Source organism: Pseudomonas sp. SA233 (assembly GCF_054792385.1).
Genome location: NZ_CP096449.1, coordinates 2859666 through 2913444, shown reverse-complemented (window position 1 = coordinate 2913444; position 53779 = coordinate 2859666). Strand labels below are relative to the sequence as shown.

Here is a 53779-nt window from a genome sequence, read left to right as displayed (position 1 = left end):
CCACGGCTTTGCTCGCTGCACTGATGTTCCGCAGCGACGGCAGGCGGCGCAGGATTTCGGCATTGAGCTGTATCAGGTTGAGCGGGTGCTTGAGTTCATGGGACATGACGGCGAAGAACTCGTCCTTCATGTGGCTGGTGCTCTGCGTCTCGGCCAGCTGCTTGCTCAGGCGCTCTTCGCCCAGGCGCACGCGCTCTTCGGCGGCATGGCTGCTACTGATGTCGATGAAGGTCAGCACCGTGCCGTCGATTTTCTGCTCACTGGAGCGGTAGGGCAGCAGGCGCGCCAGGTACCAGTGATCGCCCTGGCCGCCGATTTCACGCTCGATGATGGCCTCGCCTTGAGCCACGGCGCGGGCATCGTCGGCAAGTGCCGGGTAATCCAGGCGGTGGGTGATATCGAGCAGGGAACGGCCGGTATCGACCGGCAGCATGTTGAACAGGTCGGTGGCGCGCGGCGTGAACCAACGGATATGCAAGTTGCGGTCGACGAACACCGTGGCGATCTCGGTGCAGGCGATCAGGTTGCTGAGGTAGTCGTTGACCTTGTCGGTTTCCTCGACCTTGTTCTTCAGCTCGTAGTTGACCGTGAGCAACTCCTCATTGATCGACTGCAGCTCTTCCTTGCTGGTTTCCAGCTCTTCGCTGGCCGACCGCAACTCCTCGTTGATGGCCTGCATCTCTTCGTTGGAAGCCGTCAGTTCCTCGCTGGAGACCTCTGACTGCTCGATGGTTTCCTGCAGTTGCAGGCGGGTACGCTGCAGTTCGCGCTCGAGGTTGTGCAAGACCATGCTGTCGGTCTGGCGGATGACACCAGGCGTCGGCAGGGACGGATCAGGCGCGCGCTCCTCGAATACCACCAGCAGGCAATCGCTACCGCTGAGGTCGTCTCTGTACGGCTGCACGGTGATTTCCACCTGCAGCTTGCCCATGGTTTCCGCCAGGTCGACAGGGCGCGAGGTGACCGCCTCGGTCCCCTGGCGCGCCTGGAACAAGGTGCTGCGCAGGGCCAGGCGCAGGGGCGGCAGCACCAGGTTGAGCAAGCTGCGGCTCGGTTCGCCACCGGCCACTTGCAGGAAACGCCCCACGCCTTCGCTCATGTGCAGGATATTGCCATCGATATCGACGATCAGGCTGGGCGGCATGCGACGCGCCAGGGCGCGGTAGTGCAGGTCGGCGAACGATGGCTTGCGCCCCGGCTTGGCCTTGGCCAGCGCTTCCGGGGGCCTGCCGGCGGCAGAAGTGCCGGGCAGCTGACGGCCGGAACGGCGGCCGGTATTGCTGGCATCGAGTGCGCGGAAAATGCGATTGCGCTTGTCCACCGGGGCGAACAGTTCATTGGCCACGTCGGCCGACTCCGACGAACCGAGGAACAGGTAGCCACCCGGGCGCAGGGCAAAGTGGAACATCTGCAGGATGTCACGCTGCACCTCGCGGTCCAGGTAGATCAGCAGGTTACGGCAGACAATCAGGTCGATCTGCGAGAACGGTGGGTCCGACAGCAGGTTGTGCCGGGCGAACAGCACCTTTTCGCGAACCTCTTTGCGCACCCGGTAATGCTGGTCTTCCTTGACGAAGAACTGGCGCAGCCGGCTGGGCGGCACGTCGGTGACGATCGCCTCGGGGTATGAGCCACTGCGGGCGATGCCGATGGCGCGTTCGTCCAGGTCGGTGGCGAACACCTGTACCTTGTGCGAGCGCTGCTCCAGTGCCAGCTGCTCGCAAACCAGCATGGCGAGGCTGTACGCCTCTTCGCCGGTGGAGCAGCCGGCCGACCACACGCGTATCTCGTCTGCGCCCTCGGCCGGGTCGCGTTCGCAGACCAGCTGCGGCAGCACATGGCGCTCCAGGGCTTCGAAGGCTTCGCGGTCGCGGAAGAAATTGGTCACGCCAATCAGCATGTCGGCCAGCAATGCCCGGGATTCCGCTGGGTGCTGTTCCAGGTAATGCAGGTAGGCCGCAAGGTCTGCCTGGCCGGTCACATGCAGGCGGCGCTCGATGCGTCGCAGTACCGTGGCGCGCTTGTAGTGCTGGAAGTCGTGGCCGGTATTGCTGCGCAACTGCAGCAGGATCTCTTCGAGCATCGGCTCGCTGGCCTGGGCATCGCCGACACGGGTGCCCAAGGCCGGAGGCAGGGTATCGTCTTCGATTTCCGGGAGCCGGACCTGGCGGGCATTGCGCCACAGCTCCAGCAGCTTCTGCGGCATTTCTGCCGCCGGCAGCACCAGGTCGACCATGCCGGTCTCGATGGCGGCGCGGGGCATGCTGTCGTACTGGGCGTCGTCCGGTGTCTGCGCCAGGGTCACACCGCCTTGCTCCTTGATCCGCGACAGGCCCACGGCGCCATCGGCACCGGTACCGGACAACACCACGCAGAAGGCGTGGTCCTTGTGCACATCAGCCAGGTCACGGAAGAACAGGTCGATGGCCACGTGGTCGCCACGGCGCCGGTTGGCCGGGGTCACCCGCAGGTAGCCGTCGTTGGTGGACAGGCGATTGGCCGGTGAAATCACGTAGATATGGTTGCGCTCGATGGGCACCGGCTCGGTCACCTGGCGCACCGGCATTTGCGTGGTCTCCTGGATGATGCGGTCGGCGACGCTCTGGTGGTCGGGGGACAGGTGCAGGACCACGACGAAGGCCATGCCGCAATCGCTGGGCATTTGCCGGAACAGCGTACAGATCGCTTCCAGGCCGCCTGCCGATGCACCGATGCCCACCACCGGGAAATCCAGGTGGCTGGGGCTGAGTGCCGGGTTCTGGGGCGAGGCAGGTTGCTTAGGGGACGACTTCATGGACGGAGCCTTGTGCAGACCGGAACGTTCAGCCCTCAGCAGCATCATCGGGCGTGTGTGTGGCGGGATTATAGGCCGTCGCCATGTTATTGAGACCTCTGCTTGCGAAGGAAAGTGCGACCCGCCTGTTTCAGTCACGCAAACCTTTTGCCGACCCATGTTTGGTGCCACTGGTCAGTTGCCGGCAAAACCATTGAGCAGACTGTGTGATCGGCGGCTCGGAACCAAGGCATGGCAAACATCCATGCGAGCAGTCAATCCATCGCAAGGAGATACCACATGGCGCAGGATCAAGAGCGAACCAGCCAGCGCGGCGGCACCAAGGAAACCAACCCTGGCAATTTTGCCAATGACCGGGAACGGGCCTCCCGCGCGGGGCACAAGGGTGGGCAGGCTTCTGGCGGCAACTTCGCCAACGACCGCCAACGGGCATCGGAGGCCGGTCGCAAGGGCGGCCAGAACAGCCACGGCGGGGGCCGCCAACAGTGAGTTGAGTGCTCCTGGGCACCCGGTACCCGCAGTGCCGGGTGCCGGCTACCTCCTGTGTACCGGGACTGCAATGGCCTTTGGTACCTGTTGCTCGACATTTTTTTGAATCTTCTGGCCGTACCCCGATCAATCAGGGTGTCATCCATGGAGAAGAGGAGGCCCCTGAGATGCCTGGCCCACAGCTATACATCATCGATTACCAACTGCATGGCAAGCCGCGCAGTTTCATCATCCGTCTGGAGACGCTGGACAACGCCGAGGCCTGGCATTGGGCAAGTTGTGATGCGGGCATCGGCATCATTCCGAAGTTCGGGCGCGAAAAAATCAGAAAAGTCAGCAGGCCGATGGCCGAGCGCTACGGGATTACCGCCGTGCAATGGCGCATATCCGGCAGCAAGCCGAACCAGTCGGTGGGGGGGCCAGCGGCGACAATGTGACCGCTGGCCCAAAGCACTGTGTCGCCTGCTTCGCGGGCATGCCCGCTCTGATAGAACAACACATGACTCATTGGTTCGGCGAGGTCCTGTAGGAGCAGCCTTGTGCTGCGAAGAGGCCGGGGCTGACGAAGCCTGTCTATTGGCTGTACCGGCCTCTTCGCAGCACAAGGCTGCTCCTACAAAGGACGCGTCAGACGAGCAATATTGGTTCTCTGCGCGACAGCGCAGCCCAAAGGGCTGGGCAATCTCCCACAGGGACATCACCAGTTCAAGGAGTGCGCCATACCTGTGGGAGCGGGCGCGCCCGCGAACACCGGCGCAGCCGGTGCCATTCACCGCGTTGGATTCTTTGCGGCTAAAGCCGCTCCTACAGGTACGCGCAGGCCGTCTAGGCACCGGACTCTGGGTCGCTGGCCGGTACGCCCGGGCGGTTTTCTTCGTCATCAGTCACATTGGGGTCGGCATCCGGGTCATCTGCCCGGTCATTGCGCCGGTCCGGCTCGAGCTCCGGCCAGTCATCCTGTGCGCTGCCGCCACCCATCGCAGTAAACTCTTTCATCTCGCAACCCTCGCTCTCGATGAAAAAAAGGCCCGCGTTCAGGCGGGCCCAATACAGGAGTGAGAGGCGAAGCCATTGACCACCCCTCATTGAATGAGAGCGGCAATAGCCAGGGGCGGTCGGTTGGATGTCCACCACCCCTGACCAACGGTACTGTCAGGGCTTCTTCAGCACGAGGGTGAGAATGTCGTAGCTGGCGACCAGCTCGCCCAGCTGGTTGGTCACCTCCACATCCCACGCCACCACGCCCTGGGGCTGGCCCAACGGGCTGGTCTTGCCCTGGTCGATCTTGCGCTTGCAGGTCAGGCGCGCCTGGATGGTGTCGCCGATGCCGACCGGGTTGATGAAACGCAGGGTATCCAGGCCGTAGTTGGCCAGTACCGGGCCTGCACCCGGGGAGACGAACAGCCCGGCCGCTGCCGACAACACGAAATAGCCGTGGGCGATGCGCTTGCCGAACTGCGATTCCTTGGCGGCGATCTCGTCGAAGTGCATGTAGAAATGGTCACCCGACAGGCAACCGAAGTTGACCAGGTCGGCTTCGGTCACGGTGCGCCGATGGGTGAGCAGCGACTCGCCGATGCGCAACTGCTCGAAATAGCGGCGGAACGGGTGTACTTCGGTTTCGATCACTTCGCCACCGCGCACGTATTCGCCGGTTACCGCCGTGAGCATGCTCGGCGAACCCTGTACAGCGGCACGCTGCAGGTAGTGCTTGACGGCACGCAGGCCACCCAGCTCTTCACCACCACCAGCGCGGCCCGGGCCACCGTGCTTGAGTTGCGGCAATGGCGAGCCATGCCCGGTGGATTCCTTGGCCGCCTCGCTGTCGAGTACCAGCAGGCGGCCGTGCCAGGCGGCAGCCACTGGAATGGCCTTGGCTGCCACGCTGCGGTCGGCGGTGACCAGGGTCGCCACCAGGCTGCCTTTGCCCCGTGCGGCCAGCGCCAGGGCTTCATCGAGGTCGTCATAGGCCATCAGCGTGCTGACCGGGCCGAACGCTTCGATATCGTGGGCACCGCCTTCGGCATGCGGGTCGCGGGCCTGCAGCAAGGTCGGAGCAAAGAACGCGCCCTCGGCCACGCCCTCGCCACGCGGCGCAAAGCCATCGCTGGCACCAAACAGCTGGTCGCAGCTCTGCAGCAGGCTGCGCACTCGCTCGGCCACATCGTGCTGCTGGTCGTGGGAGGCCAGGGCGCCCATGCGCACGCCTTCCAGCGACGGGTCACCGACAACCACCTTGGCCAGCCGCTCGCGCAGGCGCGTGGCAACCGCGTCGATGTGCCTGGCCGGTACTATGGCGCGGCGGATGGCGGTGCATTTCTGGCCGGCCTTGGTGGTCATTTCGCGGACCACCTCCTTGATATACAGGTCGAACTCTTCGCTGTCCGGGGTCACGTCCGGGCCGAGGATGGCGCAGTTGAGCGAATCGGCTTCGGCGGTGAACGGCACCGAGCTGCGCACCAGGTTCGGCGTGACGCGCAACTTGGCGGCGGTGTCGGCGGAGCCGGTGAAGGTCACCACGTCCTGGCCTTGCAGGCGGTCGAGCAGGTCGCCGGTGCTGCCGATCACCAGTTGCAGGCTGCCTTCGGGCAACAGCCCGGATGCATTCATCAGCCGCACCACGGCCTCGGTCAGGTAGCTGGTCGAGGTCGCCGGCTTGACGATGCACGGCATGCCGGCCAGGAAGGTCGGGGCGAACTTCTCCAGCATGCCCCAGATGGGGAAGTTGAAGGCGTTGATGTGCACCGCCACGCCGGCGCGCGGCACCAGGATGTGGCTGCCGGCGAAATGGCCTTGCTTGCCCAGCGGGATGGCCGGGCCTTCGTGCACCAGGTTGCCCGACGGCAGTTCACGGCTGCCGATGCCCGCATAGGAGAACAGCGTGGCGTTGCCGCCTTCGATGTCGATCCAGCTGTCGGCACGGGTGGCACCGCTGTGGTGGGACAGGGCGTAGAGCTGCTCCTTGTGCTCGGCCAGGTACAGGGCCAGTGCCTTCAGACGGGCAGCGCGTTGCTGGAAGTCCATGGCCATCAGCGTGGCCAGGCCACGGGCGCGGGCAAAGTCCACGGCCTCGGCGAAATCCGGGCGCTCTTCGTGGCTGTAGGCCAGGACGTGGCCATCCAGGGCGCTACGCAGGGCCTGGGCGCCGTGCTGGCCAAGCCAGCGGCCGGCGATGAAGCTTTGCAGGGTAGGGGCGGCAGACATGCTGTTCTCCAATGTAGAGGGGGCGCTGTTACCACAGCGCCACGGTGTAGCCGATGATCAGGCGGTTTTCGTCCACGGCGTTGGTCAGGCCATTGCCGGAACGGAAGGTGACGTTGCGCCAGCGCAGGCTGACGTCCTTGAACGGCCCGCTCTGGATGACATAGGTGATGTCGGTGTCGCGCTCACGCTCACGGCCATTGCTGACGGTGGCGGTCTCGGCGTGGCGGCCATCGGTGTAGCGGGTCATGAAGCTCAGGCCGGGGATGCCCATGGCGACGAAGTCGTAGTCGTAGCGCACCTGCCACGAGTCCAGCCCGGCGCGGGTGAAGGTGTTGTAGGTGACCAGGTTGACGGTGAACGGGTCGCCGCCGTTCACGAACGGGAAGGCACTGTCGCCGGACATCTGCTGCCAGGCGGCGGTGAACTTGTGGGCCCGTACGCCGAGGGTGAACATGGCGTTGAAGTTGCGGTTGTCGATGTTGCCGGCACGCTCGGCGCCGTCGTTGCGGCTGTCGAAGTAGCGCAGGTCGGTGCGCAGGCTCAGGCCTTCGCCCAGCGGGCGGGTATCGATCAGGCCGACGAACTGCTGGCGGTAGATGTCCTCGAGCTTGGCGTAGTAGTAGCTGACGCTGGTTTGCGGGGTGATGGCGTAGCTGCCGCCGCCGAAGTCCAGGTGGTCGCTGCTGGCGGCGCCGTAGCCGATGTCGTCGCGGCCCGAGGAATCACGCAGGTTGGCCTTGGTCAGGCGGCCGGCGTTGAAGGTCAGGCCGGCCAGGTCCTGGCTGGTGAGCAGGCCACCCTGGAAGGTGGAGGCCAGCAGGCGGGTGTCGTTGTACACCACCACCGGCAGGATCGGTTGCAAGGTCCCCAGGCGCAGGGTGCTCTTGGCCACCCGCACCTTGCCGGTCAGGCCCAGTTCGCTGTAGTCGTCGACCGGTTCATGGCTGTTCGGGCCGAAAGGCAGCAGGCCGGTATTGCGCCGGTCGCGGCTGGAGTCGAGCTTGATGCCCAGTTGGCCCATGGCGTCGACACCAAAGCCGACCGGGCCTTCGGTGAAGCCCGACTCCAGCTTGGCGGTAAAGCCTTGGCCCCATTCCTCGGCCTTGGCCTGCGGTGCATTGCTTTGGCGGAAGTCGCGGTTGAGGTAATGGTTGCGCAGCTCCAACCGAGCGTGGCTGTCGCCGATGAAGTCTGCCATCGCCGGCATCGGCAAGGCGAGGGTCGCCAGCCAGGCGGCCGAAATGAAGTGCGTGCGGTTCATTGTTGTTGTTTTACCCGACATGGTTGTTCTTCCCTGAGAGTCAGTGCTTGCTGGCGCCGGCGGCGCCGATTCCGGTCATGGAACGGATGAACTGGGCCAGGTAGCGGCCACGTTCCTGGTTGGCGCGTTCGGAGCTGTCAGTAACCGAGAACACCCAGGCGCCGAGGAAGGCCAGGCTCATGGAGAACAGCGCCGGGTTGCTGTAGGGGAACAGCGCCTTTTCGTGATGCAGCACGTTGACCCACACCGCCGGGCCCAGTACCACCAGCAGCACCGCCGAAACCAGGCCGGCCATGCTGCCGCACACTGCGCCGCGGGTGGTCAGGCCTTTCCAGAACATCGAAAGCAGCAGCACCGGGAAGTTGACCGAGGCGGCCACGGCCAGCACCAGCCCCGAGAGGAAGGCGATGTTCTGCGACTCGAACATCAGGCCGAGGATGACCGCCAGCAGGCCGATCAGCAGCGTGGCGATACGCGACACGCGCATTTCCTCCTGTTCACTGGCCTTGCCCTGGCGCACCACGCAGGCATACAGGTCGTGGGAAACCGCCGATGCACCGGACAGCGCCAGGCCCGCGACCACTGCCAGGATGGTGGCGAAGGCCACGGCGGAGATGAAGCCGAGGAACAGATTGCCACCTACGGCCTGGGCAAGGTGCACGGCGACCATGTTGCCGCCGCCGATAATGGCGCCGGTGGCATCACGGTAGGACGGTTCGGTGCCGACCATGACGATCGCACCAAAGCCGATGACGATCAGCAGCAGGTAGAAGTAACCGATGAACCCGGTGGCATAGAACACGCTCTTGCGCGCTTCCTTGGCATCGCTGACGGTGAAGAAGCGCATCAGGATATGCGGCAGGCCGGCAGTACCGAACATCATGCCCAGGCCCAGGGAAATGGCATCCACCGGGTTGGACAGCAGGCCGCCCGGGGCCATGATCGCCTGGCCCTTGGCATGCACGGCCACGGCGCTGGCGAACATCGCTTCGGTGCTGAAGCCGAAATGCTTGAGCACCATGAAGGCCATGAAGCTGGTACCTGAAAGCAGCATCACTGCCTTGATGATCTGCACCCAGGTGGTGGCGAGCATGCCGCCGAAGGTGACGTAGGCGACCATCAGCACACCGACCAGCATCACCGCGTACAGGTAGCTGATGCCGAACAGCAGTTCGATCAGCTTGCCGGCACCGACCATCTGCGCCACCAGGTACATCAGCGCCACCACCAGGGTGCCGAAGGCCGAGGTCAGGCGCACCGGGGTTTGCGCCAGGCGGTAGCTGACCACGTCGGCGAAGGTGTACTTGCCCAGGTTGCGCAGGCGCTCGGCGATCAGGAACAGGATGATCGGCCAGCCGGCCAGTACGCCCAGGGCATACAGCAGGCCGTCATAGCCGTTCATGAACATCATTGCCGAAATGCCCAGGAACGAGGCGGCGCTGATCATGTCGCCGGCGATCGCCAAGCCGTTCTGCATGCCGGTCAGGCCCCCGCCGGCGGTATAGAAATCGCTGGCCGAGCGGGTGCGCATGGCAGCCCAGCGGGTGACCAGCAGGGTGAAGCAGACGAACACCATGAACATCGAGATGGCAGTCCAGTTCATTGTGCGCACTCCTGCTTGACCTTGTCGTTGAGCGGGTCGAGCACGTTGTTGGCGCGGTGCACGTAGATGCCGGTCAAGGCGAAGGACAGCAGTACCATCAGCACGCCCACCAGCATGCCAACGGTGGTCACGCCACCGCTGAGGGACTGGCCGAGGGTGCTGGGGGAAAACGCCACCAGCAGGACGAAGCCGTAGTAGATCACCAGCATGACCAGGGTCAGGCTGCCGTTGAGGCGGCGTTTGCGCTGCACCAGGTGCTGGAAGTCGGGGTGGTTGGCGATGCTTTCGATGCGTTCGGGTGTCATGGGTTGCGATCTCTGGGTGTTGTAATTGTTTTGTTGAGGTCACGCGGGTGTTGCGGTGTTGCTGATGGCCTCTTCGCGGGTGAACCCGCTCCCACAGGTAGGGCGCTGCTCTCAGGTCTTGTGCAGTCCCTGTGGGAGCGGGTTCACCCGCGAAGCAGGCGACGCGGTCTCAGAGCTGGTCGAAATCGAGCACCACCTTGTCGCTCACCGGGTAGGTCTGGCACGACAGCACATACCCGGCCGCCACTTCGTAATCCTCCAGGGCATGGTTGCTGTCCATCTCCACTTCGCCCTCGATTACCCGGCACTTGCAGGTCGAGCACACGCCGGCCTTGCACGAGTACGGCAGCTCGGCGCCGATTGCATTGCCGGCGTCCAGCACGTTCTGGGTGTTGCGTGGCAGGTCGAAGGTGAGGGCGCGGCCGTCGCTGATCACGGTGATGTGGCTGAGCGCCGAGTCCACCTGACGCGCCGCCTCGCGGGCCTCCCGGCGGGCTTCGCTGCCGGCTGCAGCGAACAGCTCGAAATGGATACGGTCCTTGGCCAGGCCATTGGCCTGCAGGCTGTCGCGCACCGTCTCGGTCATCGCCTGTGGGCCGCAGATGAATGCAGCGTCCAGGTTGGCAACGTCCATCCAGCGCGAGAACAGCTGGCCGCACTTGTCGGCATCGATGCGGCCGTTGTACAGGTCGACATCCTGCTGCTCGCGGCTGAACACGAAAATCAGGTTCAGGCGGTCGAGGTAACGGTTCTTCAGGTCTTCCAGCCTGTCGCGGAACAGTGCGCCAGAGCTGGAACGGTTGCCGTACAGCAGGGTGAAGCGGCTGTGCGGCTCGCTGGCCAAGGTAGTGGCGATGATCGACAGGATCGGCGTGATGCCGCTGCCGGCAGCCACGCCCAGGTAGTTGCCCTGGCGGGCCGGCTCCAGTGGCACGAAGAAGCTGCCCGACGGCGGCATCACTTCCAGTTGCTGGCCTGCCTTGAGCACGTCGTTGGCAAAGGCCGAGAAGCGCCCGCCTGGCACGCGTTTTACCGCCACACGCAGTTCGCCATCCTGCACGGCGCTGCAGATGGAATAGGAACGGCGGACTTCTTCGTTATCCAGTTGGGTGCGCATGACCAGGTACTGGCCCTGGGTGAAACGGAACTGCGCCTGCAGGTGCTCGGGCACGTCGAAGGCAATCGACACCGCATCGCGGGTCTCGTTGCGCACTTGCTTGATGGTCAGGCTGTGAAACTGGCTCATGGCGTTCTCCACGGCTCAAATGCATTTGAAATAGTCGAACGGCTCCAGGCACTCGCGGCAGCGGTAAAGCGCCTTGCAAGCCGTGGAGCCGAACTGGCTGAGCAATTCGGTATGGGCGCTGCCGCACTGCGGGCAGCACACCTGCGGCGCCTCGCCGAGCAGGCTGCGTTTGCTGGTGCTGCCCTGTGGCGGGGCGATGCCGTAGGCGCGCAGGCGCTCGCGGCCCAGTTCGCTGATCCAGTCGGTGCTCCAGGCCGGGGTCAGCCGGCGCTCGAGCAGCGGCGCGGGGAAGCCGGCCTGCTCCAGCGCCTGGCGGATATCCCCTTCGATCACCTCGGTGGCAGGGCAGCCGGAGTAGGTCGGTGTGACGACCAGGTGCAGGTGCCCGGCGCGCCAGTCGAGGTCGCGCACGATGCCCAGGTCGACCACGCTGACCACGGGCACTTCCGGGTCCATGACCTGGGCCAGTACCGCCCAGGCCCGGGCCAGGTCATCGCCGCGTGGCGCGCGGGCGCCACGGTCGCCGGCAATCAGCTCACCAGGTTGCATCGGGGTACGCCCTTGGCAGGAACTGCATCTCGGCCAGCAGCAGGCCCAGGTGCTCGGTGTGCAGGCCTTTGCGGCCGTCCAGGTAGAAGTGGCTGGCGGCTTTGGGCAACGGCAGTTCGACCGAAGCGAAGGTCTCGCCAACCTGCTTGAGCCAGGCCGCGCCGACGGCAGCGGGGTCGGCGGCGATACCCGCTTGCGCCAGGTGCACTTCATGGTCGCTACCGGCGGCCAGTTCGACGGTGAAGCGCCACAGTGCCGGGATGGCCGCGAGCATGCGTTGGCGGCTTTCTTCGGTGCCACCGCCCAGGCGTTGCACCCACTCGCTGGAGCGGCGCAGGTGGTAGGTGACTTCCTTCAGGGCCTTGGCGGCGATACCGGCGATACGCTCGTCGTTCGAGCCGGCCAGGCCCTGAAGCACGGCGAAATGCCAGGCGTCATAGAAGAACTGCTTGGTCATGGTCACGGCGAAATCGCCGTTGGGCTGCTCGACCAGCAACAGGTTGCGATAGGCGCGCTCGTCACGGCGGAAGGCCAGGGCGTCGGCATCACGGCCATCATCGAGCAGCTCGGCGGCGTACTCCAGCCAGTTGCGCGCCTGGCCTACCAGGTCGAGGCCGACGTTCATCAGGGCCAGTTCTTCTTCGATGGCCGGGGCGCGGCCACACCATTCGCAGAGGCGCTGGCCCTGCACCAGGGCACTGTCGCCGAGCAGCAGCAGGTAGGGGACAAGGGTTTCGTTGTGCATGGCCAACCTCACATGTGTCCGACTTCGTCGGGCAGTTCGTAGAAGCTGGCATGGCGGTAGACCTTGTCGTCCGCAGGGGCGAACAGCGGGTCTTTCTCGTCCGGGGAAGAGGCGGTGATCAGTGCCGAGGGCACCACCCACAGGCTCACGCCTTCGCTGCGGCGGGTGTACAGCTCGCGGGCGTTTTCGATAGCCATGGCGGCATCGGCGGCGTGCACGCTGCCGACATGCTTGTGGTTAAGGCCGTGCTTGCTGCGCACGAACACTTCGTAGAGGGTCCAGACAGACATTTTCGATCTCCGCATCAATCGCCGCTCAGGCGGCGTTCTTGTTCTGTTGCTTGCGCGCGTAGGCCACGGCGGCCTCGCGTACCCAGGCGCCGTCCTCGATGGCCTTGCGCCGGGTGGCGACACGTTCCTGGTTGCACGGGCCATTGCCCTTGATCACTTCGTAGAACTCGTCCCACTGGATTTCGCCGAAGTCGTAATGGCCGCGCTCGGCATTCCACTTCAGCTCGGGGTCGGGGGCTGTGCAGCCGAGCAGCTCGAGCTGCGGCACGGTCTGGTCGATGAAGCGCTGGCGCAGTTCATCGTTGGTCTGGCGCTTGATCTTCCAGGCCATCGACTGGGCGCTGTTGGGGGAGTGCTCGTCGCTGGGGCCGAACATCATCAGTGCCGGCCACCACAGGCGGTTGATCGCATCCTGGACCATGTCGCGCTGGGCCTGGGTACCGTGGCGCATCATGGTCAGAAGGATTTCGTAGCCCTGGCGCTGGTGGAAGCTCTCTTCCTTGCAGATGCGGATCATCGCGCGTGAATACGGGCCGTAGGAGGTGCGCTGCAGCACCACCTGGTTGACGATGGCGGCGCCGTCCACCAGCCAGCCCACTGCGCCCATGTCGGCCCAGCTGAGGGTGGGGTAGTTGAAAATGCTCGAGTACTTGGCCTTGCCGCTGTGCAGCTTGGCGATTTCTTCGTCACGGTCGGCGCCCAGGGTTTCCATGGCGCTGTACAGGTACAGGCCGTGGCCGGCTTCGTCCTGGATCTTGGCCATCAGCTGCAGCTTGCGCTTGAGGCTGGGGGCACGGGTGACCCAGTTGCCTTCGGGCAGCATGCCGACGATTTCCGAGTGGGCGTGCTGGGAGATCTGCCGGATCAGGGTCTGGCGATAGGCCTCGGGCATCCAGTTCTTGGCTTCGATCTTGATTTCGGCGTCGATCTTTTCCTGGAAGTTGCGCTCCTCGGGCGACATCTCTTCCAGCGACTTGACGCGCTTGACTCCGGTTTCCACTAGCTGTGCGTACATGTGTTCCGACTCCTGCTAAGGCATGAGTCATTTGTAAGCGATACAAAACATAACGTCAAACAGTTTTATGTGTATCGCAAGAGATTTGTGTATCACATTGGCGGCCCTTTCGCGGGTAAACCCGCTCCCACAGGTCATGTGCAGCCCCCAGGCATCATGCAATTCCTGTGGGAGCGGGTTTACCCGCGAAGAGGCCAGCCAAAAAAAAGCAAAAAAAAGCCCCGGACGATGCCGGGGCCGAAAAGGCAGCCGAATGAATCAGCTGGCCAACCGTTTGTCGAACACGTGGCAGGCCTTGCCCTCGGAACGCTTGAGCGTGCCGCAGGGCTGCAGGCGCACCTGGGTGCTGATGCCGATATAGGTCTTGATCTGCTTGGTCAGCTCCCCGGTCAACAGCTTGCGCTGGCCTTCATCGAGGTGCTGACACTCCGCACGCAGTTCCACATGCACCTCGACGCTATCCAGGTTGCCATTGCGATACAGATGAATCTCATAAAGCTCGGAAAGCTGTTTTATTTTTAGCACCTGTTCCTCGATCTGGGTCGGGAACACGTTGACCCCGCGAATGATCAGCATGTCATCGCTGCGGCCGGTGATCTTGCCGATCCGCCGCATCGGCCTGGCGGTGCCGGGCAGCAGGCGAGTGAGGTCGCGGGTGCGGTAGCGCACCATGGGCAACGCTTCCTTGCTCAGCGAGGTGAACACCAGTTCGCCCAGTTGGCCGTCCGGTAGCACCGCACCGGTGACCGGGTCGATGATCTCGGGGTAGAAATGGTCCTCCCAGATGGTCGGGCCATCCTTGGTTTCGAGGCACTCCATCGCCACCCCAGGCCCCATGATTTCCGACAGGCCATAAATGTCGAGGGCATCGATGCCCATCCGTTGCTCGATAGAGCGGCGCAGCTCATCGGTCCACGGCTCTGCTCCGAATATGCCCAGGCGCAGCTTGAGGTCTTGCGGGTCGATGCCCTGGCGCTCGATCTCGTCGGCCAGGTTGAGCATGTAGGAGGGGGTGACCATGATGATGTCGGGCTGGAAGTCGCGAATCAGCTGCACTTGCTTTTCGGTCTGACCACCGGACATGGGGATCACCGTGCAGCCCAGGCGCTCGGCACCGTAATGCGCGCCAAGCCCGCCGGTGAACAGGCCGTAGCCGTAGGAGACATGCACCTTGTCACCCTTGCGCCCACCCGCGGCGCGGATCGAGCGGGCGACCACATTGGCCCAGGTGTCGATGTCGTTCTGGGTGTAGCCCACCACCGTCGGCTTGCCGGTGGTGCCACTGGAGGCGTGCAGGCGCACCACCTCTTGCTGGGGCACGGCGAACATGCCGTAGGGGTAGTTGTCGCGCAGGTCGTTCTTGCCGGTGAAGGGGAACTTCGCCAGGTCTTCCAGGCACTTGAGGTCGTCGGGGTGGGCACCGCACTCGGCAAAGCGCTGGCGGTACAGCGGTACGTTGTCGTAGGCGTGCTTCAGGCTCCAGCGCAGGCGCTCCAGCTGGTGCTGGCGCAGGGCGTCGACACTGGCGGTTTCCATCGGGTCCAGCAGGGCACGATCGGCATCATGGTACATGTTCATGGCTTCACTCGAATTGTTCTTGTACGCCGCGCGGTACCGGTTGCAGGCCGCGTGGTGAGTGTCATGGAAGCAGCATATACGGCTGCGTTCGGTTCGGTAACAAGCCGATGGTCTGAGCCGCTCAGAGGCGTTCGATGACCATCGCGATGCCTTGGCCAACGCCGATGCACATGGTGCACAGGGCGTAGCGTCCGGCGGTTTCTTCCAGCTCGTGCAACGCGGTGGTGACCAGGCGTGCACCGCTCATGCCCAACGGGTGGCCCAGGGCGATGGCACCGCCGTTGCGGTTGACCCGCGCGTCGTCGTCGGCCAGGCCGAGCTCGCGCAGTACCGCGAGGCCCTGGGCGGCAAAGGCCTCGTTGAGCTCGATGACGTCCATGTCTGCCAGCGACAACCCGGTAAGCTCCAGTACCTTGCGGGTCGCCGGTACCGGGCCGATGCCCATCAGCCGTGGTTCGACCCCGGCCACCGCCATGCCGACGATGCGGCCGCGAGCCTTCAGGCCATGGCGGCGGGCGGCGGCGCTGCTGGCGAGCAGCAGGGCGCAGGCACCATCGTTGACCCCGGAGGCATTGCCGGCGGTGACGCTGCCGCCGTCACGGAACGGGGTACCCAGCCTGGCCAGTTGCTCCAGGGTGGTGTCGCCGCGGGGATGTTCGTCGTGCTCGACCACTTTGGCCGGGCCTTTGCGCTGCGAGATCTCGACCGGCACGATTTCCCGTGCCAGGCGCCCGCGTGCCTGTGCAGCGGCGGCCTTGTGCTGGCTACGCAGGGCAAAGGCGTCCTGGTCGGCGCGGGAAATACCAAACTGCTGCGCAACGTTCTCGGCCGTTTCCGGCATCGAGTCGGTGCCGAAGGCCGCCTTCATCAGCGGGTTGACGAAACGCCAGCCGATGGTGGTGTCGAACAGTTCGGCCGCACGGCCGAACGCCTGCTCCGACTTGCCCATGACGAACGGCGCGCGTGACATCGACTCCACGCCGCCGGCCAGCATCAGCCCGGCTTCGCCGCAGCGCAGGGCGCGGGCTGCATTGCCGATGGCGTCCAGGCCCGAGCCACACAGGCGGTTGATGGTGGTGCCCGGCACTTCGATCGGCAACCCGGCCAGCAAGCTGGCCATGTGCGCGACGTTGCGGTTGTCCTCGCCAGCCTGGTTGGCGCAGCCGAGGATGACGTCGTCGATGGCTTTCCAGTCCAGTTCGGGGTGGCGCTGGATCAGGGCCTTGAGCGGGATGGCGGCCAGGTCATCGGCGCGCACGCCGCTCAAGGCGCCGGCATATCGGCCGATGGGGGTGCGCACGGCGTCGATGATCAACGCATCGGCCAGGGTGTGTTCAGTCATCTTGCGTCTCCTGCGCCAGCACGGTGCCGCGCACTTTGTAGGATTTGCCATGGAACATCGCCACCAGCTCACCGCGCTGGTTCTCGATGCGGACGTGGTACAGGCCGGTGCGGCCCTTGCGGCTGACCTCGCTGGCGCGAGCGGTAAGCACGTCATCGCGCAGCGCCGGGGCCAGATAGTCGATGCTGCAGCCCAGGGCGACGGTGGCCTGGTCGTGACTGTTGCAGGCGAAGGCAAATGCCGAGTCGGCCAGGGCGAACAGGAAGCCGCCATGGCAGGTGCCATGCCCCTGAATCATGTCGGCGCGTACCGGCATGCGCAGGCACGCCTGGCCCGGGCCGGCTTCCAGCAGGCGGATGCCCAGGCCCTGGGTGGCCTGGTCGCGTGCGTACATGGCCTCGGCACAGGCTTGTGCCAGTTCGACTTCAGTCATGCAGGGTGCCTCCTTTGGCTTCGCAGCGGCGTAACAGCAGGGAAGGGCGGTAGCGGCTCTCGCCGTAGCTGCGCTGCAGGTTGTCGAGCACGCGCAGGGTGTGGGGGATGCCGAGGTTCGAGGCCCAGGCCAGCGGGCCGCAGGGGTAGTTGACGCCGGCGCGCATGGCCAGGTCGATGTCGGCGGCGCTGCCGACACCTTGCAGTACGGCATCGGCGGCCTCGTTGGCGAGCATCGCCACGGTACGCAGCACCACCAGGCCGGGCAGGTCGGCGACCGCGGTTACCTTCAGGCCGGCACGCCGCAGCAAGGCCACCGCCTGGTCGCGAGCGTTGTCGCTGGTGTCGGCCGACCAGCTGATGGCGAGGCGGGTGGCGGTGCCGTAGTCCAGGGCCAGGTCGAGCAGCACCAGATTGCGCAGGCCGTCTTCTCGGGCGCGCTGGCTGGCCAGGCGGCCATCGGACAACGCCAGGGTGGCATCGCCCACCTGGATCAGGCCGCTGCCGGCGCGCTGGGTCACGGCGACGCCGCTTTGGCGCAGGCGTTCGGCCAGAGGCTGCATCACCCCCAGGTCGCCTTCGACGACACAGGCATCGACTATGGCGGGGCTATGCAGTTCGGCTGGCTGCGGGCGTTCGGCGCCTTCGGCATAGCTATAGAAGCCTTGGCCGGTCTTGCGCCCGAGGCGGCCCGCGTCCACCAGTTCTTTTTGCACCAGCGAAGGCTGGAAGCGGAAGTCGCCATAGAACGCATCGAAGACCGAACAGGTAACGGCGTAATTGACATCGTGGCCGATCAGGTCGGTGAGTTCGAATGCGCCCATGCGGAAACCACCGGCATCACGCAGCAGCGCATCGAGGCTGGCGCAATCGGCTGCGCCTTCCTGCAGCAGGCGCAGGCTTTCGGCGTAGAACGGCCGCGCCACGCGGTTGACGATGAAGCCCGGCGTGGAGCGCGTGTGCACCGGCTGCTTGCCCCAGGCCTGGGCGGTGGCATGAATGCACGCGGCAACGGCCGGGGCGGTGGCCAGGCCCGAGACCACTTCGACCAGGGCCATCAGCGGCGCCGGGTTGAAGAAGTGCATGCCAACCACCTGGTGCGGGCGTTGCAGCCCGGCGGCGAGGCTGGTGATGGACAGCGACGAAGTGTTGCTGGCGAGGATGCAGTCGGTGGCGCACAAGGCTTCCAGCTGGCTGAACAGCGCCTGCTTGACCTGCAGGTTCTCGACGATGGCCTCGATCACCAGGTGAGCATCGGCCAGGGCTTCGAGGGCGTCTACCGGGCACAGCCGGGCGCTTATGGCTTCCCGTTCGGCAGCCTGCATCTTGCCTTTTTCCACCAGGCGGGCAAGTTGCCGGTCTATGCCGGCCACCGCCTGGGCGGCAGCGCCCGGGCGGTTGTCGTAGAGCTTTACCGGGTGGCCGGCCTGGGCCGCAACCTGGGCGATGCCTGCGCCCATGGCGCCTGCACCGATCACCGCCACTTGGGCATTGCTTGCGAGTGCGCTCATGATCAACGCCCCTTGAATGCCGGCGTGCGCTTGTTCATGAAGGCACTCACGCCTTCGCGATAATCCTCGCTGCGCCCGGCCAGGCGCTGCAGGTCGCGCTCCAGCTCCAGCTGTTCATCGAAACCGTTGTCGAAACTGGCGTTCAGGCTGCGCTTGATCAGGGCCAGGCCGTAAGTGGGCTGGGTGGCGAGCTGGCGGGCGAGGGTGAGGGCTTCGTCGCGCAGCGCGGCATCGTCCACCACGCGGTGGATCAGCCCCCATTGCTGGGCCTGTTCGGCGCCCAGGCGCTCGCCCAGCATGGCCAGAGCCTTGGCCCGTGCCATGCCGACCAGGCGCGGCAGCAGCCAGGTGCCGCCGGAATCGGGTACCAGGCCGATCTTGCAGAAGGCCTGGATGAAGCTGGCCGAGCGTGCCGCCAGCACCAGGTCGCAGGCCAGCGGGATGTTGGCACCGGCGCCGGCTGCCACGCCGTTCACCGCACAGATCACCGGCAGCGGCAGGTCGCGCAGGGTGCGCACCAGCGGGTTGTAGAACTTGTCGATCGATTCGCCCAGGTCCGGCATCTCGGCACCCGGGGCGACGTTGCGATCGGACAGGTCCTGGCCGGCGCAGAAACCCCGGCCTTCGGCAGTCAGCAACAACACCCGGGCTTCGCTGCTCTGGCGTACTTGCTTGAGCGCCTCGCGCACTTCCAGGTGCATGGCGGTATTGAAGCTGTTCAGCTGCTCGGGGCGATTCAACGAGAGGAGGGCGACGCCGTCCTCGATGGAAAACAGGATGTGCTGGAAAGTCATGACAGACTCGCTCCGTCAGTCGAGGGAAAGATGATCAGCGGCCCTGGAAGCGGGCCTGGCGTTTTTCCTGGAAGGCACGGATACCTTCGTCGCGGTCGGCGGTGCCGGCCAGCAAGGTGAAGGCATGGCGTTCGAAACGCAGGCCGCTGGCCAGGTCGGTATCGCCGGCCTTGAGCAACGCTTCCTTGGCCAGGCGCACTGCCAGCGGGGCCTTGGCGGCGATGCTGCGGGCGATGTGCAGGGCGCGTTCTACGGTGAGTTCCGGCTGGGTGATTTCGCTGACCAGCCCGGCCTGCAATGCATGAGGGGCGGTGATGGCTTCACCGGTCAGCACCATTTGCATGGCCAGCGGCTTGCCTACTGCCCGCAGCAGGCGTTGGGTGCCACCGGCACCGGGGATGATGCCGAGGTTGATTTCCGGCTGGCCGAAACGGGCGTCGCTGCCGGCGATGACGATGTCGGCACACATCACCAGTTCGCAGCCGCCACCCAGGGCGTAGCCGTTGACGGCGGCGATCAGTGGCTTGGCGAAGGCGGCGATGCTTTGCCAGTGGGCCACCCGGGGGTCGTTGAGGATGCCGACCAGGTCGCGCTCGGCCATCTCGCGGATATCGGCGCCTGCGGCGAATGCCTTGCGGCTGCCGGTGATGACCACCGCGCGGGTCTGTTCGTCTTTCCCGGCCGCTTCCAGCGCAGCGGCCAGCTCTGCCAGTAGCTCGGTGCACAGGGCGTTGAGCGCCTCGGGCCGTTGCAGGGTAATGAGCTGGACGCCGTGTTCAGGCGCCTGCACATCGAGATATCGCGGCATGTCGGGTTCCTCTGGCTGCACGCACGGCACATCGTGGGGCCGGCATTTCTTGGAATTGTTTGCAGGGGCGTGATGCGGGGATCACGTCCAGGTGGAACCAGTATATGCATTATGCGATACAATTATGCAACATTCAAAATTGTTTCATGTATCTCTTTTTGTGAAAGTGACACCTGCCTCAGCAAAGGGTTTTAGGATAATGAATCGCTTCATCACTTTGTAATCAACGAATTACGCTGATTTTAATGGCGCGCGATGACCACAGCAAAAGCGATACACGACCATGGCGATTGACGCACTACAATATTGTGATACAAGATCAAGGCGCATTTGAAATCATTTCAGGAGCTTTGCCATGCCTTGCTATCGACTGGACGGCCTGACGCCCGTGGTTCATCCGACAGCCTACGTGCACCCCAGCGCCGTGCTGATTGGTGATGTCATCGTCGGCCCTCGTTGCTACGTCGGCCCACTGGCGTCACTAAGGGGGGATTTCGGCCGTATCGTGCTGGAGGAGGGTGCCAACCTGCAGGACACCTGCGTGATGCATGGTTTCCCGGGTGGCGATACGGTGGTCGAACGCAACGGGCATGTCGGGCATGGCGCCGTGCTGCACGGCTGCCGCGTGGGCGAAGACGCCTTGATCGGCATGAACGCGGTGGTGATGGATGGTGCCCATGTGGCACCGCGCTGCATCGTCGCGGCCACGGCATTCGTCAAGGCGGGCTTCGAATGTGCGGCACAAAGCCTGGTGATGGGCTCGCCAGCTCAGGTCAAGCGCCCACTGACCGAACAGGAACTGGCCTGGAAGCAACGTGGCACGGCGGAGTACCAGCACCTGGCGCAACGCTGCATGAACAGCATGGTCGAATGCTCGCCACTGACCGAGATCGAGCCCGAGCGCCCACGCATGGAAGACACCGGCGTCAGGCCCAAAGGCCAGGCATCGGCATGAGCCTGGCAGCGTCACGCAATGGTCAGGCGGCCTGCCGCGCAGGTATAGTCGGTGCTTTAACCGCGCACAGTTCGCCTATGAGCAATCTCGCCCCACTGAACAACCTGATCACCCGCTTCCAGGAACAGACGCCGATCCGCGCCAGTTCCCTGATCATCACTTTGTACGGCGACGCCATCGAGCCCCACGGCGGAACCGTCTGGCTGGGTAGCCTGATCAACCTGCTGGAACCGATCGGCATCAACGAGCGCCTGATCCGCACATCGATCTTCCGCCTTACCAAGGAAGGCTGGCTCACTGCCGAAAAGGTTGGCCGCCGCAGCTACTACAGCCTGACAGGTACCGGCCGCCGGCGTTTCGAGAAGGCCTTCAAGCGGGTCTATAGCCCCAGCCAGCCAGCCTGGGACGGTGCCTGGACACTGGTTTTGCTCTCGCAACTGGAGGCCGGCAAGCGCAAGGCTTTGCGGGAAGAGTTGGAGTGGCAGGGCTTCGGGACCATTGCGCCGAACCTGCTGGGCTGCCCACGGGCAGACCGCGCCGACCTGGCCGCCACCTTGCGTGACCTGGAGGCGAGCGACGACAGCATCGTCTTCGAAACCCACACCCAGGAAGTGCTGGCATCCAAGGCAATGCGTGCCCAGGTGCGGGAAAGCTGGCGCATCGACGAACTGGGGCAGCAGTACAGCGAGTTCATCCAGCTGTTCAGGCCGCTGTGGCAAGGTTTGAAAGAGCAGCAACAACTTGATGCGCAGGATTGCTTCCTGGCACGTACGCTGCTGATTCACGAATACCGCCGGCTGCTGCTGCGCGACCCGCAACTGCCGGACGAGTTGCTGCCTGGGGATTGGGAGGGAAGGGCCGCGCGACAGTTGTGCCGTAACCTCTATCGGCTGGTGTTTGCCAAGGCGGAAGAATGGCTGAATGCAGCGCTGGAGACGGCTGATGGGCCGTTGCCGGATGTGAATGAAGGCTTTTACAGGCGTTTTGGCGGGCTTGTTTGAGGATTGGGTGCAGAGACGGGTTCTATATAACTACGCTAAATGAGTATTTAGTGTAGTTATATCCTATTTGCATATACAGCATGGCAAATGGGGGGGGTATGCCTGGCCCTCAGGTATCGCGCGGTCCTCATGTATCTTTTGTCGCTTGTACTGATCACATCGCTTGCAGGCCAGCACTCACAGGGATGGTTCGTGGCTTGAGGTCTGCGCGAGATGTAAACAACTGTCCTCTCAATCCTGCGGGCCCTTGTAGGAGCGGCCTTGCGTCGCGATGGGCTGCGCAGCAGCCCCCAAGGTTTCAAAGCAGACGCATGAATTGTTGGGGCTGCCTTGCAGCCCATCGCGACACAAGGCCGCTCCTACAATTGACCGCGTTAACCGATCGACCGGGAGTTGGGTTGCCGGTGATGGGAAGCGTGGCAACCTCAATGGCGCTGGCTGACAGGCGCTAGTCGTCAGTGTGGTCATGCATGCGCTGGATTTGTCCTGATAAACAAAGTCGAGGGTGACCGTACCAGGTTTCTTTCAAGCACTCAGGGTAGCCAACAGTCCAAAAGGCAAGGCTAACGCATCTGGCACCAGGTCGGCGCTTGTGATGGTAAGCGAGCGATGGATCAGGACAGATTATCTAGACCAGGGAGCTTTCCCTGGTCCCAAAGTGCCTCACTCGTGGTTCGGTGACCAAATATAGACTAGCGCATAATGAGTATTATGTTAAATGACGTATTTGGAAGTGCCCGTCCGTATTCTGTCCCCATTCGTCTATCAAGCCCCCACGCTTCCACAAGCTCGCAAAACCACGCCGCCATGATCTCACTGGCTTGAGACATCTCATTTTGTACAGAGCCTAGAACTCCACCTTACCCCGACCCGCCTTGACAGTGCTGCGCCTGGCTTTTCCTTCGAGGCGACGGGTCTTCGAGCCGAGGGTTGGCTTGGTGGGACGGCGTTTCTTCTCGGTCTTGCCGGCATTGATGATCAACTCGGCAAGACGCGCCAGTGCGTCAGCACGGTTCTGCTCTTGTGTGCGGTATTGTTGTGCCTTGATGATCAACACGCCGTCGCCGGTAATGCGACTGTCACGCAGCGCCAACAGCCGCTCCTTGTAAAACTCGGGCAGCGACGAGGCGGGAATGTCAAAGCGCAGGTGCACGGCGCTGGACACCTTGTTGACATTCTGCCCACCTGCGCCTTGCGCGCGGATGTATGTCAGTTCGATGTCGGCATCTGGCAGATGCACGTTATTAGAGATGGTCAGCATGGCATGGCCCTTGTGATTCCCCTCCATTATCCAGGCTCGCCAAGCAATCCGGGAAGTCTGTTCGATCCGAGAGACCGAAGCTCAAAGATGGCCATTTGATGGTATTCTGGCCGCTAATACAATCTGGCACCGCTGGTCAGACTCACGTCCGGGTGCCTAGCACCGAGGGGCTTTATCCGTCAGCGGCTCATTTTGATGCAGATCTGCTCGGGGTCTTGAAGATGCTGGCCGATCCTCTGTTCGTTAATAACACCAATGTCACTTACCCCATGAAAGCATTACTGCTGATAACGGGATTCATGCCAGCGTTGGATAGCCAGGTAAGAAAAGGATTGCAGCACGCGGGTTTTCAAGGATTCAGCAGTTCTCGCTACCTGCTCCCCAGCGACACCCAAAAAGCTGCCGGACAAAAGCTCTGCAGGCTGCCCTTCTCGCTTGGTCAATGCTGGGAGCAAAACAAGGAGCTACTGACTGAAGCCGTTTTGAAGAGCGATCACCCTGCCCTTCAATTCGAGCCTGGTCGGGTCTTCGACATCCTGCTCTTCATGCAGCAAGATCCGAACCGGAAGCTCATCGCCGTTTGAGCGTATGCCTACATCCGGGGTGGACGTAAGACATACACTGATGTGAAGGCGGCCGCGTTTCGCGTACCCCCGCGGGTGGAATGAAGTCAGCGCATCATACCCAGTTCGGCATCGTCCATAAGCGCCTTGGCCAACGCGCTCAGGTAATGCGCAGCCCAGATCATCATCGGCTTTTCATCCATCAACCCGACAATCGTCAGTTCCCGCACGTACCCCATCAATTCCGAAGACTGCTCCCGAGCGCTCTTGCAAGGAATGCCGGCTTCGATGCGAAACAACGGATGGGTCTGATTTTCACCTTGGTAGAACGTGGTCTTGCCTACGGTGGTTTTCTCGTTCGATTCGTCAGTAGTCATTTGCTTATTACCTTTATGAGTGCGCCACCTGACTGCTGTCAAACAGAAGGGTGGCAGCTGTACGTAGGTTGACAGACCGGCGGAATAAGCAAGTTCCGGCGCACGCAAGCGTGCCCCACGCACAGCCACCATAAAGGGAAAGCCGAATGCTTAAACCGTTACGGCCTGTCAAAGCCGTGTCACTGATGAGCAGCGACAGGCCCAGACTAGAGCCGTGCCAGAGCACCCGCAACGGAAAATAGGCGGCAACAGTATCTTTGGCAAATGCCCTACAAGAAAGCGAAAAAATCTGATTTTTCGAGGCTAGTTGTAATCAATGAACTATGAACGATTCACCATCACATCAGGCAATAGAATTCCGTAACCTCTGCCACAATCTCTCCCTTCGCATCATAAAGCCTCGCCTCTGGCGTCATGGCCATTGAGCGGGCCTCGAGCACGTAGCGCTGCCCAGCCTTGAAATGCTCGTAGTCGATGGTCAAGTAGCATTGCCTAACCGTGGTACCTCCCATCAGGCTGATGCCACCGCCACCATTTACCTCGTAGTCGAACCTGACGACCAATTCATGACTGCCGGGGCTGACCTCAAAGAAGCGCCCATCACGCAGGCGTTGTTTATCCAGGCGTTCGGCTAACAGCACACGGTCATTCGGGAATGGTGTCGAGAGATCGACCCATGCCATCTGTGGGTTGGCACTGGGCATCGGCGCCTGGCAACCCGCAAATGCAGCGATCGCGAACAACAGTGTCAACTTGCGCATGGGCAGTTCCCCAAAGGCTCCTGGACTCACTATTCAGGATAACGCCGACAAGTGTCGATGTGCGCATGAAGGGACGACCGAAGCCCCCTCCTTCGCCTTCATGCTGATACTTGGTTCACGCAGCCCCTTCTCGTATGATCGTCGCAATCTGATCTGGAACGGATTTCGTGAAGTCGTTACCTGGAAATGTCCCAATTACCCCGGCTACCCCCAAGGACGTGAAATGGAACGTGGGCGAGGCTGCCAACCAGCTCTCCTGGGACGACCTGCGGATCATCAAAACGCTCAGTGAGTGTGGCAATCGCGCTGCCACAGCCAAGAAGCTCGGCATCAACGTGTCCACCGTCTCCCGCAGGGTCTCCCAGGTTGAAAAAACACTTGGCGTAGCCTTGTTCGATCACCGCAAATCAGGCTATCTGCTCACCATCGAGGGCGCGGAATTACGTGCCCTCGCCGAGCGCGTGGAGCTGGACATTGTCAGCGTGACGCGGCGTGTCTCACGTGCCGGCCAGGGGCCACTCGGAAAGCTTCGTATCACCACCAGCGACTCACTGCTTCTTTACTTCCTCACCCCCATCATCGCGGACTTCAAGGCCCTCAATGAAGGCATCACGATTGAGGTGTTGGTGGGCAACGAATCACTGAGCCTTGCGCGAGACGAATCGGATATTGCGGTTCGAGCGACCCGGAAACCCGCCGAAAGCCTGGTGGGCCGCAAACTGGCCACAATCGCCTGGGCTCCCTACGGCAGCAGCAACCATACAACGCCTACTCCTCTGTTCACTGAAGGCCAGGCATGGGTTTCCTATTCCGCAGCGCTACGCGGGCTCAAGGCAACGAGCTATGTCGAAAACAGGGTCGCAGCCGAGTGCATCTCGTACCGCACCGATTCGGTTGCGGCGGCAAGTGCTGCAATCGCGGCAGGCCTGGGGGTTGGTTTTTTGCCCTGCATGTTGGGTGATATCACGCCTGGGCTTGAACGCGTCGGCCCGGTGGTGCCGGAGCTGCAGGATGAGCTGTGGCTGCTGACGCACCAGGACATCCGCAAATCGTGGCGAGTCAAAGCGTTCATGACGTTCTGTGCAGCTGCCGTTGCCAACCAGAAGCCGTTGATCGAGGGCCAACTGGTACTCCCGGTCCCGTAGAGCGAAACCGGGAGTGCGGGTCACTCAGCGCGTGAGCCAAGTACCGCTTTGCAGGCGATTTCGATCAGCTGTGGGCGCTGGGCAAGCCTCGATACGCCGATGATGTTGCTGGCGCATTGAGGCCGTTCCGTGCCGTAGGCGGCCTTGCGCACCTTGCCGACCACGGCAAAGGCCGCGTCCATGTCCAGTACGTAGAGCGTCTCTTCCACGACATCTTCAAGCGTCGCTCCGTATAGCGCGAGCAGCTTGGCAATATTGTCGTAGGCGGCGCGCATCTGATCCCCCATCGAAGAGAAATCACAGGGCCTGCCGTCACGATCCAAGGGTGCCGGCGCGACCAGGTTACCTTCTTCGTCATGATTGAACTGGCCCGATACGTAGATCTCGTCCCCTACCCGCCGTGCCTGCGGATACCCGTAGGAATTCTCCCACGGAACGCCCCAATAGGCGGTTTGTTTGTTGAGTGGTTGTGAAGCTGCCATCGCTTTCTCCTGGCGTAAACCGGATCAGGTAGACCCGCGTTTGCGTGCGAATACTAGCAACAGGATGAACAATCGAAGGGCGCATTAATGCGCCCCTGAAAGCGCAAAAGTGCGCCACCGCTTCGCTCTGCGATTGGCTATCTTGTTCTCGGACTCAAGCAACGGGCATCACTGAGGACGTCATCCAGTGCCTCAGCACAGCCTGCAGAAAACAGGCGCCGTGACTTGTGCGATGACCATCATCCAGCTGACAGGGAACACAAATGAACAATCCGAAAACTGAAGTACTGACCCCATTCAACAGCCAGCTGATCTTCATCGATCAGCAGCCACAGATGGCCTTCGGCGTCCAGAGCATCGACCGCCAGACGCTGAAGAACAACACCGTGGGCCTGGCCAAGGCAGCCAGGATTTTCAATGTGCCCACCACCATCACGACGGTCGAGACTGAAAGCTTCTCTGGGCACACCTACCCCGAACTGCTCGCCGTCTTCCCCGACGCTCCGCTGCTGGAGCGAACCTCCATGAACTCCTGGGATGACCAGAAGGTGCGTGACGCGCTCAAGAAGAACGGGCGCAACAAGATCATCGTTTCCGGCCTGTGGACGGAGGTGTGCAACACCACCTTCGCGCTGTCGGCGATGAACGATGCCGGCTATGAAATCTACATGGTTGCCGACGCCTCCGGTGGCACCACCAAGGAAGCCCACGACTACGCCATGCAGCGCATGATTCAGGCAGGCGTGGTTCCGGTGACCTGGCAACAAGTGTTGCTGGAGTGGCAACGCGACTGGAAAAACCGCGACACCTACGATGCCGTCATGGCACTGGTGAAAGAACACTCCGGCGCCTACGGCATGGGTGTCGACTATGCCTACACCATGGTGCACAAAGCACCAGAGCGCGTTCAGCACGGCCCAACCCTGGCCCCGGTTCCTGCCGCTGTCTGACCATTGCCAGCCCCTGCATCCAGGGGCTGTTCATTGACCCGCTGATGGGTACGCCGGCTGGCTGAGCCAGGCCATCGAATCGAGCGTTATCGTCTGTGGCCCGCCCGCGGCTGCAGTGGCCTGCCCTGCCCACTCGAAACATGCGTGCCCACTTCATTGATTAATGGATTTGTATGAACAGCGATCACTGCACTGTGCTGGCGACTGTCGCACTGAAAACGACCGGGCTCCTCAAGCCCTGGCAGGTCACGACTGCCAAGAGGTTGATGCTGGAGAACCTGGACACTGGCATAACTGTTACGGAACTCGCCCAAGCCTGCTCGCTGTCGCGTAGCCATTTCACACGAATGTTCAGGGATACCATGCACGTGCCCCCGCAGCAGTGGATGCGTGAACAACGGTTGCGCAAAAGCAAGGAACTACTGGGGGGCTCGGGAATGATGCTCGCTGAGATCGCACTGGAGTGCGGCTTCTGCGATCAGTCCCACTTTTGCCGCACATTCGTGAAGGCCGAGGGGATGTCGCCGCAGGCTTGGCAGCGACAAGCGTCCATTCAAACTGAGCCTTTGCTCAATCAAGGAGCACATCTGTACTCTTTCGACGCTACGGCAGCAATCTACCTTTGAATAAATGCTGAGTATCACGAGCGGTTCAAGGTACCGCGCTAGCTTTTTCAGGCATCGACAGTCTGCTGCAGCCCTCCTCCCAGCGGCAATTCATACGATTTCTTCACCGTACGCACCACCAGCGTCGAGGAATAAGTGCGAATCGGAATATCCCGGTAAGTGTCGAGAAACCGGTAGATATAGTCGGTGTACTCGGTGGCATCGCGAAACTTGGCAACCATCACGAAGTCGAACTCGCCCGTCATCAGGTAGCAGTCCTGAATCTCCGGGTGGCTGGCCAGGATGTGCTGCATCTTGCGGTCGATGTCGTTGCTGTCGCGGTCCAGCTTCACCAAAAAGAAGGCAGTCACCTGAATGCCAAGCTTGCGCTCGTCCAGTATCGCGACCTTGGCCTTGATGATGCCTGCGCTCTCCAGGCGCCTGATACGCCGGTAGCAACTGGTGGAAGACAGCCCAACGCTGTCGCTGAGCAACTCCAGATTCTGGCTGCAATCCTTTTGCAGCTTTCCCAGAATCTTCAGATCCATGGCGTCTGTCATTTTTCACGTGTCTTCCCTGAAAAACTGCAATGAATCCGCCGCAAGGACGCGCCAATTTGCACGATTCCCTGCGCGCCAGCTCTTTACCATCAACTGAGCTTAGCAGCCCGGCCGAATATGGCCTGCGGGGCGCATGAGAGGGACCTTATGATCATCGCGAAACCGACATGGACCGCGGACATCCACGGCCTTTTTACCGCTCCCTACTGGATTCCTGCTGCGCAGCGCGCGGCCGTGGCAGCCTCCTGGACCGGGTGCATGAACGCCTATTTCGTCTACCTGGACGACCCGGACTCGGTCAAAACCTGGTCAGAAACCATCTACCAGCACCTGGCCTCGCGCAACATGCCGCTGACCCTCGACCAGCAACAGTTCTGGCCGATCGATGCGCTGGAAACCTTCAGGTTGTGGGTCAACCAGGGCTGGCGCCTGAACGCCGATTCTCCCTTCGACCTGGCCGAACGCATCCCACCACCGGACCTGCCCCAATCGGTCAGGCGGGTGAGAAAGGACATCCGCGCCCTGAGCCTTGAGGAACTGAACCTGTACCGCGCCCGCCTCGACGATGTAATGCAGGTGGGCGACCCCGACAGTGGTTCGCCCTGGCAACGTTACGCCTACATCCACACCAACTGGTGCCTGCATTACCAGGAGGCGTTTGCCCTCTGGCACCGGGCCTACCTGTTGTATCTGGAGCAACTGATCGACTGTGCCATACCCTATTGGGACTGGATGGCCGAAGACGCAAGCGTCGACGGCAGCCCACAGGCCGGCCTGCCCCAGGCTTTTCTCGATGAAACCTATGTGCACCCGCACACCGGCGAAACCCGGCCCAACCCCTTGCGCTACGCTGCCGCCAAGGATGGTTGTTCGAAAGTGTGCGCCAGCGGTGCGGTCAAAGGGGTGGACTGCCGGTATGTGCAACGCGACCGGTTGTTCTACACCCACGGTGACGACTCGCGTTCGGAGCGCACCCGTTTGTTCGGCATGAGCCGGATTTTCCAGCAACAGGTGGTGGATGCCCTGAAGTTCACCACCTTCAGCCAACCACAGGGTGTGCCCGGTTATCCGTGGGCCAACATCCCGGTGTTCGACCCGCCCCAGAAGGACAGCCTGTACCCCAATCGTGCCCTCAACTTCGACGGCCTTTACGAGCAACCCCACGACAACTATCACGGCTGGATCGGCGGCGACATGGCCGACAACGCCTACACCGCCTTCGACCCGGTGTTCTGCTCCTACCACGCCAACATCGACCGCATGCTCGAGGTATGGATCAGGGCCAACCCCGGGGCGCAATTCACCACGCAGTGCCTGCTCCAGCCGTTCTCCGGTCACGATGCCACGCAGCTCACATTCACCAGCGCCGACGCCTGGCGCTACACCACCATCGGCGACATGGCCCAGGACAGCCGGCACATCGGCTACGACTACGGCGTGCCGGTGGCCCCACAATTCGGCGCGCCCAAGGCGGCCACCGGCGCCTGCTGCAAGCACAGCGCAACAGCCGGGCCTGCCGCGGGCAACGCCGCAGGGCCCGGGCCGTGGGTGGTGTTCGATCATGTGCGCTGCACCCATGACACCTATCTGATCGATGTCTTTCTCGACCAGCCCGACGCTGCCACGCAGCACATCAGCGCCGACAACCCCCATTACGTGGGGCGCTTCAGCCGTATCGGCATGGGGCTGGTGGACGACAAGGGCCGATGCATCACCCACGGCGTGTCCCGCGCACTGAATGCGGCCCGCAACGCCGCTGCGCTGGGCCTTGCCCGCGGCGACGCGGTGCAGTTGTCGCTGGTGGTGACCCACCTCGACAGCGGCCGCGTGCTGACGCCTGACGAATACATGACCTTGCCCGGTTTCATCGCCCAACTGGTGTGGGACGACCCGCGCCAGACCCTCGCCGGCCCGCCCCCGGTCGCCGGCTGCTGCTCTGCTTCCACCTCACGCACATCAGGAGAACCGACATGAGCACGCCCTTCAAGCAGTTCACCTCTCCCGCCGGCCAAGCCCCCAAGGACTACAACAAGCTGGGCCTGGAAGACCAGTTGCCGCAGTTTGAAACCGACTGGAACAACAACCTCACCGGCTGGACCGAATCGTCGATCATCGGCAACCCCTGGTCGGGCCTGAACGACGCCCCCCGCTCGGGTTACTACAACCCGCTGGTGGAAGGTTTCGGCGACGTGACCGCCCCGGCGATCACCTGGGCGCCCTTCCCCAACCGGCTCTGGACGTTCTTCTACAACAACGGTGCGGCGGTCATTCCCCAGCTGGGTGGCAAGGCCATGACCCTGGACCAGGTGATGGCGTTGACCGACCACGGCCAGATCACGCTCGACAACACCCTCTACATGCTCTACGACCCCAACAAGCAAGGTACCGTGCTGCAACTGCCGGCCAAGCGCTGCCCGAGCATCGACTGGAACGGCAAGTACACGGCGTTCTCGCCTTCCGGCCCGCGGGGCTGGCTCGACGAGTACTGCGAGTGGTCGATCGTACGCGATGCCAACGGCAACATGCGCAAGATCACCTTCACCTGCGAAAACCCCGCGTACTTCCTGACCATGTGGCGCATCGACCCGAACGCAGTGCTGGGCCTGTACCGCGACTACATCGACCCGAACGTGCAACTCGAAGACCTGTACCTGCGCTACACCGTCGACTGCCCGACCGGCAAGGCCGGCGACCCGGTCATCGACCCCACCACCGGCAAGCCGGCCTATGACACCGTCAACAAATGGAACGCCGGAACGGCCTGTGTGCCCGGCCAGTACGGCGGTGCGATGCACCTGACCTCCGGCCCCAATACCCTCAGCGCCGAGGTGTACCTGGCCGCCGCCGCCACCATCCTGCGCCCGGTGAGCAGCAGTCAGAACGCCCAGTCGTTGATCTGCTGCGCGCAGTACGGGCAAAACTATCGCAACTCTGATCCGCACATCGGTTTCATGGCCAATACCACGGCAGTGAACAACCGACTGTCGCTGACCAACCCCATTGGCCTGTACTTGCAGCAGCCCACCGATTTCAGTGCCTGGAAGGGCCCGCAAGGCCAGGACGTGAGCCAGTACTGGCGCATCACGCGCGGTACGGCGAAGTCGGCCGCCAATGGTTCCGACCAGATCCTGCAGGCGGTGTTCGAGGTGCCGGAAAGCGCTGGTTTCTCGATCAATGACATCACCATCAACAACCAGAAGGTCAACTATGTGTGGGTCATCGCCCAACAACTGCTGGTCGGCCTGAGCGTCACCGTCAAGCCGCTCAGCACCACGCCTCAAGCGTTCCCATGCGTGCAGGACCGGGTGGCCGGCCTGCAACCCTGGCCAGTGCAACTGCTGCCGCTGGACCTGTTCTACGGGCAATCCCCCACCGACCTGCCCGCCTGGCTTGCACCGGGTAGCAGCAACCAGTTCGTGCTGGTGGTGCAAGGTGCCGACCCGACTACCACGGCGCAGAATGCAAGGGTGCAATTCTCCAACCCTGGGGTGACGGCGCAGGTCACCCAGTACCTGCCCGACGCATCGGCCATTCCTGGCCAGACCAACTCGGGCGGCACCCAGGCCTACATTCTGACCATCACGGTCAGCCCCTCCGCAGCACCCGGCCTGGTGGCAGTGCGTGCCCTCAACCCAGGTGAAGACGTTAACGTGAGCGCGACAGACCACCCTTGGGAGTCTGGCCTGGCACTGGTGCCTGGCGCCTGAGCCACGCCACTTACGCCACTTACGCCCTTCTACCGCCGCACCTTCGGGTGCGGCTTCACAGCTTGCAAGGAGCGCAATGATGTCCAGGTCACGCTTGAGTCTTCTGTCGCTGCTGTGCGGCATTCTACTGTGCCTGTCGACCCCGCAACCCGCCACGGCAGCCACGCTGTCGGACGCCGATACCTGTGTACAGCAGCAATTGGTGTTCAACCCGGCCAGCGGGGGATTCCTGCCGGTCAACAACTTCAATGCCACCAGCCAGGCGTTCATGAACTGCTTTGGCTGGCAGTTGTTCATTGCCTTGAACTGGCCGGTGAACCCCGGTTGGCCAGCCACCGCCAGCCTGGCGGGTGAACCCGACATGCAAAGCACGCTGGCGCAGTTCGGGGTCCCCTCCGCACCGGGTCAACCCATGAGCGTGGCCCCGGTATGGGCCAGCTACAAGGACGCCAACGACATCTTCCTGCCCGGCGCACCCACGCCCACCGGCTGGGGTGTGCAAACCCTGGTGCCGTCCGGGTGCAGCACCCAGGGTAGCCTCAAGGCGCTCAAGGTGGGCGCACGCAAGTTCATGAACGCCACCTCCGAAGGCGCGATCAATGCCTTGCACGGTTTCCACCTGTCGACCGGGACACTTGCGTCCATTCCCGACCCGGTCATGGAGGCGTCCGGCGGCTGGCTGACGGACCAGGCGGGCAAACTGGTATTTTTTGAGCGCAAGGTGGGCAAGGCCGAGTTCGACTACATCGTCGACAAGGGGCTCTACGACGCCGCCAACCAGTTGAAGGTCGCGCAAAACCTCGACGGCCAGACACCGGAGGGCCTGTCGCTGCCCATCGGCGAACCGATGCGCTCACTGCCGACCTCCCCAGTGCCACAGGAGCAACTGGGCGCGATCGAGCTCAAGGCCGCCTGGCGGGTGCTGACCGGCAAACCCGAGCTGTTCGGGCGCTACCTGACTACCGTCGCCTGGCTCAAACGCCCCGACACGCTGGAGTGCACCCAGGAGGTGGTGGGGCTGGTGGGCCTGCATATCATCAACAAGACCCAGGCTTCGCCCAACTTCATCTGGACCACCTTCGAGCAGGTGGACAACGTGCCCGAACCGGCCCAGGTCCCGCCGCAACAAACCCCGCCGAACGGGTTCGCCTTCAACAACCCTGACTGTGGCGACGGCCCCGAGTGCACACCGAACCAAGCCCGTATCCAGTGCAAGCAAACGCATCCCGACAAGGACTGCACCGATCTCTTCCCACGCGACCAGCCGGTACAGACCACCCGCGTACACCCCGTGCCCGGCGACCTGCAAGCCCTCAACAGCGCGGTACAAGCCAACTTCGCGCAGCACAGCCAAGGCAAGTCGGTGTTTCAGTACTACAAGCTGATCAACGTACTCTGGACCCTCGCCCCCAATCCGTCCAGCCCGGAACCGGGCGCCAACGCGCAAGTGCCGCTGTCGTACGGGCCGTTCATCAGCCAGGGCAACGTGCCGGTGGCCAACACCACCATGGAGACCTACGTGCAGGGTGATGACTGCAATCAGTGCCATCAGTACGCGACGATTGCCGGCAGCCCGTCATTGGCCTCGGATTTCTCTTTCCTGTTCAACAGTGCCGGCTCCGCCAGCAACAAAAGCCTGATCAAAAGCGTCAAAGCCTTCGAAACCCTCAAGGACCGCCCCTGAACCGTAAAAGGGGCGATCACCGATCGCCCCGAACAGGGATTCGCAGATGGCGCTGCCCTTCAGGCACCTTCCTGTTCACACACCAAAATCTCGTACCCCTGAAATTCATGCGTTTAGTCAGCTAGCCAAATATTCCTTGCATACCGCGCGAACGGGCCTCGGTCATAACAGTACACACAGATCTTCCTGTGTCTGACCCGAGGTAAGCGATCATGGCAAACAATCAAGACAAAGGTGGCAACCAGGGCAATGCTGACACCGGCATGGGCAACAATACTGCCGGAGCTGGCCAGCAAGGCGGCCAAGGTTCGGGGGGGCGGATGCCCGGTCAGCAGCAAGGTGGCAGCCAATCCGGCCAAAAACCTGAGGACAAGATGAACAAGGACTGGGAACGTTCCCGTGATACGGGCAGCCAGGGCGGCCAGGGTACAACCGACAAGCAGAACCAGAACCTGCAAGACAAGGACCGCATGGGTGGTCAGCAAAACCAGGCAGATGATCAGCAGCAGTGGGATAAAGAGCGCTGATAATCAGCAGCTGGCATCAGGGTGATTGCTGCCCTGATGCCACCTCCATGGTCCGGGAGGGGCATGATGAACAACGCCAGAGAACGGCACTCGACTGTCATTTGCCTGCAAGCAGGACGCATCCTTTTCGTGCGCAAGCAAGGCGCTGAATGGGCGTTGCCAGGCGGGAAGATTGACCCAGGCGAGCATCACCTGGATACAGCGCAGCGCGAGCTGATGGAGGAAACTTGCCTACCCTTCAATGGTGCTCGATTCCTCAACCATTACGTGCTCGCAGGTGAGGAGCACTACCTCTATCAGCTGCCTGTTGAAGCGGGAGCAAAGCCTGCTGCAGATCACGAGATAGTCGAGTGCCGCTGGTTCACTGCCCCCAGAGCTTCACGAAGTTCGGGTCAAGCCGTCCAACATCGAGTTGCTTGAACGAGAGCACCTGCTTCCTGTGTAGTGGATCAGAGCCAGAAAGCGCACACCCATCAGGCTGCGTGCGTTGTCATTCAACCGATATGACCCGCCGGGCATCTCTTCGCACGGCTTGAGGCGGGACACCAAAACCACGAATGAACACCTCCCGCATGTGCCGACGGTCCCTGAACCCGGTTTCCTTCGCCACCACATCCAGGCTGTGGCGACTCTGCTCGATCATCAGGCGGGCAGCCTCAAGACGCAGGCTTTCCACAGCCTTGGCAGGTGACTGACCTGTCTCGGCAGTGAATACGCGGGTAAATTGTCGGGGGCTCAAATGCACGGACTCGGCGAGCTCTTCGACACTCAATGGACGGCTCAAATGCTTGCGCGCGTAATCCAGGGCGTTTTGTATCCGATCAGACCTCGGCGAAAGCGCCAGCAACTCGGAATGCTGCGATTGCCCTCCGGAGCGGCGCTGATGCATCACCAGCTTGCGTGCCACTGACCTGGCCATCTCGGTTCCCAGGTCTTTTTCCACCATACCCAGCGCCATGTCCAGGGCGGCGGTCATCCCGGCGGACGTCCAGATCTGCCCGTCCACAATGAAGATTCGGTCTTCTTCCACTTCGATCTTCGGGTGCAGTTCCCGCAACTTTTTCGCATAGGCCCAATGTGTCGTGGCCCGCCGGTTGTCCAGCACGCCTGCCTGAGCCAATACGAAACAGCCGGTGCACAGACCGGCAGTGCGTCGAGCGCCATCGACAAAGCCTCTGACGCTGGCCAGCACTTCCTCGCCTGGCGGAGTCAGCGGCGTCAGGGTTCCCGTGATCATCCAGGTATCAGCCAGACCAGGAGCGCCCAACGGCAGCGTGTCCATGTACATGCCCAGGGAAGAACGCACCGTGCCGCCGCCGATGGAAAAATTCTGGATCTTGTAAACCGTTTCGCCCGCGACAATGTTCGCGAACTCGAACACGGCCTGCGTCGCCAGCGACATGATCTGGAAACCTTCGGTGATGAGATAGCCGACCCGGTGCATGGTTGGAGCTCCACATTGGATGTCCTGAAAACGTACCATATGTGTCGTTTAAGACAAAGGCGACCTTCTGCATCATGGGCTCCACATCCAACAACGGAGCATGACCATGAAGCAGCAATTCAAAGGCACTGCCCTCATCACTGGCGCCTCTACCGGCATCGGTTCGATCTACGCAGAACGCTTGGCGCGTCGGGGTTACGACCTGGTGCTGGTGGCCCGCAACCGGGAGCGCCTCAATACGTTGGCCAGCCGGCTGACTACGGAAACCCGGCAGAACGTGGAGGTGTTTCCGGCAGACCTGGCAAACACGGATGACCTGGCCAAGGTAGAACGCAAATTGCGCGAGGACGCCAGTATCAGCCTGCTGGTGAACAACGCAGGCATAGGCACCCACACCAGCCTGCTGGAAAGTGATGTCGAGCGCATGGCTGAAATGATCACCCTCAACGTCACCGCCCTCACCCGCCTCACCTACGCGGCCATCCCCGGATTTGTCGCCCGTGCGCAAGGCGCCGTGATCAACATCTCGTCCGTTGTCAGCCTGGCGCCGGAGCTGCTCAATGGTGTGTACGGTGGCAGCAAGGCGTATGTCACCGCCTTTACCCAGTCCCTGCACAAGGAGCTTGCGGACAAAGGCATAAGGATCCAGGCAGTGCTGCCAGGAGCCACCGCCACCGACTTCTGGCAGATCGGCGGCTTGCCGGTCGAAAACCTTGATCCGGGTATCGTGATGTCGGCCCAGGACCTGGTGGACGGTGCCCTGCAGGACTTTGACGACGAGGTACTGATCTCTATCCCCTCGATGCATGACCTGAAGTCCTTCGAACGCTACGAGGCCAGCCGGCAAGCCCTGTTCGGCCAGCTGTCCAGCAATCAGCTTGCCCCTCGCTACAACGCCAACTGAACAATGCAAGGAGACGGATCATGAAACTTAGCGCAAACACCATTTTCATTACCGGCGGTACCTCAGGCATCGGCCGCGCTCTGGCCGAGGCATTCCACCAACGTGGCAATAAAGTGATCGTTGCGGGGCGCCGTCAGGCACTGTTGGATGAAATCGCCCAGGCCAACCCGGGGATCGATACAGTGCGCCTGGACATCAATGATCCGCAGCAGATCAAGGAGGTGGCCCAGGATGTGATCCGCCGCCATCCTGCATTGAACGTGATCATCAACAATGCCGGCGTCATGCCGTTCGACAATCCGGCTTCCGGGGACCTCGACGACGAACAAGCAGTGAGCTTGCTGCAGACCAACCTGCTCGGCCCGGTGCGCGTCAGCGCAGCCTTCGTCGAGCACCTCAAGCGCCAACCGGATGCTTGCATCATCAACAACAGTTCGGTTCTGGCCTACCTGCCGCTGGCGGCCACCGCTTTGTATTCGGCGACCAAGGCCGCCATCCACTCCTACTCACTGTCGCAGCGGTTCAGCCTGCGTGACACCAGCGTCAAGGTACTGGAAATTGCGCCACCTTGGGTGGACACCGATCTGATTCACAAGAGCGGTGATGAGCGTGCCATGCCGCTGGATGATTTTATCCAGGAAACCTTGGTCAAGCTCGAATCCGCAACCACGGAAGTCCTGGTGGATCGTGTCGTCCCGCTGCGAGCCAACCAGGGCCTGAACGAACACGAACTGATTCACCAGTTCAACCTGGCGCTGGTTGAGAACCCGATCCCTGTTGCCTGAACCCAATTCCCGAATCCCGACAACGTTGCGCAGTCTGTTGGCAACGTTCCACCACAAGGCTGCCGATTGCTGCCGCCCGGTCCAAGGGAGCCCTTTCAACCCGGGCGGCAGCTAGCCGATTTTCAGCGAAACGCGGAAAGTGTTCCGGCAATAGCCCGGTTTTTCAGGGGGGCCGACACGATTAGCCTGTTACCACTGTTTACCTGAAAGGTCACATCCCAATGAAAGCAATCGTCTACGACACCCCCGGCCTCCCGATCCAGGATTCCCGATCGTTGTACGAGCACGAACTGCCCAAACCCACGCCCGGCGCCAGGGACCTGTTGGTGGAAGTCAAAGCTATCGCAGTAAACCCGGTCGATACCAAGGTCAGAGCCAGCCGCGGCGGCGCCCATCCCCAGGTGTTGGGATGGGATGCCGTGGGCGTCGTTCGCGAGGTCGGCGCCGAGGTGTCGTTGTTCCAGCCTGGCGACGAAGTGTTCTACGCCGGCGCGATCGACCGCCCGGGCACTTACAGCGAGTTTCACCTGGTCGACGAACGCATCGTCGGGCACAAGCCTCGTACTCTGGACAATGCCAGTGCCGCAGCCTTGCCGCTGACGTCCATCACCGCCTGGGAGCTGCTGTTCGACCGCCTGGGTGTTGAGGAAAATGGCGGCGCTGGCAAGAGCCTGCTGATCATCGGTGCCGGCGGCGGGGTTGGTTCGATCCTGGTACAGCTTGCACGCAAGCGTACCCAGCTCAAGGTGATCGGTACCGCGTCACGGCCTGAAACCCAGGCCTGGGTCAGCGAACTCGGGGCACATCACGTCATCGACCATTCGGCATCCTTTGCCCTGCAACTGGAGCAACTCCAGCTCAACCCAGTGGATTACGTGATCAGCCTGACTCACACCGATGCGTACCTCGCGCAGATCGTCGAAGTCTTGCGCCCACAGGGCAAGCTCGCGCTGATCGATGACCCTGAGCATCTTGATGTCGTGCCGTTCAAGCGCAAATCGCTGTCAGTGCACTGGGAGCTGATGTTCACACGCTCGCTGTACCAGACCGAGGACATGATCAAGCAGCACCATCTGCTGGAAAAAGTCTCGGCGCTGGTCGACGAAGGGGTCATCAAGACCACCGTTGGCGAGCACTTCGGCAGCATCAATGCCGGCAACCTCAAACGCGCCCATGCCCTGATCGAAAGCGGCAAGGCAAAAGGCAAGATTGTCCTGGAAGGCTTCTGAGCATTCAGCCAGTCAAGGTAACCAAGGCGGGGCCATGAGCCCCGTCAGCTTAGCCATCAGCAGCGATGAGCTGCTCGAATCGCTCTGCGAGAAATGCTCTGAGCACCTGCACAGCAGGTGTGAGCGAGGTTCGATGAGCGCACACCAGTTGCAACGGCGCAGGTTGGCCGTAATCCCAAGGAAACAACTCGACCAGCCGCCCAGCGCGTATGTCCGCCAGAACGTCCAGCCTGGATTTGTAAACGATCCCCAATCCTTCAACACCCCAGCGCCGAACGACATCGGCGTCATCGCTCAAGCGGTCGCCTGTAACCTGGACGGTCTTGATTCCATCGGGCAAATGGAAACTCCATCGCTCGTAAGTCTGCTCGCCCATTACATAGCGCAGGCAATTATGCCTGCCCAGGTCTTCCAGAGCGTCTGGCGCCCCATGTCGTGCCAAGTATCGAGGTGAGGCGCAGACCGTTCTGCGATTCCCTGGGGCGAGCATCAGTGAAACGAGGCTGGAATCTGCCAGTTGCCCATACCTGATACTCGCATCCAGTTGCTGGCCGACAAGGTCGGCCACCTGATCGCTGACCCGCAGTTGCAGCGTCACCTTGGGGTACAACCGCTGGAAATCGTCGAGCCAGGGCAGCAGCAGATTCCTGCCAATATCCGAAGGGATGGACAGGCGAAGTGTACCCGCGATCTCATCTCGCCCTTCGGTCAGCGCCACCTCACCGGCGTCCAGTGCGTCCAAGGCCTGACGGGCATGGGGCAGATATCGCTCGCCATCATCCGAGAGCCGCAAACGCCTCGTGGAGCGCACGAACAACCTGGCACCCAGGCTGCTTTCCAGTCGCTGGACAGCCCCGCTGGCCAAGGCCGGTGAAATATCCAACAACCTGGCCGCTGCCGAGAAGCTGCCGGCAAAGGCTGTTGTGACGAAGACCTGAAGATCATCAAACCGAACTGTTTTCTTCACTGTGGCGAATTCTTGACCTGGCGCGTGGGCCAAAGCGTAGCGACATTGCGCAGCCATTCCCAGCCTGGGCCTACAACATTCGTGATGAGCCGCCAGCCCTCTGCGCAGGCAGAGGGGCCGGCGACGCACATCCAGCGGGATCAGGAATTGAAGCCCAACCCTGAGGAAAGGTCGGAGTTTCCGGGCTTGCGCTCTGCCTGTGTAGACGCTTTACCACCCACCTGATCGAACGACTCTTCGACCGACGCCTTCACCTCGCGGCCCTTGGCCTTGAGTGTGTCGGTCAAACGATCACTGCTGGCGCCCATCAGCTGGTCTTCCTTGCGGGTAGTGGGTAATGCGGCCCCCAATGCCGCACCCAGCGCTATGCCCAAAGCGGCCAATACCAGAGGTTGCTCCTGAAGCAGGTGATCGAACTGGCCCTTCAGTGCCGTGGCCTGATCTGCGGCCTTGTGTGCCGAATGGCGCAGGGTATCCGCGGAAGCCCCCACGGAGTCGCGGGCGCCGCTGCCAAAGTCGCTGGCCCTATCGCGCATGTCATGGGCTTTCATGCGCACCTTCTGGCTGGCGTCGTGCACTGCCTCCCCCGCCTGCGCGAAAGCGCCCTTCACCGTGTCCACCGCGTCGCCGAGCTTTTCGCCCAACCCAGGCCCATGGTGCGCAGGCCCGGGGTTGAAGGGGCGGTTCTGGTTCAGGCCCAGCCAGGCCAGGCCCAATACCGTCAGGGTTGCGGGTACGGGGTTGTTCTTGAGGGAGGTGCCAAGGTTCTCGAAGAACTCGCCGCCATTGCCCTTGGCATAGGCCAGGACCCGGTCGACCATCTGGCCCGGGCTCAGGCGCTGTTCGAGGGCGTCCACCAGATCGCTGATGTGCTCGCGCTTGGCGTTGATTTCCTGCTCGAGCAAGTCAGGGTCTTTGTGCGCTTCATGTTCGAAGGAAGTGGTCATGGCAGTTTCCTCTTCAGCGTGTCCTTGTCCTGCTGCATGGCATGCAAGGTACGGTCAGGGGCCAGATGCGTGGGTTCGAACCGTTTCTTGCCCGACTGCAACATGATGAACCCGATTACCAAGGTGACCGCGCCCACGATCAGGGCTGCCAGCCAGGGTTCGAGCACCATCGCCAAGGCGTAGACTGCCGCCAGCAACAGGATGACGAAGCCCGCCAGCATCACGATCGCGCCCGCTGCCACCGCAGCCGTGCCGGCCTTGAGGGTGGCGAGGTTCTGCTGCAGCTCTGCCTTGGCCAGCGCCAGCTCCTTGGTGAACAGGTCCGGTACTTCCCGCATCAGCTGGCGCAACAAACCGCCAACACCGACGGCGTCGTCTTCCGCCGTGTGCAAGCTCGGGGTGGTATGCAAGGGTTCTTTGTTCATCACTCACCTCCTTTGAGTGGATCGCGTTCGAACGGGCTGCCACTGACCGGTCTGCCTGCACCAGGGCCGACTGGGTCGACTGGGGTGAAAGGTTCACGGGTGGATACGTCGCTACCACGATCAGGCACTGGCTGCTCGGGGCGGGACTGTTGCCAATCACCGGACGACGCAGGGGTGGTGGACTCATGGCTGGTGCTGGCTCGCATGAAACGCGATACGGCAAACCCGATAGCGACGCTACCGGCCAGGAATAGCGCCGGATTGCTCCTGGCCAACTGAGCACCACGCTGCAGCAGGCTTTCGGCACTTTCATGGCGTACCTGCTCGGCAAACTCACCCACACACTCTGCTGCCTGGTTCAGGTACTGAGACAGCCCGAGACTGTCCTTGCCTTGCAGTGCAGCTGCCGCCGAACGCGCACCTTCCTCGAGCGAATCAAGCTGATCGGCTGCGTTATCGCGGTAATGTTCGAACTGCTCGCTGCCTTTGTGCCTGGCCTCGCCAAGCAGCGCACCGGCGTCATCGATAAAGGCATGCTCCTGGGTGCTACCGGGTGGAGATGTCGAACTTTGATTGGTCTTGTCCATCGTTTCGCCCTCGAAGCTGAATGTTGGGTGATTTCCACTTTTATTGGGGCATTCATTCGAGGGACGCAGGTAAGGCGGCAGGAGTTCAGCGTTTGTGATCTATGACATTTGTCCGGAGGACCAAAGAAAATAGCGCAATCAATCTTGGTTGCTGGTACCGGAGCAGAGGCTTTGCATGTGGCGGTAATCAGCGTCGACAACGATCGCAGCACCGCCTTGTAACGGGGTGCGGCTGTGCTGCTCACGTCAGCTGGATGAAGACCGCGTAGATACCGAGAATCATCCAGAAGAACAGGAATATCCAAGGCGTACGCAGCGAAAACAACAACGACTTGCGGTGCCCGGCCTCTGAAATTTCCGCCTCACTGAACAATGGCGATTCGTCATACGCCAGCCCCATCAACGGCTCGCTGCGCAGCAGGTGGCTCTGTTTCACTTGCCAATGCTCGATGATCTTGTAGGCCGCGCGAATACCCGGCCAGGCATTGAGTGAACTCAATACGCCCAGCAAGGCAAGAAACGGCGGAACCACCAGCGTGAACATCTCTCCCCAGCTCTGGTTGAGGTTACCCATCGACGATACGAAGGCGATCACCAGAAACGACTGCGCGGCAAGATAGGCGTCTGTGCGGTTGGCGAGGATGCTAGTCTCGTACTGGATTTCACAGCGGTAGAAATCCAGGCGCTCTTTCGGCGAACCGAACATGCGGGCGTTCTGCTCACTGATTTCGTGTTCAGGGGTGGCGGGAGTGATGATTCGCGGCACGTGCTGGCTCCTGAAAGAAAGTGAGGATGATCGTGTCTCGAAACTTGAGAAGCGAACCCATGAGCGCAAGCCTGCCTGAAGATTTCAGGCAGGGCTTGCGCACAACAAGCTTCAGGTATTGCCGGTACCGCTATTGGAGAACTTCTTTACATCAATGGTCGGTGCGACGAACTCCGGCCCGTCGCCCGATACCCGCCAGCGCACATTGTTGATGCCGTAGCGCTCAGCTATCGGCCGGCTGACCTTCTTGATCTTGTGCTGGCCGAACCGTGGAATGATACCCACGCCGGCATCGCAACTTGCCCAGTGCCAGGCTTCGGCGTTGTCCATACGCTCGAGCCGGATGATGAAGGTGCGAAATTCCCCATGAAGCTCGTACTCGATCACATACAACTGCTGTCCAGCCATTGCACTCTCCTTCACCAATTCAGACTAATGGAGCGAGCAACGAGTAAAAAGATTCATTAATTTTGACTGGTTGGTCATCGCTCTTTTCCATCGCCATGCTTCCATCACTTCCTCAGCGCAAATGCCGCTCCAGAGCCAGTGCATTGGCTATCGCAGCACCGGAGGCGGTGTTGTCGAAAATGCACCAGGTGGGCACTCCGGCGGCAAGGCTGTACCGCAAGTGTTCAGCCAGACGCTGCAGATATTCGTCGGGATACTCGCTGTGGTAGATCCTCGGTTCACCATGCAGGCGCCAGTAGACCAGCCCCGGCCAACCTCCCGGTTGCGCATCGGTAACGAAGCGCGACGGGCTCGCGGCAACCTGGGCGATACGCAAATCGACCAGCATCGGCTGCGCCGATTGCCAGCTTGCGTGCCTGGGCTCCAGCGCTACCGGCCCGTCATACCGTTGCCGCAGGCTTTCGAAGAAACGTCGCGCATGCTGGGGGTCATGGCCAAGCGATGGCGGCAGTTGTACCAGCAGGCAACCCAGGCGGTCGCCCAACTGCCCGCATTGAGCAAGAAACCTGTCCAGCGCCTCCTCGCACCCGCAGAGCCGCTGCTCATGGCTGATGGCCTTGGGCACCTTCACCGCAAAGCGGAAATGCTCTGGTACGGACGCAGCCCAACGGGCGTAGGTTTCGGGGCGATGGGGTCGGTAGAAGGAGCTGTTGATTTCCACCGCATTGAAGCGGCTGGCGTAGCGTTGCAGGCGGCTGCCGGGCTGCGCAAATGCCTCGACGTAACGGCTCGACAGGCTCCAGCCAGCGCAACCCAGATGAATCATTCAACTACCTGCTGGTTCGCCACGCAACGCCTCGCCCTCACCCGCGACGCGCCGGGCATACCCAACACCCCACAGCAGCGCCCGCCTCATGGTTTCCCCTGCGCGCTGGTCGTAGATCCGTTCGTATAGCACCGAACCGTCGGTGCTATAGACACCAATGAACAACTGCGTGGCGCCTGTGCGTGACAAGCGCGTCTGCACTTCCAGGCAAGTGCCGGTGCCCAGCGTTTCCTCATGGATTTGATGGTGCAGGATCGGGTCGCACCACTTTCTATAGGTTTCACCTCTTCTTTTCATCTGCCAGCCCTCACCTTTTCATGGCTGCTGATAATGCCCCGGCGATGTGCCTGGCTCATGGTCGTGCTCCAGACGCTGCACCTGCACGTCAGTGAAAGATGACGCTTCGTTGCGGTGCATGCCTTGCAGGTAATCGCGCGCCGCTTCGCGGCTCAGATCCTCCTGGTCGCTGCGCAACTCGCAGGTGCCGGGTTGGTTGTCGAGGATGTAGCTGATCAGGTACAGGTACTTGGCCATCGCTGTAACTCCTGCTGGCTGAGTGAAATCGGGCGACTCAGCTCGATTGATCCTGGCTTGAGTGCAGCCGTTCAGCAGGGGCGACGACCGGCTCAGGCACTCAGCGCCAGGCCGTCATCAGGGCGCCACGCGTGCCGTTGACCGGGTCTTGTGCGGGGTCGGGCACGGAAGCGATTCGCGCTAGCGCCTGCTGGTGCGCTGCGCTTTCTGGCCGCTGGATATCGTAGTTTTCCTGCCCCTTGGGATAGGCGCCGACCACCAGAAAATCATCGCTGCTCTCGACGCAGCGATGGCCAGTTCCTGCCGGCAGTACCAGTACGTCGCCGCACTTCACGCTTATTGTCTGCCCCGCTTCGCCGCCCAGCGTCACCCGCGCCCGGCCGCATGCGACGCCCAGAACTTCATGAGCATTGGGGTGAAAGTGATGGTAATCGAAGATCCCACCGCGCCACAGCGGCACCCACTGGTGGGCGGTGAACAGCGCCTCGAAGGCACTGGCGCAGTCTTGCGACGGGTTGAGTTGCAAACGGTACAGCAATACCGGGAAACGGCTGTTCGGTGTTGCACCGTCGTCCTTGAAATACAAGGTCTGCACGGTTGCACCCGCAGTGTCTGTCGCATTCATGTCGAGCGTCCTGATCCTGTTGTCCGTTCACTTGCGAACCCGATGGCTCATGCAAGGTTCCAGTCGGTAGACCAGTGCGCACACGCTTGAAACTTTCCCGATCCGAGCCAAGTCCAGACCCCTATCGGTCACAGGACGGGAGAAGGCAATGACCAGCACGGTAGGCGACTTTCTGGTGGAACGCTTGTATCAATGGGGGGTGCGGCGCATCTTCGGCTACCCCGGCGACGGCATCAACGGAGTATTCGGGGCGTTGAGCCGGGCCGAGGGCAAGATCCAGTTCATCCAGGCACGCCACGAGGAAATGGCGGCCTTCATGGCCAGCGCCCATGCCAAGTTCACCGGCGAATTGGGCGTGTGCATTGCCACCTCCGGCCCCGGCGCTTCACATCTGCTCACCGGCCTGTATGACGCGCGCATGGATCACCAGCCAGTGCTGGCCATCGTCGGTCAGCAGGCGCGAGCAGCGCTTGGCGGGCATTACCAGCAGGAGCTGGACCTGCTGTCGATGTTCAAGGACGTCGCAGGTGCCTTCGTCCAGCAGGCTTCGACCCCGGAACAGGTGCGCCACTTGCTCGATCGCGCTGTACGTACCGCCGTCGGCGAACGCCGGGTCACCGCCATCATCCTGCCCAACGACCTGCAGGACCTGCCCTACCACGAACCACCGAAAGCCCATGGCACGGTGCATTCCGGCATCGGCTACAGCAGGCCCAGGGTGGTGCCTTTCGAGCAGGACCTGCAACGTGCCGCCGAGGTACTCAACGCCGGACGAAAAGTGGCGATCCTGGTCGGTGCCGGTGCACTGCAAGCCACCGAACAGGTGATCGCGGTAGCTGAAACGCTTGGTGCAGGCGTGGCCAAGGCGCTGCTGGGCAAGGCCGTAGTGCCAGACGACCGGCCATGGGTCACCGGCGCCATCGGTCTGCTAGGTACCGAACCGAGTTATCGGTTGATGAACGAATGCGACACCTTGCTGATGATCGGCTCTGGTTTCCCCTACGCCGAGTTCCTGCCTGAGGAAGGCCGGGCCCGTGGCGTGCAGATCGATTTGCAGCCAGACATGCTCAGCCTGCGCTACCCCATGGAGGTCAACCTGGTCGGCGACGCCAGCGAAACGCTGCGGGCACTGCTGCCATTGCTCGAACACAAGACCGAGCGCCGTTGGCTCAACAAGGTCGAAGGCTGGCGCGCAGACTGGGACAAGACCCTGCAGAAACGCGCCTTGCTCAAGGCTGACCCGATCAACCCCCAGCGCGTGGTGCACGAACTCTCCCCTCGCCTGCCCGACCACGCCATCGTCACCAGCGACTCCGGGTCCTGCGCCAACTGGTTTGCCCGCGACCTGCAGATACGCCAGGGCATGCAGTGCTCGTTGTCCGGCGGCCTGGCCAGCATGGGCGCGGCGGTACCCTATGCCATCGCCGCCAAGTTCGCCCATCCGCGGCGCAGCGTGGTGGCATTGGTGGGTGACGGGGCGATGCAGATGAACAATCTGGCCGAGCTGATCACCGTCGCCAAGTACTGGCGCCAGTGGGAAAACCCGCAGTGGATCTGCGCGGTGTTCAACAACGAAGACCTCAACCAGGTGACCTGGGAACAACGGGTAATGGAGGGCGACCCCAAGTTCGAGGCCTCACAGGCGATTCCTGATGTTCCCTACCACCTGTTCGCCATCTCCATCGGCTTGCAAGGCATCTATGTGGAACGCGAAGAAGACATTGCTGGCGCCTGGGAGCGAGCCCTGGCGGCTGACCGACCGGTGTTGATCGAGTTCAAGACCGATCCGGACGTTCCTCCCTTGCCGCCGCACATCAAGCTTGAACAGGCAAAGAAGTTCGCCAGCAGCCTGATCAAGGGCGACCCGGACCAGGCTGGGGTCATCGTGCAGACGGCCAGGCAAGTTCTCGGTTCGGTATTGCCGGGCAAGAAATGATAGGTGGGCGGCACTGGCAGCAACCAGCCCCGCCGGCACCCGGCCAACTACACTCAGTCGACACACGTCTGCGCAGAGACAGCAATCATGCCTACGCAAACCGCAATCGTGTTCGCTGGCGGCGGCAGTCTGGGTGCAGTCCAGGTGGGGATGCTGCGGGCCCTGGTCGAAGCCGAAGTCCAGTTCGACATGGTGGTTGGCGCCTCGGTAGGCGCCATCAACGGTGCCTACTTTGCAGCGAGGCCCAACGCTCAGGGTGTCGAGACTCTCGCCGAATTCTGGCGAGGCCTGAGCAGAACCGACATCTTTCCCTTGTCCTGGCTCGATACCTGCCGAGGCCTGCTCAAACGTCGTGGTTTCCTGCTGCAACCAGCGGCCTTGCATCGATTGCTTGGCAAGGCGCTGCCGATCCATCGCATCGAGGATGCGAAACTGCCCCTGCATATCGTCACCACCGACCTGCTAAGTGGTGCCGAGACAGTGCTGTCCAATGGCGAGCTCGAGCAGGCGCTACTGGCCAGCGCCGCGATACCGCTGGTGTTCCCTTGCGTGCAGATCGGCGGCCAGTTCCTGGTGGATGGCGGTGTGGCAAGCAACACGCCTATTTCGACTGCCGTAGCGCTGGGCGCCAGCAATGTCGTGGTAATCCCCACCGGGCTCAGCTGCGCCTTGACTCAACCGCCCCGCGGCCTTGTCGCCTTGGCCTTGCACACTGTCAACCTGATGAGCATGCGCCAGCTTGTGAGTGACATCGAACACTTCCGCACCCTCACCAGCCTGCATATCGTTCCGCCCTTGTGCCCGGTCGATGTCTCGGTATTCAACTTCGACCAGACCGAGTCGTTGCTGGGGCGGGCCTATGAGCAGACGCTTCGGTGGCTGGACCACGGCGGGCTCGAACGGACCAAGGTGCCGGGTGCCCTGACCGTTCACTCGCATGCCCATGAGCATTGAATGATGTGGACAGTTCGGGGCCTTATGCATCTGCCCGGCGAAACACCAATACCCTTGAAACCGTGGTTTGGCATACGGCATCGTCCTGATTCAGCGTGATGCTCTCAAGGACAGCGAAGCCCCGGTCAGGCTTCGACTTCGACGCGGCAAGCTCCCTTATGGTTGTGGTCACTCGCAACAGGTCACCTGGTCGCACGGCCCTTGGCCAGCTGATTTCGCTGCCGGCGCCGATGAGCCCTCCAGCCACTGGAACACTCTCTACCAACAACCGCATCGTGACTGCGCAGGTATGCCAGCCGCTAGCAGCCAGCCCAGCAAAAAAGGTTTCTTGGGCAGCATCGGGGTCCGTATGGAATGGCTGGGGGTCGAACTCCGAGGCGAAACTCAGGATCCGCTCCTGGGTCATTTCATACGAGCCGCTCATGAAGGACTCACCTACTTGCAAGTCCTCGAAAAAGAGCCTTTCAGGTGCAAAAGCCATGAGTTACCTCCGGGGTATGCAGGCAGCGGCGGCAAAGCGAACGTCTGGAACTGGCGCCAGTTTAGCCCTTCCCTACCTGCCTCCAAAAGCCACGCTCACGCTAGCGCTGCTCCCGTACGAACTCGATGAAGGCCCTCAACGCCGCAGGCACCTGGCGGCGGCTCGGGTAGTACAGATACAGCCCCGGGTAGTAGTGACACCAGTCCTCCAGCACCTGCTGCAGATGGCCACGCTCCAGGTGCTCCTTGGCCATGTCTTCGAACACATAGGCCAGGCCGAGCCCTTGCAAGGCAGGCGCCAGCATCAGGCTGACGTCACCCAATACCAAGGGCCCCTGGACATCGACCTCCAGTTGCACACCCCCGCGCTCGAACTCCCATCGATAAAGTGCGCCACCAGGGAAGCGGTGCCCGATGCAAGGTAGTTGCTTCAAGTCTTGCGGGTGCTGTGGAACAGGATATCGATCAAAAAACGCGGGCGCCGCTACCACCACCGAACGAAGGTAAGGGCCGATGGGCAGCGAAACCATGTCCGCCTGGAGTCGCTCCCCCAGGCGCACGCCAGCGTCAAAGCCGGTGCCCACCATGTCCACCAGCGCATCGTCACTGACGATTTCCAGGCGTATATCCGGATACGCCAACAGAAAGCGATTGGCCAGTGGCAGTAGCGCGAGCTCTACTGCGGCGCGCCCGGCAGTGATACGCAGGTTGCCTGACGGTTTGTCGCGGAAGTTGTTGAGGTCCTCCAGCGCGTCGGCGATGTCCCGAAAGGCCGGTTGCAGCCTCTGGTAAAGACGCTCCCCGGCCTCGGTAAGCGCCACACTGCGCGTGGTGCGGTTGAACAGGCGAACATCAAGACGGGTTTCCAGAGCCCGCAGCGCATGGCTCAGGGCCGAGGGCGTAAGGCCCAGCTCGACTGCCGCGCGGCTGAAGTTCAGGTGGCGGGCAATGCACAGGAACAGGGACAGGTCGGCGGTGCTGGTTGGCTTCATTACTGAAAGCTACTCAAAGGCCTATGTAATATTCATGGGATTATCACAGCAATCCGCAGATTTTAAAGTTCGCTCAACTCATCGAGAAGGCCCGCATGGTGCAGGGTCGGATACAGGAGGAGTTGACATGCGTACCTGGCTCATTACTGGCGCTTCCCGTGGTTTCGGCACCCTGATCGCCCAACAGGCCCTGGCAGCGGGTGACGCCGTCATCGCAACGGCGCGTAACCCGGAAGACATCGAGGCTCGCCTTGGCCGGCACCCGAACCTGTTGGCCGTGCGCCTGGATGTGACCCGCGAAGAGGACGCCCATGCGGCGGTCGCTGCTGGCATCAAGCATTTCGGGCAAATCGACGTGCTGGTCAACAATGCCGGTTTTGGCGTGCTCGGCGCGGTAGAAGAAACCAGCGCCAGCGAAACCGAACGGCTGTTCGCCACCAACGTTTTCGGGCTGCTCAACGTAACCCGCGCCGTACTGCCCCACATGCGTCGCCAACGCAGCGGCCACGTGATCAACATCTCGTCGCTCGGCGGCTACCAGGCCTACATGGGCTGGGGGGTGTACGGTTCGACCAAGTTCGCGGTCGAAGGCATCAGCGAAGCGATGCATCAGGAGCTGGCCCCCTTGGGTATCAAGGTGACCGTGGTCGAGCCGGGCTTCTTCCGTACCGACTTCCTGGATGACCAATCGCTGGTGAAGACAGCCCTGGAGCTGCCTGACTACGCAGCCACCGTCGGCGTCATGCGCCACCACGCCGAGGCGGCCAACCATGCCCAGCCCGGCAACCCTGCGAAGCTGGCCGAAGCCCTGCTGGCCCTGGCCAATGCAACAAACCCACCACTGCGCCTGGCGCTGGGCAGCGATGCCGTCGCGCGCATCGAGGCCAAGAACAGCGCGGTAGAGCAAGAGCTGGCCCAGTGGCGGGACCTGTCGCTCTCTACCGACTTTGCCGCATTGTCGAAGGAAGCGGTCGACCTGGCGCCCACCAAATGACGAGCGATCGTAGCGCAGGCATCTTCCGAGTGATTGAAAGCGGGACTACCACGCTGAACGTGCTAGGCAATGCAATCGCACCACTGGTGATTGCCCGTTGGGAGGGGGTTCAGTTGAAGCCATCCCGGCGTGAGGCGCCCATCGGAGGTTGATGGGCCTATTTAGTACCCGTTCTCATAGAACAACACATGAATCATTGATTTAGCAGGGCCCTGTGGGAGCGGGTTCACCCGCGAACACCGGCGAAGCCGGTGCCATGCACCGCATTGGATTCTTCGCGGGTAAACCCGCTCCCACAGCGGTACGCGAAACACCCGCATGCTCAGTTTTCAGCGAGACAGCGCATGCCTTCAGTGCTCACGAACTAACGCAGCAAGGCCAACATGCTCGCAGCATCGCTGCACTCGAACTTGCCGGGTGCTTCGACCGCAATGTGCCTGACCACCAAGTCGTCGACCAACATGGCATAGCGTTGCGAACGCCGACCCATGCCGCGTGCCGATAGGTCCTGGATCAGGCCCAGCGCCTCGCTGAATTCACCATTGCCATCGCCAATCATCCTGACCTCCTCGCCCACCTGCAGGCTCGCGCCCCAGGCATTCATGACGAATGCATCATTGACCGAAACACAGAGAATTTCGGCAACCCCGGCAGCGAACAGGTCCTGGGCCGCGGCCACGTAGCCCGGTACATGCCGCTGCGAACAGGTAGGCGTGAAGGCACCAGGCAAGCCGAAGATCACCACTTTTTTCTGCTTGCAGCGCTCGTGCAAGGAAAACGCGTTCGGGCCGATTGCACAGCCGCCCTCGCCGTTGCTGTACTGGTAAAGCGTTACGTCGGGCAGTGTATCGCCGGTCTTGATCATCGTTTTCTCCGTGGGGCGGTAAATGGCCTGGCATGATGCAGCATCCACCAAGGTGCGTACATACAGCGGTCTGGCCTGGAAAGCTGGATGTCAGCTACCACGACGCGCCTCAAGCCACTGGAACAACCCCATGCCAACCAGCATCGCAGCGACGAACAGCCAGGCCTGCCAGTACCCTGCAGGCAGCAGCACCAGGGCCGGCCCCGGGCAGATGCCCGCAAGCCCCCAGCCAATGCCGAATACCAGGCTGCCGCCGATAAGGCGGCGGTCCACATCACGTCGGCCAGGCAATTGCATCGCCCCACCCAGCAGGGCCGTTGGATGACCGCTCGCCCAGCGCATCGGTATCCATGCTGCGGCAATCGCCCCGATCATCACTAGCGCCAGCGAAGGGTCCCATTGCCCTGCGATGTCGAGAAAGCCGAGCACCTTGGCAGGGTCGGCCATGCCTGCCAGCAACAACCCCACGCCGAACAGCAGCCCGGCGATGAAACCACTGAACACTGGCATGTCAGGCCCCTTGTACGAGATGGCGGACCACATACACCGTGGCAAAACCGGTAGCCATGAAGCACAGCGTTGCCACCGCCGAACGGGGTGACAGGCGCGACAGGCCACAGACGCCGTGGCCGCTGGTACAACCGCTGCCGTAGCGCGTCCCCAGCCCTACCAGAAGGCCCGCCGCGATGAGTGTCCAGGATGCCGTGGTGAAACGGGCTGACGGCAGCGTGGCAAATATCCCCCAAAGCAACGGGGCTGCCAGCAGCCCCAAAAGAAAGGCAAGCTTTTCTCTGCGCCCTTCCCCGCCTCGCTGCAGCATCGAACCGAGCAAACCACTGATTCCTGCAATACGGCCATTCACCACCGCGAACAGCCCAGCCCCCAGCCCGATCAACACACCACCGGCCAGCGCGGACCATGGTGTAAAGGCCAGCCAATCAATTGCCATCGTATTTCTCCCGGAACAGGAACAAGAGCACAATTAACGGTTCAGTAAGAAACTTGAAAAATACCACGACTCTATGCCGACAACTTCAATGAGATTAGCCAGCCTATTCAAAGTACATGAAGCTGCACTTGTTTGATGTAGGTCAAATTCGCGACCAGATGGCTGCCTAGACTGCAATCATCCAGGCACACCAAGGCCTCGAGGCACGTCGTATATATCCATAAAAGTGGAGTTCGCCATGCAAACGCAATTGAAGTTGGTTCTTGCTGTTGTTCTGGCCGGTAGTGCACTCATGGCGCATGCCGAAGCCAAGAATCAGGCTGGCGACGCCTCCACCAGCGCCCCAGCCGCCAGTACAACTTCCGAGTCGCCCATGCACAAGGCGATGAGCGAGCAAATGCACAAGATGCAGGTTGCTCATGACAAAGCCGCAGCCGCGAAGACCCCTGCCGAGCGCCAGGCCGCCATGCGCGAGGGCATGAAGACAATGAAGGAGAGCATGGCCATGCTGCACCAGCAACATGCTGCGGGCTGCATGGGTTCGGGCATGGGAATGTCGGGAGCCAAGGGTGGCATGGGTATGGGCGACGGAATGATGGACATGATGATGAAGATGATGGATCAGCAGTCGTCGATGATGGATATGCCCATGAAGCAGTAACCAGTACTCGCTGATGTTTCAGCACTGATCGCACTGCGGTCGATGGCGTGGTCGAAGCACGCCATCGATCTCGGCTACTATCTGCCGCGTTGCATCCACGATGGCGCCTTCATTACGGCACAATACCCAGCCGTGTTCCGCAACCGCGCGCTCGAACGCCTCGGTACAGGCAACCTGCTCGTCCAGGCTATGGATCACCGTACTGCCCAGCCCGCGCGTCCGAGCCGCGGCTCTAGCCCATGAAGTATCGGGGGCCGTGACGACCCCGACATGCAAATCGGGCACCTGTACATTTCGCTCGAGGTTCAGGCGCAGGATTTCGTCGAACGCCACGCTGCGGCGAAATGCGGCATCTGAAGGGTACCAGCGATCGATCAGGATGATGCTGCCCGCTGGCTGCCTGGGCAGCACGTGTCGGGAAATCCAGGCACGGCTTTCGGCGAAGCGCTCGCATACCCTCAACTCCAGGTCCCGGGACGGGTTTCTGACCAGTTGATTGACAAGGGCCATGGTTTCCCCCCGGTAGGGGTCGCTTTTTTTCTCGCAAAGCCGGATCACTTTCTTGTTGTCAGCCCGCAAGGCCTTGGTAACCGCCTCCAGAAGCGTGGTCTTGCCGGTGCCCTTGGGCCCATCGATGGAAACAAACAGCGGGCGGGTCATTTTTAATTACCAGTCGAATTTGAACATGCAGCGAAGGCCTGGGTGCCAGCCACGGTCTTTGTGGGAGCGGGCATGCCCGCGAAGCAGGCGACGCGGTGGATGGCACCGGCTATGCCGGTGTTCGCGGGTAAACCCGCTCCCACAGAATCCCTGCCAAGGCAACAAGTCATGTGCACTCCCATGTGAGGGGGCATGCAGTTGGCCGGAATCAACCCAGCTGGGCCTGAAGAAACAGCGAAAAAAGCTCCGACTGCGATTTGATACCCAACTTGCTGTACATATGCTTGCGGTGCACTT

General features: G+C 62.0%; 59 protein-coding genes and 2 pseudogenes (2 of these 61 only partly in view). 21 read left to right on the top strand and 40 right to left on the bottom strand.

The features are described from left to right. Positions 1-2794 carry the 5' portion of a CheR family methyltransferase gene (locus M1D87_RS13625; RefSeq protein ID WP_123084119.1) on the bottom strand. The gene continues 989 nt to the left of window position 1, outside the view, so 2794 of the gene's 3783 nt are visible here — the first part of the coding sequence; the start codon lies at positions 2792-2794; its stop codon lies off the left edge, out of view. 279 nt (positions 2795-3073) lie between these two features. On the opposite strand from M1D87_RS13625, the gene M1D87_RS13620 reads away from it, so the two are divergent. Together M1D87_RS13620 and M1D87_RS13615 are read left to right on the top strand one after the other, a co-directional pair. Beyond that, positions 3074-3283 carry a con-10 family general stress protein gene (locus tag M1D87_RS13620; protein WP_003259459.1) on the top strand — a complete coding sequence of 70 codons (210 nt, stop codon included), beginning with the start codon at positions 3074-3076 and terminating at the stop codon, positions 3281-3283. A 167-nt stretch (positions 3284-3450) separates the two neighbouring features. Further along, positions 3451-3720 (top strand): DUF6555 family protein, encoded by a 270-nt coding sequence (locus M1D87_RS13615; RefSeq protein WP_015270332.1) that lies wholly within the window; start codon positions 3451-3453, stop codon positions 3718-3720. A gap of 388 nt (positions 3721-4108) precedes the next feature. On the opposite strand, the gene M1D87_RS13610 is transcribed toward M1D87_RS13615, so the two are convergent. From M1D87_RS13610 to paaF, 16 genes and pseudogenes are all read right to left on the bottom strand, one after another. After that, positions 4109-4279, bottom strand: a complete 171-nt coding sequence (locus tag M1D87_RS13610; protein ID WP_155252250.1) for a hypothetical protein — start codon at positions 4277-4279, stop codon at positions 4109-4111. Between the two features lie 156 nt (positions 4280-4435). Further along, the gene (gene paaZ, locus M1D87_RS13605) at positions 4436-6487 is read right to left on the bottom strand and encodes a phenylacetic acid degradation bifunctional protein PaaZ (RefSeq protein ID WP_123084120.1); all 2052 of its coding nucleotides are present in this window, start codon (positions 6485-6487) and stop codon (positions 4436-4438) included. Between the two features lie 28 nt (positions 6488-6515). Beyond that, positions 6516-7748, bottom strand: a complete 1233-nt coding sequence (locus M1D87_RS13600; protein WP_031324467.1) for an OprD family porin — start codon at positions 7746-7748, stop codon at positions 6516-6518. 40 nt (positions 7749-7788) lie between these two features. Continuing rightward, positions 7789-9357 (bottom strand): annotated as a pseudogene (locus M1D87_RS13595) (cation acetate symporter); the annotation flags it as partial. Further along, positions 9348-9656, bottom strand: coding sequence for a DUF485 domain-containing protein (locus M1D87_RS13590; RefSeq protein ID WP_123084121.1), 309 nt, complete (start codon positions 9654-9656; stop codon positions 9348-9350). The pseudogene M1D87_RS13595 and the gene M1D87_RS13590, both read right to left, overlap by 10 nt. A 169-nt stretch (positions 9657-9825) precedes the next feature. Then, on the bottom strand, positions 9826-10902 hold the full coding sequence (paaE, locus tag M1D87_RS13585; protein WP_123084122.1) for a 1,2-phenylacetyl-CoA epoxidase subunit PaaE: 1077 nt from the start codon (positions 10900-10902) through the stop codon (positions 9826-9828). 15 nt (positions 10903-10917) lie between these two features. Continuing rightward, positions 10918-11451 carry a 1,2-phenylacetyl-CoA epoxidase subunit PaaD gene (gene paaD / locus M1D87_RS13580; RefSeq protein WP_013972616.1) on the bottom strand — a complete coding sequence of 178 codons (534 nt, stop codon included), beginning with the start codon at positions 11449-11451 and terminating at the stop codon, positions 10918-10920. Continuing rightward, on the bottom strand, positions 11438-12196 hold the full coding sequence (gene paaC / locus M1D87_RS13575; protein WP_123084123.1) for a 1,2-phenylacetyl-CoA epoxidase subunit PaaC: 759 nt from the start codon (positions 12194-12196) through the stop codon (positions 11438-11440). The genes paaD and paaC overlap by 14 nt, the downstream gene beginning before the upstream one ends. Positions 12197-12204: 8 nt before the next feature. After that, positions 12205-12486 (bottom strand): 1,2-phenylacetyl-CoA epoxidase subunit PaaB, encoded by a 282-nt coding sequence (gene paaB / locus M1D87_RS13570; protein ID WP_013972614.1) that lies wholly within the window; start codon positions 12484-12486, stop codon positions 12205-12207. 25 nt (positions 12487-12511) lie between these two features. Next, positions 12512-13501, bottom strand: coding sequence for a 1,2-phenylacetyl-CoA epoxidase subunit PaaA (paaA, locus tag M1D87_RS13565; protein WP_015270325.1), 990 nt, complete (start codon positions 13499-13501; stop codon positions 12512-12514). Between the two features lie 258 nt (positions 13502-13759). Beyond that, positions 13760-15079 carry a phenylacetate--CoA ligase PaaK gene (paaK, locus tag M1D87_RS13560; protein ID WP_123084124.1) on the bottom strand — a complete coding sequence of 440 codons (1320 nt, stop codon included), beginning with the start codon at positions 15077-15079 and terminating at the stop codon, positions 13760-13762. A gap of 121 nt (positions 15080-15200) precedes the next feature. Further along, a complete protein-coding gene (gene pcaF, locus M1D87_RS13555) occupies positions 15201-16421 on the bottom strand; it encodes a 3-oxoadipyl-CoA thiolase (RefSeq protein WP_123084125.1) in 1221 nt (406 codons plus the stop codon). After that, positions 16414-16854, bottom strand: coding sequence for a hydroxyphenylacetyl-CoA thioesterase PaaI (paaI, locus tag M1D87_RS13550; protein WP_013972610.1), 441 nt, complete (start codon positions 16852-16854; stop codon positions 16414-16416). The genes pcaF and paaI overlap by 8 nt, the downstream gene beginning before the upstream one ends. Further along, on the bottom strand, positions 16847-18364 hold the full coding sequence (paaH, locus tag M1D87_RS13545) for a 3-hydroxyacyl-CoA dehydrogenase PaaH (RefSeq protein ID WP_123084126.1): 1518 nt from the start codon (positions 18362-18364) through the stop codon (positions 16847-16849). The genes paaI and paaH overlap by 8 nt, the downstream gene beginning before the upstream one ends. 2 nt (positions 18365-18366) lie before the next feature. After that, positions 18367-19158 carry a 2-(1,2-epoxy-1,2-dihydrophenyl)acetyl-CoA isomerase PaaG gene (gene paaG / locus M1D87_RS13540; RefSeq protein WP_015270321.1) on the bottom strand — a complete coding sequence of 264 codons (792 nt, stop codon included), beginning with the start codon at positions 19156-19158 and terminating at the stop codon, positions 18367-18369. 34 nt (positions 19159-19192) lie between these two features. After that, a complete protein-coding gene (gene paaF / locus M1D87_RS13535; protein WP_015270320.1) occupies positions 19193-19966 on the bottom strand; it encodes a 2,3-dehydroadipyl-CoA hydratase PaaF in 774 nt (257 codons plus the stop codon). A 355-nt stretch (positions 19967-20321) separates the two neighbouring features. On the opposite strand from paaF, the gene paaY reads away from it, so the two are divergent. Beyond that, the gene (paaY, locus tag M1D87_RS13530; protein ID WP_123084127.1) at positions 20322-20921 is read left to right on the top strand and encodes a phenylacetic acid degradation protein PaaY; all 600 of its coding nucleotides are present in this window, start codon (positions 20322-20324) and stop codon (positions 20919-20921) included. Between the two features lie 77 nt (positions 20922-20998). Further along, positions 20999-21922: a phenylacetic acid degradation operon negative regulatory protein PaaX gene (gene paaX, locus M1D87_RS13525; protein WP_177328652.1), complete on the top strand. Its 924-nt coding sequence runs from the start codon at positions 20999-21001 to the stop codon at positions 21920-21922. A gap of 847 nt (positions 21923-22769) precedes the next feature. Here paaX and arfB read toward each other — a convergent pair. Further along, the gene (arfB, locus tag M1D87_RS13520; protein WP_039613402.1) at positions 22770-23183 is read right to left on the bottom strand and encodes an alternative ribosome rescue aminoacyl-tRNA hydrolase ArfB; all 414 of its coding nucleotides are present in this window, start codon (positions 23181-23183) and stop codon (positions 22770-22772) included. Between the two features lie 98 nt (positions 23184-23281). On the opposite strand from arfB, the gene M1D87_RS13515 reads away from it, so the two are divergent. Next, positions 23282-23767, top strand: coding sequence for a hypothetical protein (locus tag M1D87_RS13515; protein WP_061305854.1), 486 nt, complete (start codon positions 23282-23284; stop codon positions 23765-23767). 86 nt (positions 23768-23853) lie between these two features. Here the strand turns inward: M1D87_RS13515 and M1D87_RS13510 are convergent, their stop codons facing one another. Together M1D87_RS13510 and M1D87_RS13505 are read right to left on the bottom strand one after the other, a co-directional pair. Continuing rightward, entirely contained in the window at positions 23854-24123 is a 270-nt protein-coding gene (locus tag M1D87_RS13510; protein ID WP_025339172.1) for a DUF3077 domain-containing protein, read from the bottom strand. A gap of 338 nt (positions 24124-24461) precedes the next feature. Beyond that, complete coding sequence (locus tag M1D87_RS13505) at positions 24462-24884, bottom strand: PA0061/PA0062 family lipoprotein (RefSeq protein WP_061305466.1); 423 nt, start codon at positions 24882-24884, stop codon at positions 24462-24464. Positions 24885-25102: 218 nt separating this feature from the next. Here M1D87_RS13505 and M1D87_RS13500 point away from each other — a divergent pair, with 218 nt between their 5' ends. Next, the gene (locus M1D87_RS13500; protein WP_183596553.1) at positions 25103-26029 is read left to right on the top strand and encodes a LysR family transcriptional regulator; all 927 of its coding nucleotides are present in this window, start codon (positions 25103-25105) and stop codon (positions 26027-26029) included. Between the two features lie 20 nt (positions 26030-26049). Here the strand turns inward: M1D87_RS13500 and M1D87_RS13495 are convergent, their stop codons facing one another. Continuing rightward, positions 26050-26511 carry a Rid family hydrolase gene (locus M1D87_RS13495; RefSeq protein ID WP_023663225.1) on the bottom strand — a complete coding sequence of 154 codons (462 nt, stop codon included), beginning with the start codon at positions 26509-26511 and terminating at the stop codon, positions 26050-26052. 263 nt (positions 26512-26774) lie between these two features. Here M1D87_RS13495 and M1D87_RS13490 point away from each other — a divergent pair, with 263 nt between their 5' ends. Both M1D87_RS13490 and M1D87_RS13485 read left to right on the top strand, forming a co-directional pair. Beyond that, complete coding sequence (locus M1D87_RS13490; protein ID WP_123084128.1) at positions 26775-27461, top strand: hydrolase; 687 nt, start codon at positions 26775-26777, stop codon at positions 27459-27461. A gap of 173 nt (positions 27462-27634) precedes the next feature. After that, a complete protein-coding gene (locus M1D87_RS13485) occupies positions 27635-28087 on the top strand; it encodes a helix-turn-helix domain-containing protein (protein ID WP_123084129.1) in 453 nt (150 codons plus the stop codon). A gap of 47 nt (positions 28088-28134) precedes the next feature. Here the strand turns inward: M1D87_RS13485 and M1D87_RS13480 are convergent, their stop codons facing one another. Continuing rightward, positions 28135-28614 (bottom strand): Lrp/AsnC family transcriptional regulator, encoded by a 480-nt coding sequence (locus M1D87_RS13480; RefSeq protein WP_123084130.1) that lies wholly within the window; start codon positions 28612-28614, stop codon positions 28135-28137. 159 nt (positions 28615-28773) lie between these two features. Between M1D87_RS13480 and M1D87_RS13475 the strand changes: the two genes are divergently transcribed. The 5 genes from M1D87_RS13475 (at position 28774) to M1D87_RS13455 (ending at position 34964) form a co-directional block, all read left to right on the top strand. Next, complete coding sequence (locus M1D87_RS13475) at positions 28774-30600, top strand: tyrosinase family protein (protein WP_182329297.1); 1827 nt, start codon at positions 28774-28776, stop codon at positions 30598-30600. Next, positions 30597-32333 carry a hypothetical protein gene (locus tag M1D87_RS13470; RefSeq protein WP_123084131.1) on the top strand — a complete coding sequence of 579 codons (1737 nt, stop codon included), beginning with the start codon at positions 30597-30599 and terminating at the stop codon, positions 32331-32333. The genes M1D87_RS13475 and M1D87_RS13470 overlap by 4 nt, the downstream gene beginning before the upstream one ends. A 79-nt stretch (positions 32334-32412) precedes the next feature. After that, on the top strand, positions 32413-34017 hold the full coding sequence (locus tag M1D87_RS13465; RefSeq protein WP_123084132.1) for a hypothetical protein: 1605 nt from the start codon (positions 32413-32415) through the stop codon (positions 34015-34017). Between the two features lie 212 nt (positions 34018-34229). Further along, the gene (locus tag M1D87_RS13460) at positions 34230-34544 is read left to right on the top strand and encodes a hypothetical protein (RefSeq protein ID WP_061551487.1); all 315 of its coding nucleotides are present in this window, start codon (positions 34230-34232) and stop codon (positions 34542-34544) included. A gap of 63 nt (positions 34545-34607) precedes the next feature. Then, on the top strand, positions 34608-34964 hold the full coding sequence (locus tag M1D87_RS13455; RefSeq protein ID WP_311133376.1) for an NUDIX domain-containing protein: 357 nt from the start codon (positions 34608-34610) through the stop codon (positions 34962-34964). A 70-nt stretch (positions 34965-35034) separates the two neighbouring features. Here the strand turns inward: M1D87_RS13455 and M1D87_RS13450 are convergent, their stop codons facing one another. Further along, entirely contained in the window at positions 35035-35988 is a 954-nt protein-coding gene (locus M1D87_RS13450; RefSeq protein ID WP_123084133.1) for a GlxA family transcriptional regulator, read from the bottom strand. A gap of 106 nt (positions 35989-36094) precedes the next feature. Here M1D87_RS13450 and M1D87_RS13445 point away from each other — a divergent pair, with 106 nt between their 5' ends. From M1D87_RS13445 to M1D87_RS13435, 3 genes are all read left to right on the top strand, one after another. After that, complete coding sequence (locus M1D87_RS13445; RefSeq protein WP_015270283.1) at positions 36095-36892, top strand: SDR family NAD(P)-dependent oxidoreductase; 798 nt, start codon at positions 36095-36097, stop codon at positions 36890-36892. A gap of 20 nt (positions 36893-36912) precedes the next feature. Next, the gene (locus M1D87_RS13440) at positions 36913-37677 is read left to right on the top strand and encodes an SDR family oxidoreductase (RefSeq protein ID WP_015270282.1); all 765 of its coding nucleotides are present in this window, start codon (positions 36913-36915) and stop codon (positions 37675-37677) included. Between the two features lie 221 nt (positions 37678-37898). Then, positions 37899-38906, top strand: coding sequence for a zinc-binding alcohol dehydrogenase family protein (locus M1D87_RS13435; RefSeq protein WP_123084134.1), 1008 nt, complete (start codon positions 37899-37901; stop codon positions 38904-38906). A gap of 49 nt (positions 38907-38955) precedes the next feature. Here the strand turns inward: M1D87_RS13435 and M1D87_RS13430 are convergent, their stop codons facing one another. From M1D87_RS13430 to M1D87_RS13385, 10 genes are all read right to left on the bottom strand, one after another. Continuing rightward, a complete protein-coding gene (locus M1D87_RS13430; RefSeq protein ID WP_123084135.1) occupies positions 38956-39930 on the bottom strand; it encodes a LysR family transcriptional regulator in 975 nt (324 codons plus the stop codon). An 83-nt stretch (positions 39931-40013) separates the two neighbouring features. Beyond that, positions 40014-40820, bottom strand: a complete 807-nt coding sequence (locus M1D87_RS13425; protein WP_123084136.1) for a DUF3618 domain-containing protein — start codon at positions 40818-40820, stop codon at positions 40014-40016. Further along, the gene (locus M1D87_RS13420) at positions 40817-41245 is read right to left on the bottom strand and encodes a phage holin family protein (RefSeq protein ID WP_003258743.1); all 429 of its coding nucleotides are present in this window, start codon (positions 41243-41245) and stop codon (positions 40817-40819) included. The genes M1D87_RS13425 and M1D87_RS13420 overlap by 4 nt, the downstream gene beginning before the upstream one ends. Further along, positions 41245-41832 carry a hypothetical protein gene (locus tag M1D87_RS13415; RefSeq protein WP_123084137.1) on the bottom strand — a complete coding sequence of 196 codons (588 nt, stop codon included), beginning with the start codon at positions 41830-41832 and terminating at the stop codon, positions 41245-41247. Before M1D87_RS13415 ends, M1D87_RS13420 begins: the two co-directional genes overlap by 1 nt. 241 nt (positions 41833-42073) lie before the next feature. After that, positions 42074-42598: a hypothetical protein gene (locus tag M1D87_RS13410; protein WP_123084138.1), complete on the bottom strand. Its 525-nt coding sequence runs from the start codon at positions 42596-42598 to the stop codon at positions 42074-42076. A gap of 111 nt (positions 42599-42709) precedes the next feature. Then, positions 42710-43006, bottom strand: coding sequence for a DUF6555 family protein (locus M1D87_RS13405; protein WP_123084139.1), 297 nt, complete (start codon positions 43004-43006; stop codon positions 42710-42712). 112 nt (positions 43007-43118) lie between these two features. Beyond that, positions 43119-43832, bottom strand: coding sequence for a DUF72 domain-containing protein (locus M1D87_RS13400; RefSeq protein WP_123084140.1), 714 nt, complete (start codon positions 43830-43832; stop codon positions 43119-43121). Beyond that, positions 43833-44129, bottom strand: a complete 297-nt coding sequence (locus M1D87_RS13395; RefSeq protein WP_061302330.1) for a hypothetical protein — start codon at positions 44127-44129, stop codon at positions 43833-43835. It lies immediately after the preceding gene. An 18-nt stretch (positions 44130-44147) separates the two neighbouring features. Next, positions 44148-44366: a hypothetical protein gene (locus tag M1D87_RS13390; protein WP_003258752.1), complete on the bottom strand. Its 219-nt coding sequence runs from the start codon at positions 44364-44366 to the stop codon at positions 44148-44150. A gap of 100 nt (positions 44367-44466) precedes the next feature. Then, positions 44467-44991, bottom strand: a complete 525-nt coding sequence (locus M1D87_RS13385; RefSeq protein ID WP_061302331.1) for a cupin domain-containing protein — start codon at positions 44989-44991, stop codon at positions 44467-44469. 148 nt (positions 44992-45139) lie between these two features. On the opposite strand from M1D87_RS13385, the gene M1D87_RS13380 reads away from it, so the two are divergent. Both M1D87_RS13380 and M1D87_RS13375 read left to right on the top strand, forming a co-directional pair. Continuing rightward, the gene (locus tag M1D87_RS13380; RefSeq protein ID WP_123084141.1) at positions 45140-46927 is read left to right on the top strand and encodes a thiamine pyrophosphate-requiring protein; all 1788 of its coding nucleotides are present in this window, start codon (positions 45140-45142) and stop codon (positions 46925-46927) included. Between the two features lie 87 nt (positions 46928-47014). Next, complete coding sequence (locus M1D87_RS13375) at positions 47015-47881, top strand: patatin-like phospholipase family protein (RefSeq protein WP_123084177.1); 867 nt, start codon at positions 47015-47017, stop codon at positions 47879-47881. A gap of 22 nt (positions 47882-47903) precedes the next feature. On the opposite strand, the gene M1D87_RS13370 is transcribed toward M1D87_RS13375, so the two are convergent. Further along, the gene (locus M1D87_RS13370) at positions 47904-48362 is read right to left on the bottom strand and encodes a MaoC family dehydratase (RefSeq protein ID WP_123084142.1); all 459 of its coding nucleotides are present in this window, start codon (positions 48360-48362) and stop codon (positions 47904-47906) included. A gap of 100 nt (positions 48363-48462) precedes the next feature. Then, positions 48463-49353, bottom strand: a complete 891-nt coding sequence (locus M1D87_RS13365) for a LysR family transcriptional regulator (RefSeq protein ID WP_013972578.1) — start codon at positions 49351-49353, stop codon at positions 48463-48465. A gap of 127 nt (positions 49354-49480) precedes the next feature. Here M1D87_RS13365 and M1D87_RS13360 point away from each other — a divergent pair, with 127 nt between their 5' ends. Beyond that, positions 49481-50347, top strand: a complete 867-nt coding sequence (locus M1D87_RS13360; protein ID WP_123084143.1) for an oxidoreductase — start codon at positions 49481-49483, stop codon at positions 50345-50347. A 14-nt stretch (positions 50348-50361) separates the two neighbouring features. Then, positions 50362-50499, top strand: a pseudogene (locus M1D87_RS13355) (cation:dicarboxylate symporter family transporter); the annotation flags it as partial. 212 nt (positions 50500-50711) lie between these two features. On the opposite strand, the gene M1D87_RS13350 reads toward M1D87_RS13355, so the two are convergent. The 3 genes from M1D87_RS13350 to M1D87_RS13340 form a co-directional block, all read right to left on the bottom strand. Then, positions 50712-51212 (bottom strand): peroxiredoxin, encoded by a 501-nt coding sequence (locus M1D87_RS13350; protein WP_123084144.1) that lies wholly within the window; start codon positions 51210-51212, stop codon positions 50712-50714. A 90-nt stretch (positions 51213-51302) separates the two neighbouring features. Continuing rightward, positions 51303-51722, bottom strand: coding sequence for a DUF6691 family protein (locus M1D87_RS13345; RefSeq protein ID WP_024087109.1), 420 nt, complete (start codon positions 51720-51722; stop codon positions 51303-51305). A 1-nt stretch (position 51723) separates the two neighbouring features. Next, entirely contained in the window at positions 51724-52161 is a 438-nt protein-coding gene (locus tag M1D87_RS13340; protein WP_003258763.1) for a YeeE/YedE family protein, read from the bottom strand. A 238-nt stretch (positions 52162-52399) separates the two neighbouring features. Here M1D87_RS13340 and M1D87_RS13335 point away from each other — a divergent pair, with 238 nt between their 5' ends. Further along, positions 52400-52822: a hypothetical protein gene (locus M1D87_RS13335; protein ID WP_183596550.1), complete on the top strand. Its 423-nt coding sequence runs from the start codon at positions 52400-52402 to the stop codon at positions 52820-52822. Between the two features lie 18 nt (positions 52823-52840). Here M1D87_RS13335 and M1D87_RS13330 read toward each other — a convergent pair whose 3' ends face one another. After that, positions 52841-53482, bottom strand: coding sequence for a dTMP kinase (locus M1D87_RS13330; protein ID WP_322491198.1), 642 nt, complete (start codon positions 53480-53482; stop codon positions 52841-52843). 208 nt (positions 53483-53690) lie between these two features. Beyond that, on the bottom strand, positions 53691-53779 hold the final stretch of the coding sequence (locus M1D87_RS13325; protein WP_123084147.1) for a helix-turn-helix transcriptional regulator. The gene runs 700 nt beyond the window's last position; the window shows 89 of its 789 coding nt (coding positions 701-789); the start codon falls outside the window, past its right edge — the gene reads right to left on this strand; it ends in the stop codon at positions 53691-53693.

What these genes read in the sequence shown, in the direction of transcription:
- M1D87_RS13620 (WP_003259459.1), top strand. Translation starts at nt 3,074, where the DNA reads ATGGCGCAGGATCAAGAGCGAACCAGCCAGCGCGGCGGCACCAAGGAA.
- M1D87_RS13615 (WP_015270332.1), top strand. Translation starts at nt 3,451, where the DNA reads ATGCCTGGCCCACAGCTATACATCATCGATTACCAACTGCATGGCAAG.
- M1D87_RS13610 (WP_155252250.1), bottom strand. Translation starts at nt 4,279, where the DNA reads ATGAAAGAGTTTACTGCGATGGGTGGCGGCAGCGCACAGGATGACTGG.
- paaZ (WP_123084120.1), bottom strand. Translation starts at nt 6,487, where the DNA reads ATGTCTGCCGCCCCTACCCTGCAAAGCTTCATCGCCGGCCGCTGGCTT.
- M1D87_RS13600 (WP_031324467.1), bottom strand. Translation starts at nt 7,748, where the DNA reads ATGAACCGCACGCACTTCATTTCGGCCGCCTGGCTGGCGACCCTCGCC.
- M1D87_RS13590 (WP_123084121.1), bottom strand. Translation starts at nt 9,656, where the DNA reads ATGACACCCGAACGCATCGAAAGCATCGCCAACCACCCCGACTTCCAG.
- paaE (WP_123084122.1), bottom strand. Translation starts at nt 10,902, where the DNA reads ATGAGCCAGTTTCACAGCCTGACCATCAAGCAAGTGCGCAACGAGACC.
- paaD (WP_013972616.1), bottom strand. Translation starts at nt 11,451, where the DNA reads ATGCAACCTGGTGAGCTGATTGCCGGCGACCGTGGCGCCCGCGCGCCA.
- paaC (WP_123084123.1), bottom strand. Translation starts at nt 12,196, where the DNA reads ATGCACAACGAAACCCTTGTCCCCTACCTGCTGCTGCTCGGCGACAGT.
- paaB (WP_013972614.1), bottom strand. Translation starts at nt 12,486, where the DNA reads ATGTCTGTCTGGACCCTCTACGAAGTGTTCGTGCGCAGCAAGCACGGC.
- paaA (WP_015270325.1), bottom strand. Translation starts at nt 13,501, where the DNA reads ATGTACGCACAGCTAGTGGAAACCGGAGTCAAGCGCGTCAAGTCGCTG.
- paaK (WP_123084124.1), bottom strand. Translation starts at nt 15,079, where the DNA reads ATGAACATGTACCATGATGCCGATCGTGCCCTGCTGGACCCGATGGAA.
- pcaF (WP_123084125.1), bottom strand. Translation starts at nt 16,421, where the DNA reads ATGACTGAACACACCCTGGCCGATGCGTTGATCATCGACGCCGTGCGC.
- paaI (WP_013972610.1), bottom strand. Translation starts at nt 16,854, where the DNA reads ATGACTGAAGTCGAACTGGCACAAGCCTGTGCCGAGGCCATGTACGCA.
- paaH (WP_123084126.1), bottom strand. Translation starts at nt 18,364, where the DNA reads ATGAGCGCACTCGCAAGCAATGCCCAAGTGGCGGTGATCGGTGCAGGC.
- paaG (WP_015270321.1), bottom strand. Translation starts at nt 19,158, where the DNA reads ATGACTTTCCAGCACATCCTGTTTTCCATCGAGGACGGCGTCGCCCTC.
- paaF (WP_015270320.1), bottom strand. Translation starts at nt 19,966, where the DNA reads ATGCCGCGATATCTCGATGTGCAGGCGCCTGAACACGGCGTCCAGCTC.
- paaY (WP_123084127.1), top strand. Translation starts at nt 20,322, where the DNA reads ATGCCTTGCTATCGACTGGACGGCCTGACGCCCGTGGTTCATCCGACA.
- paaX (WP_177328652.1), top strand. Translation starts at nt 20,999, where the DNA reads ATGAGCAATCTCGCCCCACTGAACAACCTGATCACCCGCTTCCAGGAA.
- arfB (WP_039613402.1), bottom strand. Translation starts at nt 23,183, where the DNA reads ATGCTGACCATCTCTAATAACGTGCATCTGCCAGATGCCGACATCGAA.
- M1D87_RS13515 (WP_061305854.1), top strand. Translation starts at nt 23,282, where the DNA reads ATGGTATTCTGGCCGCTAATACAATCTGGCACCGCTGGTCAGACTCAC.
- M1D87_RS13510 (WP_025339172.1), bottom strand. Translation starts at nt 24,123, where the DNA reads ATGACTACTGACGAATCGAACGAGAAAACCACCGTAGGCAAGACCACG.
- M1D87_RS13505 (WP_061305466.1), bottom strand. Translation starts at nt 24,884, where the DNA reads ATGCGCAAGTTGACACTGTTGTTCGCGATCGCTGCATTTGCGGGTTGC.
- M1D87_RS13495 (WP_023663225.1), bottom strand. Translation starts at nt 26,511, where the DNA reads ATGGCAGCTTCACAACCACTCAACAAACAAACCGCCTATTGGGGCGTT.
- M1D87_RS13490 (WP_123084128.1), top strand. Translation starts at nt 26,775, where the DNA reads ATGAACAATCCGAAAACTGAAGTACTGACCCCATTCAACAGCCAGCTG.
- M1D87_RS13485 (WP_123084129.1), top strand. Translation starts at nt 27,635, where the DNA reads ATGAACAGCGATCACTGCACTGTGCTGGCGACTGTCGCACTGAAAACG.
- M1D87_RS13480 (WP_123084130.1), bottom strand. Translation starts at nt 28,614, where the DNA reads ATGGATCTGAAGATTCTGGGAAAGCTGCAAAAGGATTGCAGCCAGAAT.
- M1D87_RS13475 (WP_182329297.1), top strand. Translation starts at nt 28,774, where the DNA reads ATGATCATCGCGAAACCGACATGGACCGCGGACATCCACGGCCTTTTT.
- M1D87_RS13470 (WP_123084131.1), top strand. Translation starts at nt 30,597, where the DNA reads ATGAGCACGCCCTTCAAGCAGTTCACCTCTCCCGCCGGCCAAGCCCCC.
- M1D87_RS13465 (WP_123084132.1), top strand. Translation starts at nt 32,413, where the DNA reads ATGTCCAGGTCACGCTTGAGTCTTCTGTCGCTGCTGTGCGGCATTCTA.
- M1D87_RS13460 (WP_061551487.1), top strand. Translation starts at nt 34,230, where the DNA reads ATGGCAAACAATCAAGACAAAGGTGGCAACCAGGGCAATGCTGACACC.
- M1D87_RS13455 (WP_311133376.1), top strand. Translation starts at nt 34,608, where the DNA reads ATGATGAACAACGCCAGAGAACGGCACTCGACTGTCATTTGCCTGCAA.
- M1D87_RS13450 (WP_123084133.1), bottom strand. Translation starts at nt 35,988, where the DNA reads ATGCACCGGGTCGGCTATCTCATCACCGAAGGTTTCCAGATCATGTCG.
- M1D87_RS13445 (WP_015270283.1), top strand. Translation starts at nt 36,095, where the DNA reads ATGAAGCAGCAATTCAAAGGCACTGCCCTCATCACTGGCGCCTCTACC.
- M1D87_RS13440 (WP_015270282.1), top strand. Translation starts at nt 36,913, where the DNA reads ATGAAACTTAGCGCAAACACCATTTTCATTACCGGCGGTACCTCAGGC.
- M1D87_RS13435 (WP_123084134.1), top strand. Translation starts at nt 37,899, where the DNA reads ATGAAAGCAATCGTCTACGACACCCCCGGCCTCCCGATCCAGGATTCC.
- M1D87_RS13430 (WP_123084135.1), bottom strand. Translation starts at nt 39,930, where the DNA reads ATGGCTGCGCAATGTCGCTACGCTTTGGCCCACGCGCCAGGTCAAGAA.
- M1D87_RS13425 (WP_123084136.1), bottom strand. Translation starts at nt 40,820, where the DNA reads ATGACCACTTCCTTCGAACATGAAGCGCACAAAGACCCTGACTTGCTC.
- M1D87_RS13420 (WP_003258743.1), bottom strand. Translation starts at nt 41,245, where the DNA reads ATGAACAAAGAACCCTTGCATACCACCCCGAGCTTGCACACGGCGGAA.
- M1D87_RS13415 (WP_123084137.1), bottom strand. Translation starts at nt 41,832, where the DNA reads ATGGACAAGACCAATCAAAGTTCGACATCTCCACCCGGTAGCACCCAG.
- M1D87_RS13405 (WP_123084139.1), bottom strand. Translation starts at nt 43,006, where the DNA reads ATGGCTGGACAGCAGTTGTATGTGATCGAGTACGAGCTTCATGGGGAA.
- M1D87_RS13400 (WP_123084140.1), bottom strand. Translation starts at nt 43,832, where the DNA reads ATGATTCATCTGGGTTGCGCTGGCTGGAGCCTGTCGAGCCGTTACGTC.
- M1D87_RS13395 (WP_061302330.1), bottom strand. Translation starts at nt 44,129, where the DNA reads ATGAAAAGAAGAGGTGAAACCTATAGAAAGTGGTGCGACCCGATCCTG.
- M1D87_RS13390 (WP_003258752.1), bottom strand. Translation starts at nt 44,366, where the DNA reads ATGGCCAAGTACCTGTACCTGATCAGCTACATCCTCGACAACCAACCC.
- M1D87_RS13385 (WP_061302331.1), bottom strand. Translation starts at nt 44,991, where the DNA reads ATGAATGCGACAGACACTGCGGGTGCAACCGTGCAGACCTTGTATTTC.
- M1D87_RS13380 (WP_123084141.1), top strand. Translation starts at nt 45,140, where the DNA reads ATGACCAGCACGGTAGGCGACTTTCTGGTGGAACGCTTGTATCAATGG.
- M1D87_RS13375 (WP_123084177.1), top strand. Translation starts at nt 47,015, where the DNA reads ATGCCTACGCAAACCGCAATCGTGTTCGCTGGCGGCGGCAGTCTGGGT.
- M1D87_RS13370 (WP_123084142.1), bottom strand. Translation starts at nt 48,362, where the DNA reads ATGGCTTTTGCACCTGAAAGGCTCTTTTTCGAGGACTTGCAAGTAGGT.
- M1D87_RS13365 (WP_013972578.1), bottom strand. Translation starts at nt 49,353, where the DNA reads ATGAAGCCAACCAGCACCGCCGACCTGTCCCTGTTCCTGTGCATTGCC.
- M1D87_RS13360 (WP_123084143.1), top strand. Translation starts at nt 49,481, where the DNA reads ATGCGTACCTGGCTCATTACTGGCGCTTCCCGTGGTTTCGGCACCCTG.
- M1D87_RS13350 (WP_123084144.1), bottom strand. Translation starts at nt 51,212, where the DNA reads ATGATCAAGACCGGCGATACACTGCCCGACGTAACGCTTTACCAGTAC.
- M1D87_RS13345 (WP_024087109.1), bottom strand. Translation starts at nt 51,722, where the DNA reads ATGCCAGTGTTCAGTGGTTTCATCGCCGGGCTGCTGTTCGGCGTGGGG.
- M1D87_RS13340 (WP_003258763.1), bottom strand. Translation starts at nt 52,161, where the DNA reads ATGGCAATTGATTGGCTGGCCTTTACACCATGGTCCGCGCTGGCCGGT.
- M1D87_RS13335 (WP_183596550.1), top strand. Translation starts at nt 52,400, where the DNA reads ATGCAAACGCAATTGAAGTTGGTTCTTGCTGTTGTTCTGGCCGGTAGT.
- M1D87_RS13330 (WP_322491198.1), bottom strand. Translation starts at nt 53,482, where the DNA reads ATGACCCGCCCGCTGTTTGTTTCCATCGATGGGCCCAAGGGCACCGGC.